Below are 56,483 nucleotides of genomic sequence, written 5' to 3' on the forward strand. Positions count from 1 at the left end.
GGAGCTGGACAACGAGGTGGACACCGGGACCCAGCTCGCCATGCTGCTGGAGGGCCGCAAGCTGTCCGAGCGCGGCACCCGCTGGCTGCTCGGCAACCGGCGTCCCCCGCTCGACCTCGCCTCCACGGCCCGCTACTTCATCGAGGGCGCCGGCGGCCTGCTGCCCCACCTGCCCAAGCTGCTGACCGGACCCGATCTCGCGGCGTACGAGGAGCGCAGGGACTCGTTCGTGGCCAGGGGCGTGCCCGGCGAGCTGGCCGAGCGGGTCGCGTCGATGGTGCCGGCCTACTCCACGTTCGACCTCGTGGAGATCGCGGCGTACACCGGCCGGCCGGTGAGCGAGGTGGCCGAGGTCTACTTCGACCTGGCCGACCGGCTCCAGCTCGCCCGGCTGCGCGAGCGGGTGATCGCGCTGCCGCGCGACAGCCGGTGGAACTCGATGGCCAGGTCGGCGCTGCGCGACGACCTGTACGCCGCCCACGCGACGCTGACCAGGGACGTGCTGATCCACAGCCGGCCGGGCCTGTCGCCGGAGGAGCGGCTGGCGAGCTGGACGGAGGCCAACCAGGCCGCGGTGACGCGGTCGCGGCAGACGCTGTCGGAGATCTGGGAGAGCGACACCTTCGACCTGGCGACGCTGTCGGTCGCGCTGCGCGCGGTGCGGACGCTGGTCTCCACCAGCAACCTCCCCCACGCGGAGGCGTGACCATGCTCGGCGATCAGCGGTTGGAGCCGCCGGTGACGAAGCCCTCGTAGCCGACGACGTGCGCGGGCGCGGTGGACGCCTTGGGCGGCACCGCGCTCACGTACTGCTGGGTCTCGACGATCTGCCGCTTCTGCCGGATGAACAGGTTCTTGGCGGGGTTCAGCAGCCAGCGGGCCTCGGCGGGGATCGCCACCGGACGGCCCTCGGCGCACTTCAGCCCCTGGGGCTGGCCCTGCGGCTGGGCGCTGGCGGTCCACGAGGACGTGCGGATCAGCGTGTACAGCATCATCGCGCCGCCGTCGCGGGTGCGCAGGGCGAAGGTCGGGTAGTTGGGAGCCGAGGCGAAGATCGACTCGTAGACCATGCAGTCGTCGGCCTTCGCCGTCACCTTGGTCTTGACGATCTCGTCGTAGAAGCCCGTCGTCTGCGGACCGGGGGCGATCAGCCCGGAGGCGTAGCCCTTGGGGCCCTCCTCGGCGACCGTGGCGTGCAGCGGGCCCATCAGGTTGGGGCTGATGGCCACCGAGGCGTCGCGCGACTCCAGCGCCGTGGCGTACCCGTCCGCGTCGAGGGCGACCGAGGGCGGCTTCTCGCCGGGATAGAGCAGGGACGCGAAGCTGTTGAGCCACCGCCCGTCCTGGCCCTGCCGTACGAACGTGAACACGCCCGTGCGGACCTCGCCGGACGCGTCGCGCCGCCGGGCCGTGGCCGCGAACCAGACGGCCGAGCGGCCGCTCTGCCGGGGCACGAGCACCGTACGGCGATCCCAGGTGTAGCGGGCGGGCTCGCCCTCCTGGGAGTGGATGCCGGCGATCGTGATGGGCCGCTGGCCGTCCTGGGTGAGCAGGAGCGCCCACCGGTCGGCGCCGGCCAGCCGCAGCACGTCGTCGGTGTCCAGGAACGCGTCGAGCGCCCGGGACGCCTCCTCCAGCGTCACCGCCGGGGGACTGGGCGACGGCGACGGGCTCTCGCCGGGACTCGGCAGGGCGGAGGTGGCCGCCGCCGGGCTGGCCGTCGGCCGGGCCGGCTCCCCGCCGCCGGAGCAGGCGACAGCCGTACAGGTGACGAGGGCAAGGGCCAGCGCACTCCGAACGACCCCGTTCACGCCAGCCTCCCCATGCAATCGATCCACATGCTACCGAGGCGGACTGCCTGACCGGGTCCCCGATTCGCGTACCCTTTACAGACGTGGCAGTCATCGATCCAGCCGAAGAGATCAACGAGCTTAGCGGCACGCTGAAGGGCATTCAGGACGTGCTCGACCTCGACGCCCTGCGCAAGCAGATCGCCGAGTTGGAGGAGCAGGCTGCCGCGCCCGACCTGTGGAACGACCCCGAGCAGGCGCAGCGCGTCACCAGCCGGCTCTCCCACCTCCAGGCCGAGGTCAACCGGGTGGACGGCCTGGGCCGCCGCCTCGAGGACCTTCCGGTCCTGTTCGAGCTGGCGTCCGAGGAGGGCGACGAGGACGCGCTGGCCGAGGCGGAAAGGGAGCTCGCCGCGCTCAGGTCCGAGGTCGGCGCGCTCGAGGTCCGCACGCTCCTGTCGGGCGAGTACGACGCCCGCGAGGCCCTGGTGACCATCAACTCGCAGGCGGGCGGCGTCGACGCGGCCGACTGGGCCCAGATGCTGCTGCGCATGTACCTGCGGTGGGCCGAGCGCAAGGGCTACCCGGCGGAGGTCTACGAGACCTCCTACGCCGAGGAGGCCGGCATCAAGTCGGCCACCTTCGCGGTCAAGGCCCCCTACGCGTACGGCACGCTCAGGGGCGAGCACGGCACCCACCGGCTGGTGCGGATCAGCCCGTTCGACAACCAGGGCCGCCGGCAGACCTCGTTCGCGGGCGTGGACGTGGTGCCCGTGGTCGAGCAGACCGACCACATCGACATCAACGAAGACGACCTGCGCATCGACGTCTACCGGTCGTCCGGGCCGGGCGGCCAGGGTGTGAACACGACCGACTCGGCCGTGCGGATCACCCACCTCCCGACCGGGATCGTGGTCTCCTGCCAGAACGAGCGGTCGCAGCTGCAGAACCGCGCGACGGCGATGGCCGTCCTCCAGGCGAAGCTGCTTGAGCGCAAGCGCCAGGAGGAGGCCGCGGCGATGAACGAGCTGCGCGGCGAGGCGACGACGTCATGGGGCACGCAGATCCGCAACTACGTGCTGCACCCCTACCAGATCGTCAAGGACCTGCGTACGGGTGTGGAGGCGGGCAACCCCTCCGCCGTGCTGGACGGCGACCTCGACGAGTTCATCGAGGGCGAGATCCGCTGGATGCGCCGTCAGGAATCGGGTGACGGTCAGTAACCGCTGACGTGGGTCAGTGCGACCAGCGCCACGACCAGTAGCACGATCAGCGCGATGACCAGGGGCGACAGCCCCATGAACCCGTGGTGGTGAACCTTGGCGCGGCCCTCGCGGCAGACGGGGCAGCGCCCCTCCACCACGGGGCCCGCGCACGCGGCGCAGATCAGATGTTCGCAGCTCATAGCAGCTTTACCGCCCCATCGCCCAAGGGCTAATCGTTTTGTTTCCGTTATGGACGTTCCATGCCAGTGTTACCCCTAGACTGGCCTCTGGCCAAACGGAACGTCGATCCAGAGCAAAGTGACCGGCGACCCCCGGACCGGCCGTCCCACCCCCTAGACTGGCTAGCCGTGATGCGCCCGTGATCCATTTCGATAATGTCACCAAGGTCTACGCGAACCAAAACCGGCCCGCCCTCGACCACGTGAGCGTGGACGTCGACAAGGGCGAGTTCGTGTTCCTGGTCGGTCCGTCAGGGTCGGGGAAGTCCACCTTCCTCCGGCTGGTGCTGAAGGAGGAGCGGCCCAACAGCGGCTCCATCCACGTGGCCGGCAAGGACCTGTCGAAGCTGTCCAACTTCAAGGTGCCGCACCTGCGCCGCCGCATCGGCTGCGTGTTCCAGGACTTCCGGCTGCTGCCGAACAAGAACGTCTACGAGAACGTGGCGTTCGCCCTGGAGGTCATCGGCAAGCCGCGCCGCTTCATCCGCAAGGTCGTGCCCGAGGTCATCGAGCTCGTGGGCCTCGAGGGCAAGGCACACCGCATGCCGGAGGAGCTGTCCGGTGGTGAGCAGCAGCGGGTCGCCATGGCCCGCGCGTTCGTCAACCGGCCGATGATCCTGCTCGCCGACGAGCCCACGGGAAACATCGACCCCGCCACGAGCATCGGCATCATGAAGGTGCTCGACCGAATCAACAGGACCGGCACGACCGTCCTCATGGCGACACACGACGCCGCGATCGTCGACTCCATGCGCAAGCGCGTGGTCGAGCTCGAGGACGGCAAGATCGTCCGCGACCAGTCGCGCGGCGTGTACGGCCAGGCGTATTAGGAGTAACTGGGACCATGCGGGCCAACTTCATCTTCTCCGAGGTCTGGATCGGCCTTCGGCGCAACCTCACGATGACCATCGCGGTGATCGTGACCGTGGCGGTCGGCATGGCGCTGCTCGGCGTCGGACTGATGATCAACTCCCAGGTCTCGAAGCTGACCGGCTTCTGGAGCGACAAGGTCGAGCTGTCGGTCTACCTGTGCACCAAGGGCTCGCCCTTCGAACCCTGTAAGAACAGGGGCGCGGTCACACAGGAGGAGAAGGGCAACCTGGAGCAGACGATCAAGGCGCTCCCGGACGTCGAGCGGGTGCAGTTCGAGAACCAGGCCCAGGCGTTCAAGAACTTCCAGAGCACCGAGAGCAACACGCTGCTCCTCTCGGTCACCAAGCCCGAGGACATGCCGGAGTCGTTCCGGGTCAAGCTGAAGGACCCGGAGAAGGCGGACGCCGTGGAGAGCAGCCTCAAGGGGCAGCCCGGCGTCTCCAACGTCGTCAACGAGCGCAACCTGCTCCAGTCGGTCTTCGGCTTCATGGACACGCTGCGCAACGTGGCGCTCGGCATCGCGATCCTCATGGTGATCGCGGCCACCCTGCTGATCGGCAACACGGTCCGGCTGTCGGCGTACAACCGCCGGAGGGAGACCGGCATCATGCGGCTGGTCGGCGCCTCCAACATCTACATCCAGCTTCCGTTCGTGCTGGAGGGCCTGATCGCGGGCCTCATCGGCGGCGTCCTGTCCGGCGTGATCCTGATCATCGTCAAGGTCTTCATCTTCGAGTCGATCCAGACGTACATGGCCGCGCCCCTCGGCTGGGACACGGTCGCCGGGGTGATCACCGGCACCATGGCCATCGGCGTGCTGATCTGTGTGCTCGCCTCGTTCGTCACCCTGCGCCGCTACCTGCGGGTGTGATCCCGCACCGGCCGCGCAGTTCGTTTCCGCCCTTCGCGGCGACGGTAGGCTCCCCTTATGCCACGTGAGACCGGGCGCAAGCTGATCGCCCAGAACAAGCGTGCCAGGCACGACTTCTTCATCGAGGACACCTACGAGGCCGGGCTCGTCCTGACCGGCACCGAGGTCAAGTCCCTGCGGGCGGGAAAGGCCAACCTGACCGACGGCTACGCCTCGGTCGAGGGCGGCGAGGTCTGGCTGATCAACGTGTACATCCCGGAGTACAGCCAGGGCACCTGGACCAACCACGCCGCCCGGCGCACGCGCAAGCTGCTGCTGCACCGCAAGGAGATCGGCAAGCTCGACGCGACGCTGAAGGAGAAGGGCCTCACGCTGATCCCGCTGTCGATGTACTTCAAGGACGGCCGGGCGAAGATCGAGATCGGCATCGCCAGGGGTAAGAAGGACTACGACAAGCGGCAGACGCTCATGGAGAAGCAGGCCAGCCGGGAGATGGCGCGGGCCATGTCGAACGCGGTCCGCCGCCGGGGGGGCCGTTAGGCCGTGTCCTTCCGATCATTCGGGGTCGTCCGGGCGAGAGCCGTACGGGCCGCGCTCGCGCTGGGCCTGGCCGCGCCCCTGCTGACCGGCTGCTTCGAGGAGCCGACGCCGCACGACGCGGTGCGCGACTTCCTCGTCGGCTGGCAGACGGGGGACTACGCGGCCGCCGCGCGGCGGGCCGACGGCGACCAGGCGGCGGTGCGCAAGGCGCTGGAGAACGCCCGCCTGCAACTGGACGCCGCCTCGATCCGCTTCTCCCTGCGCGGGATCAGCCAGGACGGCGACGCCGCGCAGGCCGGCTACCACGCCGAGGTCGACCTCGGTGAGAACAACCCCCTCTGGCAGTACGACGGGAACCTGCCCCTGCACCTGGTCGGCGGCCAGTGGAAGGTGCGGTGGTCGCCGAGCGTCATCCACCCCGACCTCCACCCCGGGCAGCGGCTCGCGGTCGCCACCGTCCCGAAGGGCCGCAAGCCGATCCTCGACCGGAACGGCAACTCGTTGCAGGACGAGACCGTCCTGCACGTCGCCGGGGTCTTCCCCGCCAAGGTCAAGGACCCCGGCCGGCTGTGCGACCAGCTGTCGAAGGTCACCGGCTTCGCCCAGGACCGCCTGCTGAGCCGCATCCTGTCGTCGCCCCCGCAGGACTTCGTCCCCCTCGCGACGTTCGGGCGGACGAAGTTCGCCCAGATCAGGTCCAAGCTGGAGGCCATCCAAGGTCTGGAGTTCCAGATCGACAACCCGCCGGTCGCCCCCAAGTCGCCCACCCAGATCGTCGGGGTGGTCACGGCCATCACCCCGGAGGCGGAGCAGCGGCTCGGCGGGCCGCAGCGGGCCGGCGACACCCTCGGCAGGGACGGCCTGCAGAAGGCCTACCAGGACCAGCTCACCGGCTCGACCGAGACCCGGGTCGTCATCCTCGACAATGCCACCGGGCGGCTGGTCAAGGAGCTCAAGGCGTGGCCGGGGCGGGAGAACTCGTCGGTCCAGACCACGATCGACAGCCGCCTCCAGAGGGCGGGGGACGCCGCGGTGGCGGGGTCCCGGCCGGCCGCGCTCGTCGCGGTGCAGGCCTCCACCGGCCAGTTGCTCGCCGTCTCCACCAACCAGTTCCACCAGGAGAAGGACGCGCTGGCGGGCAGGTTCGCGGCCGGCACCGCGTTCTCCGTCATCGCCGCGGAAGGACTGCTCCAGTCGGGCCTCGACCCGAAGCAGAAGGTGCCCTGCAGCGCCGACCGCACCGTGGGCGGAGCCCGATTCCAGCAGCCCGGCGTCAACGGCGTGACGGTGCCCACCTTCCAGACCGACTTCGCGCAGGGCTGCGTCACCGCCCTGGCGTCGCTGGCCCGGCGGATCAGCGGGCAGCGGCTGTCCGACAGCGCGAGCCAGTTCGGCATCGGCGGCGACTGGAAGCTGCCGCTGAAGACGTTCAGCGGGTCGATGGACGCCCCCAAAGGCGACGCCGCCATCGCGAAGATCATGGCTGGGCAGGGCGCCCGCGTGAGCCCGCTGGCGATGGCCCTCGTCGCCGCGGCCGTCAAGTCCGGCACGTGGCGGCCGCCGGTGCTGGTGACCTCGCCCAGCGCTCCCGACCCGGCGACCGGGGACGGTGTCACGCCGGCCGCCGTCCAGCCGGTGACGCTCGATCCCGCGATCACCGCGAAGCTGCGCACACTCATGCGGGCCGGTGTGACGTCCGGCGCGGCCTCCGCCGCCTCCGCGCCCGGCGACCCCGTGTACGGCGTGGCCGCCGAGGTCACCCAGACGGAGAAGAAGGACCGCATCAGGCTCTCGTGGTTCGTGGGCTGGCAGGGGGATGTCGCGGTCGCCGTGCTGGCGCAGAGCGGCGACACGGCGGCCGCTTCGACGATCGCCGGCAGCTTCTTCCGCGACGCCCAGCCCCAGACCTGAAAAATGCTCGGAGGCGAGCAACCATCAGGGTGGCGACCGGCGTCTTTCTAGGTGACTGGGACCCGCTTGGGGGGTTGCGGGCCCAGTCGCCGTGATGAGGACAGGGCTCCATCTCGGGGGGAGCCCTGCCCGTCTGGACCGGCTCGACCCTGCCGGTCAGCCCCCGGGGCGCGCGCCAGAGGCCGCGTTCCCGGGGGCTTCGGCGTCCCATCGGCCCCCTGGTGCACCGGCGGGCCGGAATTCGAGTCGCGTCGCCGGTGTTGTCATGAGTAAGCTTGTGATGCCAGGCCCTCGGGTCTGGATTGACAACTGCACATGGGGGTGACCGGTTTCGACTTCGACATTGCAAGTCAGGGGAAGCGGGTCGGGGACTGCGGACATAACCCCGTCAACACTGTGACCGCGAACAATAAGTGCCAATAAGAAGAGCACTGAGGTCAGCCAGGCTTCCCTGGCTCTCGCCGCCTAAGCAGCGAGAAACCTCTGTCAGCCCGGGAGTGCCTTCGGCCCGGAACTGACATCGCTAGAAGGCTCAACCGTCCGGCCCGGTCACGGGGCCGTACGGGAAACCAAACAGTGACTGGGCCCGTCGGCGACTCGCCTGTGAGATTGCCGGGGCCGAGAAAAGCGCAACAGGCTGCACCCGGAGAAGCCCTGTCTTGGTGTTGAAGGACGCGGGTTCGATTCCCGCCACCTCCACATCTCCGCGGAAGGGCGGGGAGGAAGCGAACGCTTCCTCCCCGCCCTTCCGGCGTCTAGACCCGTTGCGGCCGTTCGTCCTGGGCGAGCGGGGCGGAGGGGCGGTGGACGAGGTCGGGCAGGAGGGTGGCCAGACCGGCCAGCGCCAGCGCGGCGCCGAGCCACAGCGGGGCTCGCAGTCCCCAGGCGTCGATGACGACGGCTCCGATGGAGGAGCCGAGGATGATGCCGAGGGTGATGAACGAGGAATGGACCGTGTTGACCAGCGGGCCCGCGTTGCCGGTGCGCTGGACGCGGGTGGCCATCGCCGGGTTCATGGTCACGCCGGCCAGGCCGACGCCCATCATGCAGACGACCGCCGGGCCGGGCAGGTCGGCGAAGGCGGCGAAGCCGGTGAGGAAGACCAGGTTGAGGACGAGGCCGATCGCGAGGACGGGCACGGTGTGAAGGTCTGCGAGGCGGCCGACCACGGTGTTCCCGACGACGGTGGCGGCTCCGTAGGCGATCAGTAGCAAGGGGACCGTTCCGGGGGAGAACCCGGTGACCTCGGTGAGGATGGGGTTGAAGTAGCTGAAGGCCGAGAAGGTGGCGCCGATGATGAGCGTGCTGGTCGACAGCACCAGCCACAGCCTGGGCCTGGCCAGGATGCCGGCCTCCTGGCGGAAACCGCCGCCCTCGGCCCGGTTCAGGCGCGGCACGCCGATCAGGGTGGCCACGGCGGCGATCAGAGCGAGCAGGGAGACGATCCAGAAGGCCGCCCGCCAGCCGAACCGCTCCCCGATCACCGTGGACAGCGGCAGCCCCAGGAGGGTGCCCAGCATCAGGCCGTTCATGGCCACCGCGATCGCCCGGCCGCGAATCTCGGGCCCGGCGAGACGGGCGCACAACGAGATGGCGACGCCGAAGAAGGCCTGTGAGGCGATGCCGGTGATGATCCGGGCGCCCATCATGGTGGCGTAGCCGGTCGCCGTGGCGGCCAGCACGTTGCCCGCCAGGAATACCGTGAGCAGTGCCGTCAGCGCCGTGCGCGGCGGCAGCTTCGCCACCGCCACGGTCAGGAACGGCCCACCGGCCGCCATCGCCACCGCGAACGCGGTGATGAGGTAGCCGATCTGGGGAACGGTGGCGTCCAGTCCGGCGGCCATCTGCGGCATCAGCCCGGCGACCGCGAACTCGCTGGTCACCATGGCGAAGATGCCGAGCGCCAGCACGTATACGGCACGAGGCACGTGCGTACTCCTTCTTCAGGGTTTTGGATAGATCGGTTCAAAATTGGGGCGTGGCAAGGCGCCGCCCGGGTGCGGATGGTGCCCGGGCCGGCGGTTCAGCGGGTCAGCGCGTCCAGGGTGATCTCGGCGATGGACTCCAGGGCCGCGCGGTCCGCGCCTCCCTGGCTGGAGACGCGCATGCCGGCGATGGCCGCGTTGACGAATCGGGCCAGTGCCTCCGGTTTGCGCGCCGAGGCGATGCTTCCGTCTCGGCGGCCCTCCTCGATGGTTGTGCGGAGGGCCGACAGCCGCCGGGTCGTGTCACGCTCCAGCATCTCGGCCGCCCGGGTCTCGTGGGCGGCCGCTTCCACCGTGGTGTTCACGCCCAGGCACCCCGGGCCGCGACCGCCGGTCCGGTTCGCGGTCTCATCCTCGACGACCAGGGCGAGCAGGGCGCGGATGCGATCGGCGCCGCTCCTCGTCGGGTCCTCCAGGATGGCCAGATGGGCGGTGGTCATGCTGGCCAGGTAGCGGTCCAGTGCGCGCTCGAACAGATCCTGCTTGCTCTTGAACGTGTTGTAGATGCTGCTGCGCCCCAGTCCGGTGGCGTCGCACAGGTCCTGTGTGGAAGCGGCCTCGTAGCCCTTCTCCCAGAACGTGCGCATCGCCGCGTCCAGGGCCCGCTCCTCGTCGAACGTCCTCGGCCGGGCCATGCGGGCAGCCTAGCAAAGTTTTGGATTGACCGTTTCAATACTCCTGCCCGCGTCATCCCGTGGAGCCCACCCCGGAGTGGCTCTCAGGTAGGACGAGTACCTAGAGTCGGGGCGGTACGTGGGAGGGAGTCTGCCGTGGGGCAGCCGAGAGTGGTGGTGCGGCGATCGTTGCCGTCGGAGCCGGCCGTACGGGGATCGGCCTCGTTGTTCCTGACGGAGGCCGAGCGGCAGGGGGTGCGGGCCGGGCGCAGGATGCTGTACGTCGGCCCGGAGCCCGCGTCCGAGCACGTGGCCGCCGGGCTGCGGGTCGAGCCCGGCACGCCGGTGCTGGCCCGGCGCAAGCTGCTGCTCGCCGGCGACGTGCCGGTGCGGGTCGCCACGAGCTTCCTGCGGCTCGACCTCTTCGCGGACACGCCGCTGTGCGAGCCGGGCTTCCTGGCGCCGAGCCTGCAGGCGCGCATCGAGGAGCTGGGCCACCGGTTCGGGCGGGCGGAGGAGCACCTGGTCGCCCGGCCGCCCGGGGGCGACGAGGCGGCCACGCTCGAAGTAGACCCCGGCGAGTGGGTGGTCCAGATCGTACGGGCCTCCTACTCGGCCGAGGACCTGCCGATCCACGTGCTGGAGACGGTCTGCGCCGCCTCCCGGCACGTCTTCGACATCGTTCAGGTGAGCGGCGCCGACGAGTTCTGACCGGCGTAGGCATCGATCTCCGCTGGCCAAGGTACTGTGGTACGGCGTAGTACGGGTCGTTAGGATGGAACGATGAGCGCCAGACCCAGACCTGTCGATGTCAGTGTGCGGCAGTTCGTCAGCGACTCCGGCAGCATTACCCGGGGCCTGAGGCAGGGACAGCAGTATGTGTTGACGATCAACGGCGAACCGCTTGCCGAGGTCATCCCAATCAAGCGTCGCCGGGCCGTTCCGACCGCAGAGGTGTTGGCCGTTTTCGCTACTGCGCCTGTTCTCGATGCCGCCGAACTCCGCGCCGACCTGGACGCCGTGATCGATCAGGAGTTGCCCGCCGATCCGCTGGAGGGGACCGGCCTGTGAGACATGCGGAAGGTGTGCTCGACACCAACATCGTGGCCGTCCTGTCCCTGTTCGATGCCACCGAACTTCCGGAAGCATCCCTGATCACTGCTGTGACGCTCGGCGAGTTGTCGGACGCGCCGCATGCCACCGCTGACCCGATCAAGCGTGCCCGGAGGATAGCCGTCCTGCAGCATGTCGAGGCCACTTTTGACGCGCTGCCCTACGACGCCGAGGCCGCCCGGATATATGGCCAGATATGCGCTGCCGTTCGTAGCTCCGGTCGGCAGCCACGCGGCAGGGTGGCTGACTTGATGATCGCCGCGATCGCCGCCAGCAACGGGCTTCCTCTCTACACCGCTAATCCGAAGGACTTCGCCGGTCTCGACGGCATGGTGGAAGTCGTGGCCGTCTCGCGGCCTCCGGATGCGACGGCCTGACTCACCCCGAAGCGCTCAGGTCGGCGCCGACGAGTTCTGACCGGCGTAGGCATCGATCTCCGCGAGCAGGGCCGCCTTGCCCTCGGCGCCGAGGAAGGACGCCTCCACCGCGGCGCGGGCCAGGTCGGCGACGCCCTTCTCGTCGAGGGAGAGCAGTTCGGCCGCCACGGCGTACTCCCGGTTCAGGTCGGTGCCGAACATGGGCGGGTCGTCGGTGTTCACCGTGATCGGCACCCCGGCCGCGACGAGCGCGGGCAGCGGGTGCTCGGCCAGGCTGGGCACGGCCCTGGTGCAGACGTTGGAGGTGGGGCAGACCTCCAGCGTGATCCCGTGCTCGGCCAGGTGCTCCAGCAGCGCCGGGTCCTCCACGCCGCGGATGCCGTGCGCGACGCGCTCGGCGCCGAGATCGCGTACGGCCTGCCAGACGTACTCGGCGTCGGTGACCTCGCCGGCGTGCGGCACCGAGTGGAGCCCGGCGGCGCGGGCCGCGGCGAAGTACGGGGCGAACTGCGACCGGGACACCCCGGCCTCCGCGCCGCCGAGGCCCAGGCTGACCAGGCCGTCCGGCCGGTGGCCGAGCGCGATCGACAGCGTCTGCTCGGCGGGTGGGCCCGGGATGCCGGGGATGTCGAAGCACCAGCGCAGGATGGTGCCGAAGTCCGCCTCCACCCTGCGGCGGGCGTCCTCGATCACCTCGCAGAACTCCTGCGGGGCGAAACCCCGGGCCAGGTGGGGCTGCGGCGTGACGGTGAGCTCGGCGTACCGCACCTGCTGGGCGGCCATGTCGCCGCCCACGCCGTGGATCAGCGTCCATAGGTCCTCGGGCGTCCTCACCAGGTCCACGATCTGGGGGTAGATCTGGAGGAAATGGGAGAAGTCGCGAAAGTCGTAGAACGCCTCGACCTGTGCGGGGTCGGCGGGCACGGCCGTCGTCCCCTCGTAACGCGCGGCGAGCTCGGCGACGATGTGCGGTGACGCCGCACCGATGTGGTGTACGTGCAGTTCCGCCTTGGGCAGCCCGGCGATGAACCGGGTGAGTTCCGGGGAGATCACGGACAGAACGTAACAACCAGGTAGGAGTCTCCTCCAAGCGATTCCGCCGTATCTCACACCACTTTGTCAGGATCAGGCTCATCCTCCGGCCGGGAGTTCGCTGAGCACGACGGTGACCGTGCGCCTGGTGCCGTCCGGCTGCATCAGCTCGACCCGGGCCTTGTCGCCCGGTTTGAGCGTCACCAGGATCTGCGACAGGGCGCTGGCGGTGGGCGTGGACGTGCCGTTGACCTTCACGATCACGTCGCCGGGGCGGATGCCGGCCTTGTCCGCGCCGCCCCCGGGGGACACCGAGCCGACGGCCACGCCGATCGGGTTGCCGTCCGCGTCGACCGCCGTGCCGACCCGTACGCCGAGGGCCGCCCGATGGCTGTTGACGACCCGGCCGTACTGGATGATCTGGCGGGCGATGTCGGTCGCGGTGTCGCTCGGGATCGCGAAGCCGAGGCCGGGCGCGGCGCCCAGGTTGGGATCGACGGCGGCCAGCGTCGGGATGCCGATGACCTGGCCGGACAGGTCCACCAGCGCGCCGCCGCTGTTGCCGGGGTTGATGGGCGCGGAGGTCTGGATGGCGTTGGCGATGGTCGCGGCCCCGCCGCCGGCGTGCCGTTCGCCCGTCACGGTGCGGCCCAGGGCCGACACGATGCCCTGGGTCACGCTGCCGGAGAAGCCGAGCGGGTTGCCCATCGCGAGCACGATCTGCCCGACCTTGAGGTTCGCGGAGCGGCCGAAGGTCGCGGGCGTCAGCCCGTTCCTGTTCTCGACCTGGATGATCGCCAGGTCGCCGGGGGGATAGGAGCTCACCAGCCGGGCCTTCCTCGGCTTTCCGCCGGTCGCCAGCGTGACCTGGAACTCCGTGGCGGCGCCGACGACGTGGGCGTTCGTCAGGATGTGGCCGTCGGTGTCGTAGACGATGCCCGAGCCCAGCGCCTGTCCTGTGGTGATCTGCACGATCGACGGAAGGACCCTCTTGATGACCTGCTCATAGGTCGTCTCGAGCTCGATCGGGCGGGTCGGCACGGGCGTGGCCGTCCCCGTCTTCGGAGACGCCGTCGGAGAGGCGGTCTCGCCCGGGGCGGTTCCCGGCGCGCATCCCCCCGCGACCAGCGCGGCCACGGCCGGGGCGGCGACCGTACGGAGGACCTTCCGTGAGAGCTGCATAGTCCCCTGTCTACCTGCGCGAACAGTCGCCGCAAGGCGGCACGCCGGGACAAGCGCAGCTCATGACGGGTGCCCGGGACGCCTCATACCGGCTCAAGGGGAGTGTCGGTCTCAGCGTGCCGGTGGGCGGTCGGCTCCCAGCGCCCGTCGCATGGCGGATGCCAGGGCGGTGAGGGTGTCGGGGGCGGCATGGGGAGTGCGCCAGGCGATCACGTGGTCGGGACGGACCAACAAGGTGCCCTGGCCGCTGATGCCGCAGGCGTCGGTGGGCCGTGTCGTCGCCGAGGCGACCCGGCGGGGCAGGAGCGTCGCGTCAAGGAAGGCGCCGTGCGGATCCATCCGTCGTGCTGCTTGTACCCAGGCGCGACCTTCGGGCCCGGCGAGAAGCAGATAGCGGCCGTCGCGGACCAGGTCGAGGGTGGAGCCGGGCCCGTCCTGGCCGGCGAGAGGCACATGCGGCAGCCGGGTGCCGGGCTCGCCCCGCCAACGGTCCGGCTCCTGCGCCGCCGGTGGATCGGCGGCGGCCGGGTCGTCACCGGATATGGGGTAGCGGTAGCCGATGGCCACAGCCGCCTCACTGAGCAGCGGACGGTCCTCGACCGGGACCCGGGCGCGGGCGCGGGCGCGCAGCAGCGCCTGCTCCACCGTAATTCGGCCCACCGCGGCGCTCGGGCTCGTAGTCCTCCAGCAGCCGCCCGGCCGACGCGGTAGGAGTCGGCCACCCAGCCGCCCATCTGCCAGGGGCGGCGTCCGGTGAGCCTGAAGCGCGAGGGCGGCAGCCCGAGCGCGCGTGAGACGATCTCGCGGCACCGTTGGATGTCGAACGTCGCCGGATCGTCGAGCGCGGGGTCATAGGTCACCGACACCGTCCCGTGGTCCTGTGCGGTGTTCCAGGACAGGAACGCATGGTCGGGCGGGCCGGTGAAGGCCAGGGCGAGCCGGCGGCCGTCGAGCATCCGGCGCAGGTCGGCCTGGAAGCCGATCTCCAATACGTGCGCGATCACCATGGCGCCGCTCCGGCCGATGCCCAGACTCTCGCGGACGGCGCTGCCGTTTCCGTCCGCGGCCAGCAGGTATTCGGCCGCCACGGTGTACGTGCCGCCGTCGGCGCCGCGTATCCGCGCCACGACCTGGTCGTCATTCCGGCGCAGTTCGACGAGGCGGTGGCCGAGACGCAGGTCGGCGCCGGCGGCGCGCGCGTGCGCGCGGACGACCTTCTCCAGGTCGGCCTGTTTGACGAAGGCGCTGGGGCAGGGGGAGACGCCGCTGAAGTCCTCCGCGGCCGGCAGCCTCCAGCGCCGCAACTCCGGGCCGGCGAGCGAGTGCAGTCTGGTCGAGAGCGGCCCTCGCCGGCCGGTGCCGACACCCGCGACGACCTGGCCGTTCTCCTGCGGGCCCTGGCCGAGCGCGTCGTCGACACACGGGCCAGCGGTATGCTGCGAGCCCTCAACGCCGAGGCCGCGGCCTTCCCCCGGCTGCACAGCCGCTACTTCGAGGAGATCGTCGCTCCCCGGCGGGAAGCCATGAACCGTGTTCTGCGACGCGGCGTGGAACGGGGGGAGGTCCGCCCGGACATCGACCCCGACCTGATCTCGGAACTCCTCGTCTCACCCCTCCTCGCCCGCATGGCATCGGGCAGCACGGACCAACTCGACCCTGAACGGGCCAGCCGGCTGATCATCGACCTGGTTCTCGACGGTGTAGGGGTCAGGGCCGTGGCCGAGTGCACCGGCACGGCCTAGTCGGCGAATATTCCTCTAGAATATGGTTCTACAAGGACCTAGCGCTGGAGGATCTTATGGCGATCGGGCTGAGCGAGGAGCACGAGGCGCTTCGCGAGTCGGTGACCGGATGGGCCGAGCGGGCCGTGCCCGCCGACCTCGTGCGAAGCACGGTGGGCGTCCTCGCCGATCCGGGAACGGAGGAGCGCCCGGCCTTCTGGCCCGCTCTCGCCGGCCAGGGGCTGCTCGGGCTGCACATCCCGGAGGAGTTCGGCGGCTCCGGCTACGGCCTCCTGGAGGCGGCCGTGGCGATCGAGGCGCTGTCGGAGCGGGTGGCGCCCGGGCCGATGGTGCCGACCGTGCTCGCCGGCGCCGCGATCCTCGCCTCCGAGGGCAAGGCCCAGGCCGACCTGCTGCCCGGGCTCGCGGACGGGTCGCTGGCCGGCGCGGTGGCGCTCGAGGCCGAGATCACCGGCGTCCGTGACGGCGACGCGCTGACGATCAGCGGCGCGGCCGGGTACGTCCTGGGCGCGGCGGTCGCCGACGTGCTGGTCCTGCCGGTGTCCACGGACGGCGGCGAGGAGTGGGTGGCCATCGACGCCGCCCAGGCGACGGTCACCGCGGTCAAGTCGCTCGACCTCACCCGTGGCGTGGCCAAGGTCGAGCTCGACGGCGTACGGGTGCCCGCCGAGCGGGTGCTGACCGGCCTGACCGGCGCCGAGGTGCGCAACGTGGCCGCGATCGTCCTCGGCGCGGACGCGGCCGGGGTGGCCGCCTGGTGCGTGTCCGCCGCCGCCGACTACGCGAAGGTCCGGGTGCAGTTCGGCCGCCCGATCGGCCAGTTCCAGGGCATCAAGCACAAGATCTCGCGGATGCTGGTGGCGCTGGAGCAGGCCCGGGCCACGGTCTGGGACGCCACCCGGGCGGAGGGCGCCGAGCGCGACTACGCCGCCGCGATCGCCGCCGTTATGGCGCCCGACGCGGCCGTGCAGTGCGCCAAGGACGCGATCCAGACGTTCGGCGGCATCGGCTACACCTTCGAGCACGACGCGCACCTGTACTACCGCCGGGCGCTGACCATCCGCGCACTGCTCGGCTCCTCCTCCGAGTGGTCCGACCGAGTGTCCGCGCTCGCGCTCCAGGGCGTCGCCAGGGAGATGGAGATCGACCTGCCGCAGGAGTCGGAGCCGCTGCGCGAGTCCATCCGGGCCGAGCTCGCCGAGATCGCCGCCCTGGAGGGCGTCGAGCAGAAGCGGGCCCTGGCCAAGGCCGGTTTCGTCATGCCGCACCTGCCCAAGCCCTGGGGTCGCGCGGCCTCTCCGCTGGAGCAGGTGCTCATCCACCAGGAGGTCAGGGCGGCCAAGATCAAGCCGCCGCAGATGATCATCGGTGCGTGGGTGGTGCCGTCGCTGGTCACGTACGGCACGCCGGAGCAGCAGGAGCGGTTCCTGCCGCCGACGCTGAGCGGCGAGCTGATCTGGTGCCAGCTCTTCTCGGAGCCGGGGGCGGGATCCGACCTCGCGTCGCTGCAGATGAAGGCGGAGAAGGTCGAGGGCGGCTGGAAGCTCAACGGCCAGAAGATCTGGACGTCGGTGGCGCACGTCGCCGAGTGGGCGATCTGCATCGCCAGGTCCGACACCTCGAAGCCGAAGCACGACGGCATCACGTACTTCCTCGTGAACATGAAGGCGCCGGGCGTCACCGTGCGGCCGCTGACCGAGATGACCGGGGAGAACCTCTTCAACGAGGTGTTCCTCGACGACGTCTTCGTGCCGGACGAGATGGTCGTCGGCGAGGTCAACGAGGGCTGGCGGGTCGCCAGGAACACGCTGTCGAACGAGCGGGTCTCGCTGTCGTCCGGCTCGGGCGGCACCGGCGCCTCGGTGCCCGACCTGCTCGGCCTGGCCGGCCGGCTGGGCCGCGAGCTCACCGCCGCCGAGCGGCAGGACCTCGCCCGCGTCGTCTGCGAGGCGCACTCGATCAACGCGCTGTCGCTGCGGGTGACCCTCAAGCAGCTCGCCGGGAGCGAGCCGGGCGCCGACGCGTCGGTGCGCAAGCTGCTGTCCACCGCGCACGCGCAGCACGTCTCCGAGGTGGCGGTCTCGCTGCTCGGCACGGCCGCCGTCACCGCCGCCGACTGGAAGCTCGGCGACGCCGGCTACTGGAACCGCGCCGTGCTCGCCACCCGCGCGATGACGATCTACGGCGGCACCACGGAGGTGCAGCTCAACATCATCGCCGAGCGCATGCTCGGCCTGCCCCGTGACCCGGAGCCGGGCAAGTAGCTCACAAGGCGCCGCTCACGCGGGCGCCCATGCGCCCGCGTGACCGGCGGTCACGGCGTGATCCGGCGGTAGGCGTGCCGCCAACCGCCGCAGGAGGTGATTGTGCGGGTGACCGTGTCCCGGTAGCAGACCTGGACCCCGACGTCCTGGGGAACGTCCTCCTCCCAGTCGTGGAAGTACAAGCGGGCGTAGCCGTCCGGCCCGCACTTCTTCAGCGTCCTGCTCCACGTGGTGTCCTCGGTGCGGACCTTCACGCGCAGGTAGGCGCACAGCCTGGCCGAGGAGTCCCGGTCATACAGCCGCGCCTCGAAGTTGAAGCTGCCATTGTCCTCGTCCTCCCACACCCGGCCGCGGACCATGGCCCGCGCGCCGTTCCGGTACGCCGAGTAGAAGGGCCCCCAGTCGGCGTCCAGGCCGATGTAGCTGGAGGCGGTGACTTCGCCGGGCGCGGCGGTCGGGGTGGCTTTGGGAGTCGGGGTGGCTTTGGGAGTCGAAGCGGTGTGGGGAGCGGCCGCGGTGGGAGCGGTGGGCGCGGCCTGGGCAGGGACGCTGAGCGCGGCCAGGCCGCCCGCGACGACGGCGAGGACGGCGAGACCGGTCAGGTGACGGGTCGAGCGGGGCATGTGATCCTCCGGTGCTACTGGGGCGCGCCGTGACGACCGGGCGGGCGGGGCGTGGGCGCCGCCGGGGAGTCGCGGCGGCCGTGTCCCAGTGGTACGGCCGAGCGCTTGCAGCGGCCTTGCCGCCCACTTTCGGCCTTGCCGGGCACAGGCCGCCGAGCGGATGTTGACGCGATCGAACGCCGGCAAGCCACGCCATTAGCCTGTACGACATGTGGCGGCCCTTCCGATTTGCGAGGCTTGGCTTCGCGGGGCGTGACGGCGCCGCCCCGGGGCCGGTGCTCGCGCGGACCGGGCCGGCCCTGCTCGGCCTGGCTCTCGGGGTGCTGGCGCTCGGGCCCGCTCTCGGGCCGGGGTTCGCGCTGCGCTACGACATGGTCTTCGTACCGAACCCGCCGCTGCGCCTCAATGACGGCTTCCCCCGGGCCGTGCCGAGCGACCAGGTCGTGGCGCTGCTGTCGGCCCTGCTGCCCGCGGAGATCGTGCAGAAGCTGATCCTGCTCGGGCTGTTCGTGCTTGCCGCGTCCGGGGCCGGGGCTCTCGCGCGCGACGTCCTGCCGGGAGGCGGGATCGTGCCCCGGCTGGCCGCGGCGGCGTTCTACGCCTGGAACGCATATCTGGCCCAGCGCCTGCTCATCGGCCAGTGGGCGCTGCTGCTCGGATACGCCGGGCTGCCGTGGGCCGTACGCGCAGCGGCGCGCGGCGGGACCGTGCGGCTCGCGGCGGCCCTCCTGCCCGCCGCCGCGGGCGGGTTCCAGGCCATGCTCGTCAGCGCCCTGACCGTGCTCCCGGTGGCCGCGCTGCGTGGCCGGGGAGGCGGCGGGGGAGGACGGGCGCGGGCGGTGCTGTCATCGGTGGCGCCGTCGCTGGGCGTCGTCGCCGTGCTCAGCCTGCCGTGGCTCGTCCCCGCGCTCGTCCCGGTGCTGAGGGCGGACGCCGCCGCCGATCCGGCCGGGGTGGCCGCCTTCGCGCCCCGGGCGGACGGACCGTTCGGGACGCTCGGCAGCCTGCTCACGCTCGGCGGCATCTGGAACTCCCATGCGGTGGTGCCCGGACAGGACATGCCCGCGCTCGCCGCCGTCCGCCTCGCCCTCACCCTCGTCGCGGTCGCCGGGTTCGTACGGCTCGGGTTCGTACGGCGGCCCGCGTGGTGGCCCGGCCTGGCCGCGGCGGCGTGCGCCGGTGTCCTGATCGCGTGCGCCGGGGCCTTCGCGCCGGGCGTGCCGCGCGCCCTGATCGGCTGGTGGGCGGGGTTCGGCCCGCTCCGCGACGGCCAGGTGTACGTCGCGCCGTTCGCGCTGGCGCAGGCCGTGGGGGTCGCGGTGGCGGTGACGGCCCTCCGCGCCGCCATGCCGGCGCCGGTCGCGGCGGCCGCGGTGGCGGTGCCGGTGCTGGTCCTGCCGACGTTCGCGCTGGGGGCGTTCGGCAGGCTCGGGACGGCCGAGTATCCCGAGGAGTGGCGCCGGGTCCAGGCCGTCGTCAACGGGGACCCGGCACCGGGCGCGCTGCTGTCGCTGCCCTGGAGCGCCTACCGGGCGTTCTCCTGGAACGGCGGCCGGGTGGTCCTCGATCCCGCCACCAAGATGTTCGCCCGGCCGGTGGTGTGGAACGACGCGCTCGTCGTCGGCACGGGCGGCGGGGGACAGATCCGGGTGGCCGCCGAGAGCCCGCGCGCGCGGCGGATCGGCGCGCTGCTGGCCGGGCCCGCGGCGAGTCCGCTCACCGGGCCGCTGACCCGGGAGGGGGTGCGGTACGTGCTCGCCGGAGGAGTCGACGAGAACACGTTCTTGTCTCGGCTGCCGGGGGCGACCCCCGTCTACAGGGGCCGCGAACTACTCCTGGTGCGCCTGTGAGCAGTCAAGACCGGCGACTCGCGGCATACTGGACAGTAAGTCTTTTTATCACGGTTTGACCAAGGCTATGGTGTAGGAGCTGTATCACGTTCTAATCTCGGCGCACCCGCGCGTTCGAACTGTGGAGGAGGAAGCATCCGTGTTGAAGGTGCTGGCTGCTCTCGCGGTCGGGGCCGTGCTCGCCGGCGTCGCCTCCGTGGCGGTCGTCAACGTGGCCGCGCCCACCGCTGAACCGCCGAACAAGCCGCTCTACAACTACGGCGACAGGTGAGCGCACCAGACCTGACGTCCGTTCCATAAGGACTCCCTCGAAAAGGACTCCCCGCGAAGACCCAGTTCGTCAGGGGCGTGGTTTCGCCATGCCCTCATGCGTCCGTGCCCCGATTCGCCCGCACCGCCTCACCCCGCCGCGTACCGGGACCACCCGTGCCGGCGGCCGCGTCCCGCGGTGCCCCCTCGAACTCGCCGCCGAGACGCGTCACCTCGAAGGAGTGGTCGTGGTCGCACAGGGTGCGAAGGCGAAGTCCTCGGGGCGCCCGGCCCCTCTTCCCGAGCCGTCCGACAGGCCGCATCTGGCGGCCACCGGCACAGGTACGGCTCCCACCGCCGTTCCCCTGCTCGACGGCGTGCGCGTGGCCGTGCTGAACTTCCGCGAACCGAGCCAGACCGTCGCGGGCGGCGCGGAGGAGTACGCCTGGCGGGTCGCCGCCTACCTCGTCGGCCAGGGGGCGCGCGTCCACTTCGTCACCAGCCGGGAGCGGTACCAGACCCGCGGCGAGTCGCGCGACGGGATCGAACTGCGCAGGATGGGCAACAAATATCTGGTCTACCTTCTCGTCCCGCTCTGGCTGCTGCTGCGCCGCCGCCGGTTCGACGTCATCATCGACTGCATGAACGGCATCCCGTTCTTCTCGCCGGTCGTGGCACGCCGCCGTACGCGGGTGATCTGCGTGGTCCACCACGTGCACGACCGGCAGTTCTACGCCTTCTTCCCCCGGTGGCTGGCGCGAATCGGCTGCTTCATCGAGGGGCCGGTGGCGCGGCTGCTCTACCGCCGGTGCACCACGGTGACGGTCTCCGAGTCCTCCCGCGACGAACTGCGGGAGCGCCTCCGCTGGCTGGCCCCCATCGAGGTGGTGCCCAACGGCAGCCCGACCGCCAGGCCCGTCGCGAGGGAGCCGGTGCCGGGCAGGCCGGCCGTCGTCTACCTCGGCCGCCTGGTCGGCCACAAGCGCGTCGAGCGGGTGGTCGAGCTCGCCGCGGAGCTGGCGCCCTGCCGTCCCGGCCTGCACGTGCACGTCGTCGGGCGGGGCCCCGAGCATGACCGGCTGGCCGCGCGGGCGGGCAGGCCCGACGTGGCGGGGCGCGTCCACCTGCACGGATTCCTGCCGGAGGCGGAGAAGAACGCGGTGCTGAGCGGCGCCAGGCTGAACGTCACGGCCTCGGAGTTCGAGGGCTGGGGGCTGACCGTGATCGAGGCGGCGGCGCTCGGCGTGCCCACCGTCGCCTACGACGTGGCCGGCCTGCGCGACTCCGTACGGCACGGCGTGACGGGGTGGCTGGTGCGCGACGGCGAGCGGCTCGCCGACGTGGTCGGCCAGGCGCTGCGGGAGCTGGACGATCCCCTGACGAGGGCGCGGATGGCCCGGGCGTGCCGTCGCTGGGCGGGCGAGTTCACCTGGGGGAAGACGGGGGCGGCCATGACCAGACTGGTGGCGGGCGAGCTCGGCCGGCTCCCCGTGCACACCCCCGGCGACGACCCTGAGAAGTCCTGAGCGCGCCCGTGTCCGTTGACGTCTCGGTCCAGCCGCGGGAGCCCGGTCCCACCCGGGAGGGGGTGACCCGCACGCCAGGGGAGACCGCCGGGGCCGCGGAGACGGTCCCCGCCGCTCTTCCCGCACCGCCGGGCCGGGGGCTGCGGCACCGGCTCCGGCTGCTGGCGGGCTGCCTGCTGCTCGCGGCCGTCGCCTTCAACACCGCGCCCGGCGCGGTGATCTCCGAGACCAAGCTCGACATGGCGGTGAACCCCCTGGGGTTCCTCTCGCGCGCGCTGCACCTGTGGGATCCGGCCTACTTCGGCCACCTGCAGAACCAGGCGTACGGCTATCTCTTCCCGATGGGGCCGTTCTACGCGCTCTTCCGGGCCATGGACATGCCCGCCTGGGACATCCAGCGGCTCTGGATGTCGCTCGTGCTGTGCGCGGCGTTCCTCGGGACCGAGCGGCTGGCCCGGGCGATGGCAATCGGCTCGCCCGGCACCCGGATCCTCGGCGCGCTCGCCTACGCCCTCGCCCCGCACGCGCTGGCCCTGATCGGGATCAACTCCTCGGAGTTCCAGCCGAGCGCCGTGCTGCCGTGGGTGCTGCTGCCGCTGGTGAAGGGCACGCGGGAGGGGACGAGCCCGCGCCGGGCCGCCGCGCTGTCGGCCGCCGCGTTCCTGTTCGCGGGCGGCGTCAACGCGGCGGCCGAGCTGGCCGTGCTCGTCGTGCCGCTCCTCTACCTGCTCACCCGCCGCCACGGCGGGCGTACGTGGGCACTGCTCGGCTGGTGGCTGCTGTTCGTCGGCCTCGTGTCGATGTGGTGGCTCGTCCCGCTGCTGCTGCTCGGGCGCTACATCTTCTCGTTCCTGCCGTTCATCGAGACGGCCTCGGCGACCACCAGCGTCACCTCACTGGTGAACGCCCTGCGCGGCACGTCGAGCTGGATCTCGTTCCTGCCGGTGGACGGGCAGCCGTGGCTGCCGGCGGCCTACGACCAGGCGACCGTGCCGTGGCTGGTCGCCGCGACGGCGCTGGTCGCCGGACTCGGGCTGACCGGCGTCGTCCGCAGGGCAACCCCCGAGCGGACGTTCCTGGTCCTGAGCGTGATCGCGGGCCTGCTGATCGTCACCGCGGGCCACGCGGGCGACCTCGCCCACCCCTGGACCGGCCAGGTGAGGGACCTGCTCGACGGGCCGCTCGCGCCCTTCCGCAACCTGCACAAGTTCGACGCGCTGATCCGGCTGCCGCTGGCGCTCGGCCTGGCCGCGCTTCCGGTCGCGGGACCGGTGCGCCTGCGCAGGCCGGTCACCGCGGTGGCGGCCGGGCTGCTCGCGCTCACGCTCGTGCCGGTCGGGACGGCCGGGGTGACCGCCCGCGGCTCCTTCGCGGACCTCCCCGCCTACTGGCGGCAGGCGGCGGACTGGCTGAACCGCAACGCGGGCGACGGCATGGTGCTCGCCATGCCCGGCTCGGCGCGCGGCGAGTACCTGTGGGGCCGCCCGCTCGACGAGCCCATGCAGTCGCTGCTCACCGTGCGCTGGGCCACCCACGCCAACGTGCCGTGGGGATCGCCCGGCCTGGCCCGGATCGTGCAGGCGGTGGACGAGCGCTTCGCCACCGGGCACGGCTCGCCCGGCCTGACCGAGGCCCTGCGCCGCGCCGGGGTGACCTACCTGCTCATCCGCAACGACCTGGTCAGGGAGACGCTCGGGACCGCCTGGCCCGCCCGGGTGCACCAGACCCTGCAGGACTCCGGGCTGTCCAGGACCGCCGAGTTCGGGCCGCTGGTCGGCCTGACCGCGAACGGCACCGCCTCGGGCTGGCTCGACCAGCCCTACCCGGCGCTGGAGGTCTACAAGATCCCCGGAACGGCCCCGCTCGCCTCGACCGTGCCCCGCGCAGGCACGCTGCACGTGGAGGGCGCTCCCGAGGCCGTGCTCGACATGGCCGAGGAGGGACTGCTCACCGGCGACCGCCCGGTGCTCGTGGGAGACGAGCCGGGCGCGGCGGCGATCCCCGCCCGCGACACGATCCTCACCGACACCCTGCGCAAACGGGACATCGTGTTCGGTGACGTACGGCGCATCGCGTCGGCCACGCTGCCGGACAACCAGGACCCTGTCACCACCGACCTCACCGATCCGGCCTGGTCGGCGGCCACCTCGACCGCCCGCTACCTCGACGTGAAGGACGTCACCGCCTCGTCGGCCGACTCCGCCGTCACGGCCGCCGTGGGCCAGCGCGACCCGGGGCGGCAGCCGTACGCCGCGCTCGACGAGGACCCGCGCACGGGGTGGCGGTCGGACGGCTGGAACGGCGCGGTCGGGGAGTGGCTCGAAGTCCGCTTCACCGGCCAGGTGGACCTGACCGAGATCTCGGCGGCCTTCGAGCAGGGGGCGATCGGCCCGCCGGTGACCGAGGTCGCGCTGGAGACCGAGCGCGGTGTCAGCCGAGCGGCGGTGGCGTGGACCGACGCGCTCCAGCCGCTGCGCCCGGTGCCGGGGAAGAGCTCGTGGCTGCGGATCCGGGTGACCAGGCTCGCGTACGAGCCGAAAACCGCGCTCGGCAGCCGGGTCGGCATCACCGACCTGCGCATCCCCGGCGTGCGGGCGGTACGCACGATCTCGGTGCCGGACACATCCGACACGGGCACCGGCACGGGCGACCCGGGCGCCGTGCTGCTCACCAAGCAGGGGGACGCCGACGCGTGCATGCGGGGCTCGGTCACCTGGACCTGCTCCTCCCGGCTGCAGATCCTCGGGGAGGACGGCTACGGGTTCGACCGGCTCATCCCGGTGGCGCGCGACGGCGTGCGCACGGTGCGCGGGCAGGCCGTGCTCACCGATCCGAAGGCGGCGGATCTGATCACCACGCTGCCGAACCAGTATCCGCACGTCAGCGCGTCGTCCACGGCGACCGAGCACGGGGCCGTGCTGGGCCGCCAGGCGATGGACGGCGACCCCTCGACGCTGTGGTACGCCCAGCCGTTCGACCGGCGTCCGACGCTGTCGATCGACCTGGGCAGGACCCGGACGTTCTCCCGGATCCGGGTGCTGTTCCCCGACTCGGCGCAGGGCATCCCGCCGGTGAAGCTCACGCTGCGCGCCGGAGAGCGAGCGGTGCAGGGGTGGGTGGACCGCGACGGCGTGTTCACGTTCCCCGCGCTGAAGACGCGGAAGTTCACCATCGAGTTCACCGCGCCCGCCTCCCGCGCGATCGAGGTGGCCGAGATCGCCATCCCCGGGGTGAAGCCCCTCGGCGGCCTCGGCGCCATCCCGCTGCGGCTGCCCTGCGGCTACGGCCCGACGCTGCGGGTGGACGGCGACGACGTGCCGACCCGGGTGGTCGGCGGCACGCTCGACGACGTGCTCAACGGCCGTCCGCTGACCTACTCCGGGTGCGCGCCCGTGCACCTGACCGAGGGCCGCAGCCGGGTCAGCGTGGCGCCGAGCGACGCCTTCCGCGTGCGCTCGGTGGTGCTGGACGACGGAGCCGGAACCGGCCGCGCGGCGGTGACGGCGACCCCCGCCACGGTGACGTCGTGGGGGCCGCAGGAGCGCCGTCTCCGGGTCACCGCCGCCGCGCCCTCCTACCTGGTGGTCAACGAGAACTACAACGCCGGCTGGCAGGCGTACCTCGACGGCGCGCGGCTGACCCCGGCACGGCTCGACGGCTGGCGGCAGGCCTGGGAACTGCCGGCCGGCGGCGGCGAGGTGGTGCTGCGCTACGAGCCCGACCCGGCCTACCGCATCGCGCTGCTCGCCGGGCTGGGCCTGGCCCTCGTGGTGGTGGCCCTGGCGCTGGTGCGCGGCCGGTCGCGGCTGCGCGCCGTGGGACCGGGCCGCGTCCGCGCGCCCTGGGTGTGGATCGCGGCGCCGCTCGCCGGACTGTGGGCCGGGGGCGTGGCGGGCGCGGTCGTCGTCGCCGCCGCGCTGGCGGCGTTCCTGTGGCTGCGCGGGATCGCCGGCGCCCAGCACGCCGGTCCGAGCCGCCTGCGGGCCTTCGCCCGTCACGCCGCCTCCGCGTGGGTGGCGCTCGTCGCGCTCGGCCTCGCCGGGCTCGCCCAGGCCGCCGGGCAGGGCCTGGCCGCCGACGTGCTCTGCCTCGTCGTGCTCGCCCGGCTGCTGGCCGCCGTACGAGACGGTGCCGTCCGCGACCAGGCGGGGGTAGGCCGATGACGGGCGCGTTCGTGCGGCTTCGGCGCACGCTCCTCCTGGCGGGCATCGCCTTCCTGATCACCGTGGGGGCGCTGTTCCACTTCTACGTCTATCCGCGGACCACGGTCCTGCCGCTGGAGCAGACGCGCGTCCAGCGGCTCGTCTCGCCCTCGGCCACCTACCTCGACACCGCCACCTTCCGCCTGCACAGGAACGTGCCGGTGCAGAACACGGTGGCCGTCTACGGCGATCCGCAGGCGGGTGACGACCGTACGGCCGTCTGGGTGGAGTTCTCCTCGCTCGACACCCGGGACGGCGAGCGCGTCGACTACCACGAGCGCCGCACGGCCTTCGACCGGCGGACCGGCCTGGCCGTCGAGTGCTGCGGGGAGTACGTCGACGACGACCCCGGCGTACGGCAGACCGGGCTGGCCTTCCGCCTGCCCGCCGGGGCCGAGCCGCGCTCGTACACCATGTTCGACCCGGTGCTGCGGCGGGAGGCCCCGATGCGGTTCGAGCGCGAGGAGACCGTCGAGGGCGTGCCGACCTACCGCTACACCTACTCGGCCGGCCCGGTGAAGACGGCCGACCTGCCCGGCCCGGTGCCCGGCACGACGGTCGGAATGCCGGACGAGGAGCGGGTCGCCGTGGCGAGGTACACCGAGATCACCCGCACGATCTGGGTCGAGCCGGAGAGCGGGCTGACCGTGCGCACCCAGGAGCGGCGGCGCGACACCCTGCGCACGCCCGACCAGGTCGAGCGGCAGGTCGCCTTCGACGCCGACCTGACGACGAGCGGCGCCGAGGTGCGCGCCTTCGCGGACGAGGCGGCCAGGTTCCGCCGGTGGATCCTGCTGACGCGCGAGTGGATCCCGCTGGCGTGCGGCCTGCTCGCCGCCGTGCTCGCCGTGGTGCTCGCCGTCGTCTCCCGGGTCGCGACCCGGCCGGGGAGGTCAGCGGCGGCGCAGCACCAGCAGCAGGTTCCAGGTCACGATCTCGCGAACGCCGGGTAGATGGATCACCGGGGTCGCCCAGCGAGGGTGGTAGCGCGGCAGGGCGTCGACGAGGTCGGCGCCGGGATGCCGCCTGGCCCACGCGAGCGCCCGGGCCACCGAGACGGCGTACAGGCTCGTGCCGTACACGTTCTTGGGGGAGCGGCCGTGGCGGCGCGCGTAGCGGCGTGCGGCGTGGTGCCCGCCCAGGTAGTGCCACGGCGAGGTCTCGTGGCCGCCCCAGGGCGACAGCCAGTTGGTGAACGACAGGTAGACGATGCCGCCCGGCCGGGTCACCCGCACCATCTCGTCGCCCATCCGCCACGGATCGGGCACGTGCTCCAGCACGTTGGAGGAGAAGCAGACGTCGACGGAGCCGGTCTTCAGCGGCAGGTCGAGGGCGCTGCCGAGCACCGCGCCGTCGGGGATGGCGCCGGTGCGGGCGCTCATCTCCCCGGCGTCGCAGTCGACGCACACCGGCCGCGCGCCCACGGCGCGCAGCGCGTCGGTGAAGTAGCCGGGCCCGCCGCCGACGTCCGCGACGAGCGCGCCGTCGAGGTCGGCGTACGCCGCGAGCTGGGCGACGGTGTCACGGGCGAGCAGGCCGTAGAAGAAGTCGGGGTCGGTCTGCTCCTTGCGGAAGGCGCTGAACAGGCGAATCGAACGGGCCAGGTCGGCGCGGAACGGCTCGGCGTGCACGACGTCCCTCTCCTGTCGGGTGCGCCGGAGCATAACACCCCCTTTGTCCCACGGCGCTGGGAGAATCCCGATGACTCAGATCGTGCGTACCGGACGGCCCGGCATCGCGCTGCCGGCATGGCGGGCGAGCCTGGCGAATCCCGTAATGATCGCGGCGGTCCTGCTGGTCGTGGCGTCGCTGGCGGTCCGGATCCCCGTCCTGACGTCCTCCTCCTTCGTCGAGGACGACTTCCTGTTCGTGGGTGACGCCTACGAGCACTCCCTCACGTTCGACTTCCTGTTCCGCGTCCACAAGGGCCACCTGATGCCGGGGGCACTCGGGCTCACCTGGGTGCTGTCGCGGCTGTCGCCGTACGACTGGCTGCTGGTCTCGGCGGTCACGTTCGCGGTCCAGGCGGCCGTGGCGGTCATGCTGCTGCGGCTGCTCGTGCGGCTGTTCGGCACGCGGCCCGGGATCCTGCTGCCGCTCACCTTCGCCCTGTTCTCGCCGCTGACGGTGCCGGCCTTCGGCTGGTGGTCGGCCGCGATCAACGCGGTGCCGCTCCAGTTCACGATGGTCATGGCCCTGGCGGCCCAGGTCAGGTGGGCCGGGGAGGGCGGGGCGCGGCACGCCCGGTGGGCCTTCTACTGGGTCCTGGCCGGCATGGCGTTCAGCACGAAGGGAGTCTTCGTCCCGTTCCTGCTGTTCGCGCTCACCACGTCGCACCTGCGGCCGTGGGCGGGCCCGTGGATCGCGCTCATGCTGCGCGAGCTGCGCTCCCACTGGCGCCTGTGGGGCTCGTACGTGCTGCTGATGGGCGGATACGCGGCGCTGTACCTGGCCCGCCGCGGCACCGCGCCGGGTGAGGGCGCGGCCGTCCCCGCGCCGGGCAACGCGGCGGACCTGCTGGGCCGCCTGCTCGGCCAGGTCTTCCCGGCCGGGGTGGTCGGCGGGCCGCTGACGTGGGGCCCGGTGCTGCCCAACGGCGGTCTTGCCGACCCCAGCCCGCTGCTGGTGGCCGCCGGATGGGCCGTGCTCGCCGCCCTGGTGGTCGGCACCGTGCTGTGGCGGCGGCGGGCCGCGCGCGCCTGGCTGATCCTGGCGGGCTATCTGGTGGCCGCGGACGGCGTGCCCACGGCGATCGCGCGGGGCACCGGGCTCACCCAGGTCGTCGGCTCGGAGACCCGCTACGTCGCGGACGCCGCGATCGTGCTCGCGGTCTGCCTGGGGCTCGCGCTGCTGCCCCTCCGGGACGAGGCCGAGCCCTACCGGCGGCCGGTTCCCGCAGGGAGCGGGCTGCCGACGGCGGCGGGGCTGCTCGCGGGCGCCTACCTCGCGATGTCGATCGTGTCGATCCAGAACTACCGCGACACGCTGTCGGGAGACCGGGTGCGGGCCTACCTGGCCGCCGTACGGGCCTCCCTCGCCAAGGCGCCGGACACGGCCGTGATCTACTCCAGCCCGCTTCCCGAGGACATCGTGCTGCCGTGGAACGGCAACCGCAGGCTCAGCCACCACCTGCTGGCCCCGCTCGCGCGCCCCGCGCTGCGCGCCCGGATGCGCGTGCCCGAGCCGTCGGAGCACGCGCTCGTCTTCGACGGCAAGGGCAGGCTCGCGCCGGCCGAGGTGAAGGCGTCGATCGGGGTGGTGCCGCCGGGTGAACGCCCGTGCTTCCCGCTCCTCGGCGACGCGATCTTCTTTCCCGACGTCGTGTCCTTCGGCGGGCCGGGGCCGGTCGCCGGGCTGGCCTACACCGCCAAGCGCGCCGGCACCGGCAGCTACGAGATGAGCGGGCAGCGGGGGCAACTGCGGTTCCACGCCACCGGATCCGGTGGCGCGCTGGTGGAGTTCCCCGTCACGGCCATCGGCAAGGGGCTGCTGATCCGGCTGGACGACCCGGCCGCGGTCTGCCTGAAGGGCTTCGCCTACGGCGACCCCGTGCCCGGCGCGCCCGCCCCTACGGCCGCGGCGACACCGCCGTCTCCGTCCCCGTCGCCCTCGGTGTCCCCGTCTCCGTCGGTGTCCCCTTCCGCGAAGAGGTCGCCAGGCGGGCGAGGCGCCTCGCCGGCTCCTCGACGAAGCGGTGGGTGAGCGTGGCGAGCAGCAGCGTGAGCGCGCCGACCACGACCAGGTTGCCGGCGAAGTTGCCGCTCCACGCCTGCTGCTCGGTGAAGTCGTACCAGAGATAGAGGGCCACGAACTGCCACAGGAACACGCCGTAGGACACCCGGCCGAGGAAGCGCATCACCCGGCTGCTCAGGAAGCGGCCGTACGGCGAGCCCTCGGCCGGAAGCAGCGCGGCCGGGGTCACCAGCCCGGCCGCCACGGTGGCGTACAGGGCCAGCTCCGACAGGTCGGCCCAGACGCCGTCCACGCCGCTGAAGCGCGTGCCGGTCAGCGGCGAGGCCGCCACGGCGTACGCGAGGGCGGCGACGAGCAGGAACGAGCCCGCCGACGCGCCCACGGCCCGGACGAACCGGTGTTCCGGGCCCTCGGGATCGCGTTCCTCACGCGCCCACTCGGAGACGACGGCCAGCGCCATGCCGACCGCGAAGAACACCCAGGCCCGGGGGAGCCAGGTGTTCAGGTAGGGCCGGTAGACGGGGAAGTAGGTGAGCAGCGCCCACACGAACGACGAGGCGGCGAGCACGGCGACGCCGGCCAGCAGCCGCCGGGCGCGGGTGTCGAGGCCGGGGCCGCCGCGCCGCGCGTACGCCGCCAGCGCGGCGGCGACCAGCGGCAGCAGCACGTAGAAGGCGGCCTCGACGCACAGGCTCCACATCTGGGCAAGCCCGCGCGGCCCGAGGCCGAACCACCAGGGGTGGATCTCGTAGGTCTGGCCGAGCAGCAGCAGTTGCAGCCACGTTGTGACGTCGCCGAGGTGCGGCCCGGCCCACAGCACCATGGCCACGACCACGACCAGCCAGTACGCCGGGAGGATGCGCAGGGCGCGCTTGACCAGGTAGACGCGGGTGTCCGGGGGACGCTCGCCGAGCAGCGCGGCGCGCGCGTAGGGCCGGTAGAGAAGCAGGCCGGACAGCGCGAAGAAGATGGGGACCGCGACGTCCCCCCGGGCGAGCAGGCTGCTGAAGAAGTTGTCCCGCAGCGCCGCCGCCGACTCGATCGCGACGTGGAAGACGAGGACGGCGACGGCCGCCAGCGCTCGCACGCCGTCGAGGGCGTCCACATGTCCGGAGGGCACGTGACCGGAAAGCACGGGTGTGTCACGAACGGGTTGCGAACCGGCCGGTAACATGTCACGAGTCGCCGTCGAGCTAGAACCTGTTTCGGTCACTTTTCCGCATCCCTCGTGACGTTGGTCACTGCCCCGTCTAACATACAGCGAAATAGGAACGTGTTTCAGGACAAATAGGCAGTAACTGGCCTGCCCCAGGAGGAGCGATGCGCCGCGGATTGGGAGTGGTCCTCGTAGGACTCGGGGCGTTCCTTGTCGTTCTCGCGCCGCTGCTGAGGTTCCAGGTCGCGGACAAACTCGTGCAGGCGCCGGCGAACCAGTACAGCATCACGCGGCTGACCGCCGAGAACGCGCAGTACTTCAGCAAACGGGATCTGAAGGTCCTCACCGGCACCCTCGACATCACGGTCACGACCAGGGGTGACGTCAAGGAGGCCAAGGACGACCACGTCGTGTGGGACCAGTTCACCAACGCCAACGACGTGACCAACAACAATCCGCAGATCTCCATGACGCAGTTCCGCAGCGCGTTCAACAAATTCAACGGCCAGGGCGTCACCTGCTGCGGCACGAGCGTGAACAGCGGGTCGGGAGCGCAGCCGGTGCAGTTGCAGGGCCAGGTCTTCCTGTTCCCGTTCGGCGTCGAGAAGAAGACCTACCAGGTGTTCAACACCGACACCCGCAAGGCGTACGACGCGACGTTCGACGGCGAGGACACGGTCAACGGCCTGCGGGTCTACCGGTTCGTGCAGAAGATCCCGCCGACGCCCATCGAGAAGCTCAGCGCGCCCGCCTCCGTGCTTCACATGAAGGGCAAGGGCGACATCCAGGTCGACCGCGTCTACGACGGCGTGAACACCTTCTGGGTCGAGCCGACCACCGGCGTCCCGGTCAAGCAGGAGCAGCAGCGCCACGAGGTGCTGAAGACGGCCGACGGCGTCGAGCGGATGCCCGCCCTCATCGCCACCGCCTCGTTCACGCCGCAAACCGTCGGCGAGCTCGTCCAGACGGCCCGCGACAACATGGCCCAGATCACGCTGATCAAGACGACGCTCCCGCTGGTGGCGCTCATCCTCGGGCTCGCGCTCGCCGTCGTCGGGGTGTGGCTGCTGCTGCGGCCGGGCCGCGTGGACTGACACGGGAAAGCCGGCCGACCCGTGAAGCGGGACAGCGCGCTGAACCCGCCGATGGGCCCGCCGGTGGCGGCGCCTCCGGCGGGCACGCCCTCCCGGCGCTCGCGCGCGGCGGGGCTGCTGCGGGCCTGCCGGCCCCGGCAGTGGCTCAAGAACGCGCTCGTCTTCGCCGCTCCGGCCGCCGCCGGCGTGCTGACCACCGGGGCGGGACTGCGCGGCTCGCTCGTCGCGTTCGCCGCCTTCTGCCTGGCCGCCGGCGGGTCCTACCTCTTCAACGACGCGGCCGACGTGGCCGCCGACCGGCGCCACCCCCGCAAGCGGCTGCGCCCGATCGCGGCCGGGATCGTGTCCGTACGGCTCGCGCGGACCGCGGGCGCGGTGCTGCTGGCGGCCGGCCTGCTCGCCGGGCTGGCGGGCGGGTGGCCGCTCGCCGCCGTCGTCACCGCCTATCTGGCGCTCACCTTCTCCTACACCCTCTGGCTCAAGCACCAGCCCGTGGTGGACCTGGTCGCCGTGGCCGGCTGCCACGTCGTGCGCGCGTACGCGGGGGCGGTCGCCGTGTCCGTGCCGGTGACGAGCTGGTTCCTGGTCGTCGTCTCGCTCGGCTCGCTGCTGCTGGTGGCCGGCAAGCGCGAGGCCGAACTCCGCGCCAGGCCCGGGGACGGCCAGGTCGCCCGGGCCACCCTGGAGACGTACACCGCGAGCTATCTCGGTCACGTGCGCGTCATGGCCTCGGGGGCGATGATCGTCACCTACTGCCTGTGGGCGCTCCAGGAGCACACCGGGCCGGCCAAGGCGTTCTGCGCGCTCAGCATCGTGCCGTTCGTGCTGGTCGTGCTGCGGCACGCGCTGCTGGTCGACCGTGGCGTGGGGGAGGAACCCGAGGAACTGGTGCTGCGCGACCGGCCGCTCCAGGTCTTCCTCGCGCTGATGCTGATCCTGCTGGCGTGCGGTATCCAACTGGCATGACACTGCTGACGGGATGGGGGCGCACCGCGCCCACGCGCGCGACGCTGGCCCGCCCGCGCACCGCCGAGGAGGCCGCCGCGCTCGTGGCGAAGGCGGGCCGTCGAGGGGTCGTGGCCCGCGGCCTCGGCCGCGCGTACGGCGACGCCGCGCAGAACGCGGGCGGACTCGTGCTCGACTGCACGGCGCTCCAGCAGTCGTGGAGCCTGAGTGACACAGGGCTCGTCACCGCGTCGGCGGGGGTCAGCCTGCACGACCTCATGACCGCGCTCGTCCCGCGCGGCTGGTTCGTACCGGTGACCCCCGGCACCCGGTACGTCACGGTCGGCGGGGCCGTCGCGGCCGACGTGCACGGCAAGAACCACCACGTGGACTCCTCCTTCGGGGCCCACCTGCGCTCGCTGCGCCTGCTCACCGCCGACGGAGGCGTGCGTACGCTCGGACCGGGCGACGACCTGTTCTGGGCCACCGTGGGCGGCATGGGGCTGACCGGCGTCGTCGTCGAGGCGACGTTCCAGTGCGTGCCGATCGAGTCCGCGTGGATGCGGGTGGACGTCGAACGCACCCGCGACCTCGACCAGACCCTGGAGACGATGGCCGCGACCGACGACGGCCACCGCTACACGGTCGCGTGGATCGACCTGCTCGCGCGCGGCGGGCGGATGGGCCGGGGCGTGCTCACCCGCGGCGACCACGCCGCTCCCGGCGACCTGCCCGCCCGCGCGCGCGGGAACCCGCTCGCCTTCGCGCCGCGCCCCCTGCTGTCCGCCCCGCCCTGGGCGCCCGGCGGCCTGCTCAACCGGGCCACGGTGCGGGCCTTCAACGCCGCCTGGTACGGCAAGGCCCCCGCCGTCCCGCGCCGGATCGTCCAGGGCATCGCGCCGTTCTTCCACCCACTCGACGGTGTGGCCGGCTGGAACCGGATGTACGGCACGCGCGGCTTCGTGCAGTATCAGTTCGTGGTGCCGCTCGGGGCGGAGGACACGCTGCGCCGGGTGGTCGAGCGGCTGTCCGGCGCGGGGGTCGTGTCGTTCCTGACCGTGTTGAAGAGGTTCGGAGCGGGGACGCCCGGCATGCTGTCGTTCCCGATGCCCGGCTGGACGCTGGCCCTGGACATCCCGGCCGGGCAGAGCGGGCTGGCCGCGATGCTGACCGAGTTCGACGACTGGGTCGCGGCCGCCGGTGGCCGCCTCTACCTGGCCAAGGACTCCCGGATGTCGGCCGCGACCATGGCCGCGACGTACCCCCGGCTGGGGGAGTGGCGGGAGATCCGGCGCCGGGCCGACCCGGACGGCGTCTTCGTCTCCGACCTCGCCCGTAGGCTGCGCCTGTGCTGATTCCGTCGTCGAAGGAGTGGCCATGAGGAACGCGCTGGGCTCGGTCGACACCGTCCTGCTGCTCGGCGGGCGCAGTGAGATCGGCCTCGCGATCGTGGAGCGGCTGGTCCGGCGGGGCGCCCGCCGGGTCGTGCTCGCCGCGCGTGACGCCTCTGCGCCCAGCAAGGACGGCGGCACCGCCGTGCCGGCGGAGGATCTCGAACGGCTCGGGGCCGAGGTCCACGTGCTGGACTTCGACGCCGCCCGCCCGGAGACGCACGCCGCCCTGATCGAGGAGGCCGCCGCCAAGGTCGGCGACCTCGACGTGGTGATCCCGGCGTTCGGCGTGCTCGGCAGCCAGGCGATCTACGACGCCGACCCGGTGGCCGCCGCCCGCGACGTCGCGGTCAACTTCGGCGGCCACGTCTCGATCGGCCTGGCCGCCGCACGACGGCTGCGGGAGCAGGGCCACGGCACGCTCGTCGTGCTGTCGTCGGTGGCCGGGGTGCGGGTGCGGAAGGCGAACTTCGTGTACGGCTCGGCCAAGGCCGGGCTGGACGGCTTCGCCCAGGGGCTGGCCGACGCCCTGCACGGCTCCGGGGCCCGGGTGGTGGTCGTCCGGCCGGGGTTCGTGATCGGCCGGATGACGCGGGGGATGACCCCCGCCCCGATGTCGGTGACGGCGGCGGAGGTCGCGGACGCGGTCGTGGAGGCCCTGGACACGCGGAAGGTGACCGTGTGGGTCCCCGCGCGGCTGCGGCTCGCGTTCGCCGTCATGCGCCTGCTGCCCCGGCCCCTATGGCGAAGGCTCCCCCGCTGACCCGGTGACGGGCCGGCGGGGGAGCCTCCTTCGATCGGCCGGGGTCAGCTGGTGACCAGCGTCAGTCCGTAGACCGACAGGGCCTCGTTGACGGGCTGGAAGTAGGTGGTGCCGCCGGAGGAGCAGTTGCCCGAGCCACCGGAGGTCATGCCCTGGGCCTGGCTGCCCGAGATGAACGAGCCGCCGGAGTCACCGGGCTCGGCGCAGACGTTGGTCCGGGTCAGGCCGCTGACCGTGCCCTGCGAGTAGCGGACGCTGGCGTTGAGCTGCTGCACGGTGCCACAGTGCCAGCCGGTGGTCGAGCCGGCCCGGCAGATCGAGGAGCCCACGGCGGCGACGCTGGAGCCGCTCACCCTCGCGTTGCCGTACGACACGATGTTCGTGGGCGTCCAGTTGCTGTTGACCGAAACCCAGGAGTAGTCGTTGCCGGGGAACGAGGAGCCCTGGAAGGTGCCCTGCGCGACCCGGTTGTAGCCGGTCGTGGTGTTGCCGGCGCGGCCGCAGTGACCGGCGCTGACGAAGCCGGGCGTGCTGCCCCTGCGCACCGGGAAGCCGATGGAGCAGCGGGCGGAGCTGTTGATGTAGTACGCGTCGCCGCCCTGCAGGTTGTAGAAGGTCTGGGGCTGCTCGGCGGACTGCTCGACGCGTACGGCCGACTTGTCGGCGCCGCTCGCGGCCACGAACGCCTCGGCCTCGGCGGTGTTGGAGGACAGCACGACGACGCTGTTGCTGCGCACGTCGACGTACCACACGGGCGTGGAGGCGGGCGCGTTGGCGGCGGCCCGGTCCAGCGCGGCCTCGGCGGAGTCGAGGGCGGCGAGGTTGCGGCTGACGATCTTCGGCTGCGCGCCGGCGGCCAGCACCGCGCCCGCCTTGGAGGCGTCGGAGGTGGCGACGATGAAGCTCTCGGAGGTGGTGCCGGAGACCCACGATCCGGCGTAGGCGTCACCGATCGCGGCGCGGACCTTGGCGTCGGTGGACATGGCCTTCGCCTCGTTGGCCAGGCGGGCGTCGACCTGGGCGGGGGTGAGCCCGAGGTCGCGCTGCATGGCCTCCATCATCGCGGGCGGGGGCTTGACGGCGGAGGAGGCGGGAGAGTTGTTCGGCTCGGCCATGGCGGGGGTGGCGACCGTGGCGAGGGCCGTGACGGCCAGAGCGCATCCGGCGAGTACGGTGCGTCTGTGGAGCATGTGGGGCTCTCCTTGTCTCTGGGGGGTGCCGTCAACGTAACCGACCTCCGCTTTCACGTGGATCTATCAATTCGCCCCTATCACCGAGTTATGGAACCGCCCCTGTCTGGGGATTCGCTGGCCCGGAAATAACCGCCCCCGAACCTCCGGCATGAACGAGGACCCCTTGACCAGTAGGTGGTCGGCGGTCTTCCACCCCGCCTTGTCCGGACCGTCAGGGGACCGCGCCGTATTCGGGGTTGGTGACGAGCCAGTCGGCGTAACGGGCGCTGCGCCGCACCGCGTCGGCGTACGCGGCCCGGGCGTGGGCGGCGACGACGGGGGCGGCGGCCCGCGCGCCGATCGAGTCGGCGTGCCAGCCGAGCAGATGCCGCCACCGCAGCGGCGCCCCGGCCAGCGGCATCATGACGAGCCCGGCGGTGAGCCGGAAGGTGGCCTGGCACAGGGCGACCGCCTTGCCCACTCCGACCAGGTGCAGGCAGGTCCCCACGTCCGTCTCGTAGATGGACTCGGGGACGAACCCGGCCCGCGCGCAGGCGGCGGCGAAGCAGTCGGCGAAACAGCCGTCGCCGGGGGCGACCGTCCAGTGTTCGTCGGCGAGGCTGGACAGCTCCAGTTCCTTCTCCCCCGCGAGGGGGTGGTCCTCGGACAGGAGCACGAAGACCGGGTCGGTGCCGACCGTGGTCCAGTTCATCGCCTCGGCCGGGGGAGGAGGGCTGTCACCGCACGTCCCGAGCAGCACGAAGTCGAGCCGGCCGGCCACCGCGAGCGCGGTCAGCTCACCGGCCGACCATGAGGTGCGGGTGGTGACCGGGATGCCCGGCTGGTCGGCGGTCAGGCGCTCGACGAGCCCGCCGAGTATCGGCCCGTTCGTCGCGCCGATGCGATAGCCGGGCAGTTTGACGGAGGTGTTGGCGAACCGCACCGCGTCCTCCTGGAGGTCCCGTACGGCGGGCAGCAGCACCCGGGCACGGGACAGCACCATCTCGCCGAGAGGAGTGGGACGGGCGCCGTTGCGGTCGCGTTCGAACAGCGGACCCCCGAGTGAGCGCTCGATGCGCTTGAGCTGAGCGGTGAGCGACGGTTGGGCGAGGCCGAGCCGGGTGGCCGCTTTCGTGACGCTTCCGGCTTCGGCGACCGCGTGCACGATTCTGAGGTGGCGGATCTCCAGATCCATAGGGGGAAGGTACGGCCCCCGTGGTATGGCCGCAATCCCGCATTGTCATGAAATTTGACTTTAACCCGTGAGCTATCGCCGCCCTTGTGACGCATGATGCCGCTGGGCTGCGTCACAGGGGGCGGCCGCCGCGTGGAACGTGTTCTCGCCGTGGATGCCGGTCGCCTCTCGGCCGACTGGTTACCGGCTGGTAGGAACCCATCGGGCGCGGATTAATAGAACGCGTTGCAGTTCGCTGGGGGCCGACGTACGTTCGAGGCATGCGGACACGTGTCACCGACATGTTCGGTATCGAGTTCCCCATCTTCGCCTTCAGCCACTGCCGGGACGTCGTCGCCGCGGTCAGCCGCGCCGGCGGCATGGGGGTGCTCGGCGCCCTGTACTTCACCCCCGAAGAGCTCGAGATCGAGCTGAAGTGGATCGACGACCACGTGGACGGCCGTCCGTACGGCGTGGACGTGGTGATGCCCGCCTCCTACGAGGGAGCGGACCTCGACGTGGACTCCCCGGCCGAACTGGTGGCGCGGCTGCAGGGGATGATCCCGCAGGGGCACCGGGCCTTCGTGGAGGACCTGCTGGCCCGCCACGGCGTGCCGCCGCTGGACGGCTCCGACTCCGGCAAGGTGCTGCTCGGCTGGACCGACGCCACGGCCCGGCCGCAGGTCGAGGTCGCGCTCCGGCACCCCATCGCGCTGCTCGCCAACGCCCTCGGCCCGCCGCCCGCCGACGTCGTGCAGCAGGCGCACGCGAAGGGCGTGAAGGTGGCCGCGCTCGCCTCCACGCCCCGGCACGCCGTCAAGCAGGTCGAGGTCGGCGTTGACGTCGTCGTGGCGCAGGGCACCGAGGCGGGCGGCCACACCGGCGAGATCTCCACGATGGTGCTGATCCCGCAGGTGGTGGACGCGGTGGACGTGCCGGTCCTGGCCGCGGGCGGCATCGGTTCCGGCCGCCAGATGGCCGCGGGCATGGCGCTCGGCGCCGAAGGCGTCTGGACCGGATCGATCTGGCTGGCCGTGGAGGAGGCCGACACCTCCGAGACCGTGCGGCAGCGCATCATCGCGGCCACCTCCCGCGACACGGTCAGGTCGCGGAGCTGGACCGGCAAGCCCGCCCGCCTGCTGAAGAACGAGTGGACCGACGCGTGGGAGTCGGCCGAGTCGCCCGGCACGCTGCCGATGCCGCTGCAGTTCATGCTGATCTCCGACGCGCTGCGGCGGATCGGCAGGTCGGACGCGACCGAGCTGGCCACGTTCCCCGCCGGCCAGATCATCGGCGCGATGAACCAGGTCAAGCCGGCAAGGCAGGTCGTCTTCGAGATGGTGGAGGAGTACATCGAGGCCATGGAGCGCCTCGGCCGCATCACCGGCGACGGGTGACGCAGCGGGCGGCAGGGGCCCTCGCGCACCCACGCCCTCACCTCTGCCGCCCCGCCTTCCCCGTTCGCCCGGCCGCTGCGATTCACAGCTCGATTGGCATCAGCGGCGGATCGCTAACCTGCGGGTTATGGAACGGCGTGACATAGAGATCTTTCTGACCCTGGCCGAGGAACTCCATTTCACCCGTACGGCCGAGCGGCTGGGCGTCAGCGGTGCCCGCGTCAGTCAGACGATCAAGCGGTTGGAGCGCCGGTTCGGTGTGACACTGTTCCAGCGCACCAGCCGCCAGGTGGCGCTGACCCCGGTCGGCAGTGCGCTGCGCGAGGACGTGCAGGCGGGCTACCAACGCATACAAGAGGGCATCGCCAAGGCCATCGCCGCCGGGCGCGGCTTCTCCGGGATCTTGCGGGTGGGCTTTTCCAGCCCGCTGGTGGGGGAGGCCATCATGGCCGCCGCCGAGGCGTTCCGCACCCGTCATCCCGAATGCGAGGTGCGCATCCGGGAGGTGCACCTGTCGGACGCGTTCGGCGCGTTGCGAGCCGGCGAACTCGACGTGCAGATCACCGAACTGCCCGTGCGCGAGGCCGATCTGTCGAGCGGGCCGGTACTGGTGCGCGATGAGCGCATGCTGGCCGTATCCGCCCGGCATCCCTTCGCGCGGCGGGACAGCGTCACAGTGGAGGACCTCACCAGGGACACCGTTCTCGCGCCCACCGGCGCGCCCGAGTATCTGCTCGACGCGCTGATCCCGGCGCAGGCGCCCAGCGGGCGTCCCATTCAGCGGGCGCGGACGACGACCTCGCGGCAGGAGCTGCTGACGCTCGTCAGCGGCGGCGCCGGGATGGCCGTGGTGGGCAACCAGGCCACTCGATACCACGCCCGGCCCGACATCGTCTACGTGCCCATCGCCGACCTGCCGCCCATCGAGTACGGGCCGGTCTGGCCGGCCGGCGCTCAGACCGGCAGGGTGCGTTCGTTCATCACGCTCCTCCGCGCGGAGCTCGATCGCTAACACACGGGTTAACGATCGTTACGGATTTCGTCGTTGTTGCAGTTAGACGGGGTGTCGAGGATGGAGGCGCCTACGAGGAGAGGAGCATCATGACGAACCCCATCCCCCAGGAGTACAAGGGCGGCGTCCCCTACCTCAACGTGCACGACGCCAAGGCGGCCATCGATTTCTACCGAAGGGCCTTCGGCGCGGAGGTGAGCATCGAGATCCCCCGGCAGGGCGGCAAGATCGCTCACGCCGAGTTCCGGATCGGCGAGGCGGTCTTCATGCTGCGCGACGAATACCCCGAATACCACTTCCGCAGCCCGAAGACGATCGGCGGCACACCGGTCAACCTGCTGGTCTTCGTGCCGGACGTCGAGACGTTCGCCGAGCGGGCCGTAGCCGCCGGAGCGCGCGTCATCCGGCCGCTGGAGATGCAGTTCCACGGCGATCTGCAGGTGGAGGTGGAGGACCCGTTCGGCCACTCCTGGTTCTTCGCCAGCCGTGTCACCGACATGACCGCACAGGAGCTGAAGGAGGCGGCGTCAGCGGTGGACCTCTGATCGCCACCATATGATCGGAAGGGATCCCGTCAATCGTCCTGACTTGCACTGGCGGTGCGGTCCCGCGAGCCGAAGGAGGATGCCGGGGATGAGTGGTGCCCGCGACGAGACCGTGGCGGACGCCCCGCCGATCATGGGGAACGTCCCCGGCTCCTACGCCCTGAGCGTCTTCAGGGAGCGCCACCCCGTCCTCGTCCGCTAGGTCGCGCGGGCGCTGCCGTACCCGCCCGACCGGCGGCGCGCGCTCGACCGGCTGCTCGACGAGGTCGTACGCGACGTCATGGAGCCGCTGGAGCCGTCGGCGCACGACGGCGCGGCCTGGGCCGAGTGGGGACGCGGCAAGATCGGCCGCCGCTATGTCGACGTGCCGTTCCTGTGGGGTGAGAGCTACTTCTACCGGAAGCTGCTGGAGGCCACCGGATACTTCGGCGACGGTCCGTGGCGCGGGATCGATCCGTTCGGCCCGATGAAGCAGGCCGAACTCGACGGCCCGGTCGTGGACGGAGAGCTGGCGGCGCTCGACGGGACGGCGGCGCTTCCTCCGGGCGAGCGGGCCGAGGCGCTGCTGCTCGGCTCGCTCTGGGGCAACCGCGCCGACCTGTCCTTCGGCGTCACCCTCAAGGGCGACCACGAGAGGGCGGCGGACCTGGTGGTGGACGACCGCCCGCTGCTGTGGTCGCTCATCGAGGCCGCCGCACCGGGAAAAATCTGCCTGGTCGCCGACAACGCGGGGCGCGAACTGCTGCCCGATCTCGTGCTGGCCGACCACCTCCTCGCCTGCGGGCTCGCGGGTGAGGTCGTCCTCCACGTCAAGCCCTTCCCGTACTTCGTCTCCGACGCCACCCCGGCCGACGTCCTCGCGTGCCTGCGGCGGCTCGCCGCGGCCCCCGGCCGGGCCGGAGAGGCCGGCGCCCGCCTCTGGGGCGCGATGGAGGAGGGACGTCTCAGGCTGCGGGCGCATCCCTTCGCCTGCGCTCCGCTGCCCTACGCGGACATGCCGGACGACCTGCGGGAGGAGTTCGCGTCGGCCTCCCTGACCGTCATGAAGGGCGACCTGAACTACCGGCGGCTCGTCGGCGACCGGATGTGGCCGGCGACCACGCCGTTCGCCGCGGTCACCGCCTACTTCCCCGGTCCGATCGTCGCGCTGCGCACGCTGAAGTCGGACGCGCTCGCCGGCGTGCCGGAGCGGACCCTGGCCGAGCTGGACGCGGCCGGCCGCCCCTGGCGCACCACCGGCACCCACGCCATGGTCCAGGCCCGCCCCTGATCGCTGCCGGATCCGCCCGCGTGCTCCGGCCTTCTTATCCGCCGGCGCGGGCTCAGGGCACGCGCCTAGCCTTCCATGAGCCGGGCCAGCCGATCCCAGGCCGGGGACGAGGCTCCTGGCTGGGTTCGCGCGGCCAACCGGGCGATATCCGGGTTACGGACGGGGCGCGTCTCGGATCGGCTGTGGCGATTGGCGAACCAGTTCCGCGTACGGTCCGCGAGTGCGGGGAGGCGGGGATCGCTCGGCGGCCAGTCGTAGGCGGCGTCGTGTTCGAGGTAGAGCGCGCGGAACTCCGGGTCGGTCATGAGCTCGCGCTTCTCGGCGATCCACAGGGCGGCGTCCTCGGGTGAGGCCGTCTGCATCAGGATCCAGCCGTCGCGTTCCAGACGGATCTGGCGCTCGCTGACGCCCAGGTCGCGCAGATCGTCGAGATGGTCGGCGACCTCCGGAGAGACGAAAAGCCGGTCGCCGCCGCGCAGCTCGGCGAGTTGTTCGCGGGTTCGCCGCAGCCGCGCGATGCGGTCTCGGAGGTCGCGGTCGATCTCGGCGATGGCCGCCGTGAGCGCATCGGGGTCGGCGTCGAGGAGGTCCTTGATGCGAGCCAGCGGCACCCCCGCCTGAGCCAGAGTCCTGATCTTGACGAGCTTGACGGCGTCTTCGGCGGTGTAGCGCCGGTAGCCGGACGAGTCGCGGCCGGGCTCGGGGAGCAGGCCGCGCTCGTGGTAGTGGCGGATCGCTTTGATGGTCACTCCGGCGTAGTCCGCGAGCCGGCCGATCGTGAACACACTGGACATCCTTCCACCGGATTGTCACGCCCGTCGGGTCAGGCGGCCGCCGCCGTTACGGAAACGCGCTCGGCCGTCGCGGACGTCGTGGTAGGAGACGAGCAGCAGCCGCAGGTATCCGTCGAACGTCTCCAGTGGGTATCCGGCGGGTGCGAAAAGGCCGGGCCGGATCGGCACGTAGCGCTGTGGCGGGGCGGAGGTCATACCGCCGGCGAACTCGGTGAAAATCCGCTCCTGTGATTCGTCCGCCGGTTCGTACGTCGTCCGCTCCTCGAGCTGACCGTCCACGATGCGGACGTCGATGCGGAGCTGATCGGAGCGGTAGGTGCCCACGTAGGGGGTGAGGTCGACGTCCTTCTCCGGTTCGCTGATCAGAGTGGGGATCCGGACGCCGAGACGCTCGCTCAGGAGCCGCTGCAGGATCCGGTCGTGCAGCACGATCGCCCCCGGGGTGTTGCCGAAGGCGGCGAAGACCAGGTCGTGCTCGGGTACGACGCACAGGATGGACACACCGCCGGGCGACGCGCCCGACATGGCGAGCACGGTCGTGTCGCCGAAGGGGTACCGCACCCAGCCCAGGCCCATCGGCGGGACGTTCGGGGTCGCCATGTCGTACGAGACCTGCTGCATCAGCGCGGTCGACTCGGCCGACAGAACACGTGCGCCCGACGGGGACAGACCGCCCGCGAGGTGGGTGCGCCCGAAGGCGAGCAGGTCGGCGATGGTGCCGATCGGTGTGCCGCCGGCCGGCCCCCAGGTGTCGGGCAGCATGAACATGCCCGTGGGCCTTGCCGCCATGGTCCGGGGGTCGGGGAAGTGACCGATGGCCGTGCTGCGAAGGATGGCCTGCTCGGCCGAGGTGCCGGAGTTCTTCATGCCGACGGGTGCGTAGATGTCGCGTTCGAGCAGGTCAGGGAAGGACATGCCGGTCACCACTTCCAGCAGGCGTCCCGCGACGATCATGCCGCCGTTGGAGTAACTGAGCCGCTCGCCGGGTTCGAACAGGGCGCCGCAGGAGCTCGCGAGGCGGTGGACGTAGGTCTTCAGAGCGTCGCGGCCCTTGACGTCGGGGAAGAACAGGTCCGCGTCGATGCCGTTGGTGTGCGAGATGAGGTGCCGGACCAGGATCTTGTCCGCCGCGCCCGGTGCGGTCAGGGCGAAGTCGGGGAGGTGCTTCACCACCGGCGTGTCCAGGTCCAGCAGTCCCCGGTCGACCTGCTGCAGGACCAGCGTGGTGGTCAGGACCTTGGTGACGGAGCCGAAGAGGAATCCGGTGTCCTCGAGCATCGGGGCGCCTGTGGCGGCGTTCGCGGTGCCGTGGGCGACGACCACTTGCTCGCCGGCGTGGTAGACGCCGGCGACGAACCCGGGGACGTTGTTGGACGCGCAGTAGGCGGCGGCCTGCTCGCGGATCCGGGCTTCGACGGTGTGCAGCGCGTTGTCGTTCATGTGGAGCATCGTCGAACCTTGACCTAGGGGCAAGGTCAAGAGGCGGTGGTGGCCCGCAGCGGAGCGCGTCAACGCCCCTGGTAAACCGGCGGGCGCTTGTCGCGGAAGGCGCGGGAGCCCTCCTTGGCGTCCTCGGAGCCGATGACGGGCCAGCCGATCGCGTCGGAGACCTTGAACGCCTCGGCCTCCGGCATGCCCAGCGTCTCGCGGTAGGCGCGCAGGATCGCCTGGACGGCCAGCGGCCCGCAGGCGGCGACCTGGCCGGCGATCTCGCGGGCCGCCGCGAGCGCCTGACCGTCCGGCACGACCCGGTTGACCATGCCCATCGCGAGCGCCTCGGCCGCCGTGATCGCCCGGCCGGTGAGCAGCACGTCCATGGCGAACGCGTACGGGATCTGGCGCGGCAGCCGTACGGCGCTGCCGCCCATCGGGAACAGCGCCCGCCGGGCCTCGAACAGCCCGAGCGTGGCGCTCTCGCCGACGACGCGCAGGTCGGTGCCGACGAGCAGTTCGGTGCCGCCCGCCACGGCGTACCCCTCGACCGCGCACACGATGGGCTTGGCGGGCAGCGCCTCGGGATCGCGCAGCAGACCCTTCCAGTGGTAGTCGGGGATCTCGGCGGCCCGGCGGCGCACCCGCTCGTCCTCGGACGGCGTGCCCATGGCCTTGAGGTCGGCCCCGGCGCAGAACGTGCCTCCCGCGCCGGTGAGGATGCCGACCCGCACCTCCGGCTCGTCCGAGATGTACCGCCAGGCCTCGGCGAGCCCCACCAGCATGTCCTGTGAGAGCGCGTTCCTGGCCTCCGGCCGGTCCATCGTGACGATCACCACGTGACCGTCGCGCTCGATCCGGCAGTGCGGTGTGCTGATGGGCAGGAGCTCCACAGGTGTCCTCCGGCTCGGCGGCGTCGCTGATTCAATCAAGCGCTTGTTAGACATGGCGCGCGGGGTTAGTCTGCCCGCAAGAACTAGAACCGATTCTCATCTGAGTCGCTCCGCATTGCCAGGTCTTGTCAGCGTCGTGCCGGCGTGCTTCACTCCGGGGCCGCTCACGCCGCCGACGCCCGGTTGCGGTGCCTTGAAGGAGCTGGCATATGGGCTCACTCGGTTTCTGGAGGCTGGCGCAGGCCGACCCGGCGTGGATCGCCGCGGTCGATCCCGACGGAACGGAACATCCCGCGGGCGAACTGCTCGCCAGGGCCAATCGCATCGTCCACGGCCTGCGTGAGCTGGGCCTGCGGCCCGGGGACGGCATCTGCGGCCTGCTGCCCAACGGCGCGGACGGCCTCGTGCTCTACCTCGCCGCCCTGCAGGCGGGGTGGTACTACACGCCGGTCAACTGGCACCTCACCGGGCCCGAGATCGGCTACATCGTCGCCGACAGCGAGGCCGCCGCGTTCTTCGCCCACGAGCGATACGCGGCGGAGGCCGTCAGGGGCGCACAGGAGGCGGGAATCGCCGCCGGCCGGTGCTTCGCGTACGGCGAGGTCGAGGGCTTCCGGCCGGTGGCCGAGCTGACCGACGGCAGGCCGGACACCACGCCCCCCGACCGTACGGCCGGGGCCACCATGCACTACACCTCGGGCACCACCGGCAGGCCGAAGGGCGTGCGGCGCGCGCTCACCGGCCTCGACCCCGACGACTCCGCCGAGCTGATGACGGGGCTGCTGCGGCTGTTCGGCGTGACGCCGGGCCGGCCGAACGCCCACCTGGTCACCTCGCCGAGCTACCACACCGCCGTCACCCAGTTCGCCGGTACGGCGCTGCACATGGGGCACACCCTCGTCTTCATGGACAAGTGGGACGCCGAGGAGACCCTGCGCCTGTGCGAGCGCCACCGCGTGACGAACTCCCACCTGGTGCCGACGCACTTCAAACGGCTGCTGTCGTTGCCCGAGGAGACGCGGCGCTCCTACGACCTGTCGTCGCTGCGCTGGATGATCCACGCCGCCGCGCCCTGCCCGGTGCCGGTCAAGTGGCAGATGCTGGAGTGGTGGGGCGACGTGATCTACGAGTACTACGCCGCCACCGAGGGCGGCGGCACGATCGCCACCCCCGAGGACTGGAAGAAGCGGCCGGGCACGGTCGGAAAGGCCTGGCCGGGCAGCGAGCTGCTGATCGTGGACGACGAGCTCGCACCGGTGCCCACGGGCACGCCCGGCACCGTCTACATGAAGATGGGCATCTCCTTCGAGTACAAGGGCGACCCGGAGAAGACCGCGGCCAACCGGTTGCGCGACTACTTCACCGTCGGGGACATCGGCTACCTGGACGAGGACGGCTTCCTGTTCCTCTGCGACCGCAAGGCCGACATGATCATCTCGGGTGGGGCCAACATCTATCCGGCCGAGATCGAAAAGGAGCTCATGGTCCACCCGAAGGTGGCGGACGTGGCCGTGTTCGGCATCCCGGACGACGAGTGGGGCGAGCGGATCATGGCAGTCGTCGAGCCCGCGCCCGGCGCCGTTCCCGGGCAGGAACTGGCCGCGGAGATCGTCCTGTCGCTGGAGGGCCGCCTGGCCCACATGAAGTGGCCGAGCCGGATCGAGTTCATCGACGAGATGCCCCGCGAGCCGAACGGCAAGCTGCTCAAGCGCAAGCTCCGCGCCCCCTACTGGGAAGGCAGGGACCGTGCCATCTGACATGTCCGAGGACCTGGTCGCGACGCACGTCCTGGAGTTCCCCGGCGGTTACACCCGGACGACCGGGCCCGTCATCGGGCGGTTCCTCACCGAACTGCGCGACCGGCGGCTCGTCGGGGTCCGTACGGCCGGGGGGCGGGTGCTGGTGCCGCCGCTGGAGTACGACCCGGACACGGGCGAGCCGGTGACCGAGGAGTACGTGGAGGTCGGCCCGGCCGGGACCGTCCAGGCATGGGCCTGGGTCGGCTCCCCGCGCCCCGGCCACCCGCTCGACCGGCCGTTCGCCTGGGCGATGATCAAACTTGACGGCGCCGACACCGCCCTCGTCCACGCGGTGGACGCCGGGAGCCCGAAGGCGCTGCGGCCGGGGCTGCGGGTGCGCCCGCGCTGGCGGGCCGCCACCGCCGGGCACATCACCGACATCGAGTGCTTCCTGCCCGAGGTCGCCTCGCTCGTCGCGCCCGTGCGCGCCGAGTATCGCGTCACGCCGGGCCGGGCGCTCACCCGGTTCCTGGAGGGTGTCCGCGACGGGAGGTTCGTCGGCGCCCGGTGCGCCGAGTGCGCCGCCGTCTACGTGCCCTACCGCGAGTCGTGCCCCGCGTGCGGCTCGGTCGTCGAGGAGGAGGTGGAGGTCGCCGACACCGGCACGGTCACCACCTTCGCGATCAACAACCTGCCCGACCCCCGGGCCCCCGAGGTGCCGTTCGTCTCCGCGTACGTGCTGCTGGACGGCGCGGACACCCCGATGATCGCGCTGATCGGCGGGGTGCCGGCGCACGAGGTGCGGCAGGGCATGCGGGTGCGCGCCGTGTGGGTGCCGCCCGAGGAACGGACGCTGTCGATGACCAACGTGAAGTGGTTCGAGCCGACCGGGGAGCCGGACGCCGACCTGGACGAGTCCTCGGGAGGTGGTGCCTGATGCGCGAGGTCGCCGTCGTCGCCTTCGCCCAGACCGTCCACACCGGTCACGACACCGGGCTGGCCGAGCCGGAGCTGCTGCTGCCGGTCATCGACGAGGTCAAGCGGGCGACCGGGCTGAAGAGGTTCGGCTTCACGTGTTCCGGCTCGTGCGACTACCTGGCCGGCGCGCCGTTCTCGTTCGTCTCGGCGCTCGACGCGGTCGGCGCCTGGCCGCCCATCAGCGAGAGCCACGTCGAGATGGACGGCGCCTTCGCGCTGTACGAGGCGTGGGTGCGGCTCCAGCACGGCGACATCGACACCGCCCTGGTCTACGGCTTCGGCAAGTCGTCGATGTCGGACATCCGGGAGATCATGACGCTCCAGCTCGACCCGTACTATCTGGCGCCGCTCGGGCTCGACCAGGTGTCGTACGCCGCGCTGCAGGCCTCCGCGGTGAACGCGGACAGAGCGGCGCTGGACGAGATCGTACGGCGCAGCCGGGCGGACGGCCGGGCCAACCCGTACGCCCTCGACCTGCCGGACCCAGCAGGGGACGAGTTCGAGGTCGAGCCGCTGCGGCCGTACGATGTCGCACCGGTCACGGACGGGGCGGCGGCCGTGGTGCTGGCCGCCGGCGACCGCGCCCGTGAGCTGGCCGGGCGGCCGGCCTGGATCACCGGCATCGCGCACCGCGCCGAGCCTCATTACCTGGGCATGCGCGACCTGTCCCGGTCGGTGTCCACGGCCGAGGCGGGCCGGGCGGCCGGGGTGGGCAAGGGCCCGGTCGACGTGGCCGAACTGCACACCCAGTTCAGCCACGAGGAGCCGATCCTGCGCGAGGCGCTCGGCCTGTCCGGGGACGTCGTGGTCAACCCGTCGGGCGGGCCGCTCGCGGCCAACCCGGTGATGGCCACCGGCCTGATCCGGATCGGCGAGGCGGCCCGGCGGATCCTCGACGCCGCGGCGGACCGCACGGTGGCGCACGCCACCTCCGGGCCGTGCCTGCAGCAGAACCTCGTCGCCGTGCTCGAAACGTCCGCGTAGGGAGTCACCGTGGGAAACCGCTGTGCCGTCATCGGCGTGGGCCAGACCCGCTACCAGACCAGGCGGCGGGACGTGTCGCTCGCCGGGCTGGTCCGCGAGGCCGCCCTGCGGGCACTGGAGGACGCCGGCCTGACGTTCGCCGACATCGACGCCGTCGTCATCGGCAAGGCCCCCGACCTGTTCGAGGGCGTGATGATGCCGGAGGCGTACCTCGCCGACGCGCTCGGCGCGGCCGGCAAGCCGGTGATGCGCGTGCACACGGCGGGCTCGGTCGGCGGCTCGACCGCGCTCGTCGGCGCGTCGCTGGTCCAGGGCGGCGTGCACGGGCGGGTGCTGGTGGTCGCCTTCGAGAAGCAGTCGGAGTCGAACGCCACCTGGGCCCTGTCCACGCACCTGCCCTTCAACGCCTCCCTGGTCGTGGGCGCGGGCGGCTACTTCGCGCCGCACATCAGGGAGTACATGCGCAGGTCGGGCGCGCCCGACCACATCGGCACGCTGGTCGCGGTCAAGGACCGGCTGAACGCGCTGAAGAACCCGTACGCCCACCTGCGCATTCCCGGGATCAACCGGGAGATGGTCGAGTCGACCCCGATGCTGTGGGAGCCGATCCGTTATCTGGAGACCTGCCCGTCGTCGGACGGCGCCTGCGCGATCGTGCTCGCGGCCGAGGACAAGGTGACCGGCACGCCCGCCTGGATCCACGGCACGGCGATGCGCTCGGAGCCCATCATGCTGGCGGGCCGAGACGTCGTCAGCCCGCGGGCCGGCCGCGACTGCGCCGCCGACGTCTACCGCCAGGCCGGGGTCACCGACCCGCGCCGGGAGATCGACGTCGCCGAGGTCTACGTCCCGTTCTCCTGGTATGAGCCGATGTGGCTGGAGAACCTCGGCTTCGCCGCCGAAGGGGAGGGCTGGAAGCTCACCGAGGCCGGATGCACGGCCCTCGACGGCGACACCCCGTGGAACGCCTCCGGCGGCGTGCTGTCGTCCAACCCGATCGGGGCCTCCGGCCTCATCCGCTTCGCCGAGGCGGCGCTCCAGGTGCGGGGCATGGCGGGGGAGCACCAGGTCGAGGGGGCGCGCCTCGCGCTCGGTCACGCGTACGGCGGAGGCGCCCAGTTCTTCGCGATGTGGATCGTCGGCAGCAGCAAACCCTGAGCGCGGGAGGTCCGCCGGATGGAGTTCAACCACGCCGATCTTTTCGAGGGGCTCGCCGACGCCATCGGGGACCGCGTGGCGGTGGTCTGCGGCGACGACCGCCTGACCTACGCCGAGCTCGACGCCCACGCCAACCGGCTCGCCCACCACCTGGCGGCGCATGGCGTCGGCCACGGCACGCACGTGGGCATGCAGCTCTACAACGGGGTGGAGTACGTCGCGGCCCTGCTGGCGACGCTGAAGCTGCGGGCCGTGCCGGTCAACGTCAACTACCGGTACGTCGAGTCGGAGCTGCTGTACCTCTACCGGGACTCCGGCGTCGCGGCCCTGGTCTTCGACGTGGAGTTCGACGACCGGGTCGCGGCCGTGGCCGCGCAGGTCCCCGGGCTGCGCCACCTCGTCGCCGTCGGCGGCCCCACCGCCGTGCCGGGCGCGGTGCCGTACGAGGAGGCGGTGGCGGGGCAGCCGGAGGGCCGGGGGTTCCCGCCCCGGTCCGGCGACGACGTGTACGTCATCTACACCGGCGGCACGACCGGCATGCCCAAGGGCGTGATGTGGCGGTCGGAGGACCTGTTCTACGCCTTCGGGGGCGGCAACCCGTACGGCGAGCCGCTGAAGACGCCGGAGGCGGTGATCGAGCAGGCGCGCGGCGCGGCGTCGCCGATCGTCATGATGACGGCGGCCCCGCTGATGCACGGCGCGGCGCAGGTGGGCACCTTCATCGCCTGGTGGATGGGAGGCACGATGGTGTACGTCCGCAGGTTCGACGCGGCCGCCGTGCTGCGCGCGATCGAGCGGGAGAAGGTCGTCAGCCTGAACATCACCGGCGACGCGATGGCCCGCCCGCTCGCCGACGAGATCGCCGCCGGCTCCTACGACCTGTCGTCGCTGTTCGCGCTCAGCTCGACCGGCGCGATCCTCAGCGGGGCCGTACGCGCCCGGCTGGAGGAACTGCTGCCCGGCAGGATGATCCTCGACAACTTCGGCTCGACCGAGTCCGGATACACGGCGTCCGCCGTCGACGGGTCGTCGCCCGAGTCGGGCCTGCGCTACCGGCCCAACGCCAACGCCTGCGTGGCCGTGCTGGACGAGACGCTGACCCCGGTCGAGCCGGGCTCGGGGCGGATCGGCACGGTGGCGAGGAGCGGCCGGATCGCATCCGGCTACCACAACGACCCGGACAAGACCGCCCGCACCTTCGTGATCGACGCCCACGGTGTCCGGTGGCTGCTCACCGGCGACCTCGCCACGGTCGAGGAGGACGGCACGATCCGCATCCTCGGCCGCGGATCCCAGTGCATCAACACCGGTGGGGAGAAGGTCTTTCCCGAGGAGGTCGAGGCGGTGCTCAAGGGGCATCCCGCCGTGTTCGACGCCGTGGTCACCGGCCTCCCCGACGAACGCTGGGGCTCGCGGGTCGCGGCCGTCGTCCAGCCGTACGACGGGACCGCGCCGACGGCGGAGCAGCTCGACGCCCACTGCCGCTCCCGGCTGTCGGGCTACAAGGTGCCGCGGACCTACGCGTTCGTGGAGGAGATCCTCCGCTCCCCGGCGGGCAAGGCCGACTACCGGTGGGCCGGTCAGGTGGCCGCCGCCGCATCTCGCCCGGCCGCATCTCAGCCGGCCGAGCGTCGGCCGGCCGCGCGTCAGCCGGAGTAGGCGGCGGCGAGGGCGTGGAAGACCTCCTTCGGCTCCCGTCCGCCGTCCTTCAGCAGCCGTACCACCCCGTAGGAGGACATGTCGAGGTCGCCGCGCGGGTCCGGGTCGTACGTCGTGCCGTAGCCGGCGAAGGTGAACCAGAAGGCGCTGTCCACGCCCTCCTCCTCGAACACGCTGAGCAGTTCGCGCAGGTAGCGGACCTGCTCACCCTCGTCGCGGCGGTAGTCGCCGTCCAGCCGGGGCGGATCCACGGTGTAGTCCACGATGGCCCACGCCATGCCGCCACGTGCGCCTGCCCCTGTGTAGGCGCACGTGCCGAACTCGGTGACCGCCACCGGCTTGCCGTACCGGAAGCGGGAGCGCAGCTCCTCGCGGTAGGTCGCGGCGTTGCGCCGGTCGCGGTAGGCGTCCACGGCGACGATGTCGAACGGGCTCCAGTCGACGTCCTCCCAGTCGCCCGAGGCGTACGTCACCCGCCCGCCGAAGACCTCGCGGGCGGCCTCGGCGGTCTCGGCCAGGAAGGGGTTCAGCCGCGCGGGGATCTCGGCGAACCGGGCGTGCAGCTCGGCATCCCCCTTGCCGAGCGCGGCCATGCGGTCGAAGAAGGTCTCCCCGGGCAGGAAGCCGGCGCAGAAGATGCTCAGCTCGCACCCCGTCACGAGCACCACCTCCGCGCCGTCGCGCCGCACCTCCTCGGCCCGCTCGGCGCATTCCGCGAAGTACGGCGCGAGCTCCCGCGTGGTCATCTCGCAGGGGAAGGGCGCGAACCACACCTCAAGCCCCGCGTCTGCGGCGTGCCGCGCGGCGACGCTGAGCCGTTCGGGATGCCCGCCGGTGATGCGGACGGCCGTGCAGTGCAGCTCGTCGGCGATGACGCGCATCTCCGCGCGGACCGTCTCCGGGTCGAACGTCTCCCGGCTGATGTGCCCGCCCGGCAGGAATCCGGTGTCGTAGTTGATGCCCCTGCCTCTCATCGCGCGTCCCTCGCCTCGATGCCGACCATCGTCATGATCGGCCCGGAGCCGAACGCGCCCGCGACCAGGAGCCCCACCGCGAGGGCGGCGATCAGCAGCACGTTGGACAGCCAGACCATGGTGGACACCGGCAGCGTGAACGCGCCGATCAGCCGGGCCACGCAGTCGGCGAGCAGCGCCCCGCCCCAGATGCCGGTGAAGCGGCGCTCGGCGCGGCGGAACCGGGCGGAGCCCGCGAGCCGTTCCCAGGCGGCCTCCCGCACCGCGTTCCCCCGGGTGATGAAGGCGCGCATGCCCGGGGTCATCACCGGGCGCGCGGTGAACGCCGAGAGCATCATGAACAGGCTGATCACGCCGCTGAGGGCGGAGTCCTTGGCGATCATCATGCGGGCGTCGCCGGTGACGAAGCTCAGTGCGATGCCCGCCACGTTCACCGCCAGAGTCAGCCCGGCCAGCCCGTTCAGGCTGCGGTCCCTGACGATCCCGGCGACCACCCGGACGGCCGGGATCACGCCGCTCACGCCCAGCGCGGCGACCTCGCTCGTACCGAACGCGCCGTGCAGGAGGTAGTAGCACGCCATCGGCGCGGCGACGTCGAGCGCCAGCGGCGTGAGCATCGTGCCGAGGTTGCTCCGCCGGGGCTGCTCGGCTCTCGCCGGGGCGGTCAGGGTCTGGGTCATCGGCTCCTCCAGCGCGTCTTCGTGTACGCGTCAAGCGTCTCGAAAGCCGGAGGAGCCGGGCAGATTCAGCGATCCCGTTTGCGGCAGTACAAATGTCCCGGTCGCCGTCAGAGCTTCTTGGCGCCCTCGGTCGCGAGCGCCGCCACGGCGCCGAGGCCGAGGTAGACGACGCCGCTGCCCCGGTCGAGCCGCCGCCGGGCCCGTGCCGAGGAGCGCAGCCGCCCGGCGAGGACCGAGGCCAGCAGCGCGTACGTGCCGTCGCTGGCCATGCCGAGCGCGACCCACACGGCCCCGAGCACCAGCACCTGTGGCGCCACGGGACCGCGGGCCGGATCGATGAACTGCGGCAGGAAGGCGAGGAAGAACATGGCCGTCTTGGGGTTCAGCACGTTGACCACGAACCCCTCGCCGAACAGCCGGCGGGGCGAGGCCACCTTGACCTGGGCGTCCTCCGCCTCGGACCGCCGCATGAGCTTGCGGACGCCCAGGTAGACGAGGTAGGCCGCGCCCAGGTACTTCACGACGGCGAACGCCGTGGCCGAGGCGGCGAGCAGCGCGGTGATCCCGAACGCCGCGGCGGCGATGTGGACCAGCGAACCGGCGTGGACGCCGAGGACCGACACCAGGCCCGCCGTACGGCCCTGGGCCACGCTGCGGGTGACGATGTAGAGCACGGCGGGTCCGGGGACCAGGAGCAGCGCCAGCGTGGCGGCCGCGAACAGGGCGAGCGTGGGCAGAGTCGGCATGGCTCGGATGCTACGGACACCGGGCCATTCCGGCATGTGAATTTAGAGCGCGGTCAGCACGCGGGGGCCGTCCTCGGTGATCGCGATGGTGTGCTCCATGTGGGCGGCCCGGCTGCCGTCCACGGAGTGCAGCGTCCAGCCGTCGGCCGCCGTGTGGTAGCCGTCCCGGCCTCCGGCGATGAACATCGGCTCGATGGCCAGGGCGAGGCCGTGCCGCAGGGGGTAGCCCCGGCCGGGCCTGCCGTGGTTCGGCACCGACGGGTCCTCGTGCATGCGGCGGCCGATGCCGTGGCCGCCGAAGTCCCTGGGCATGCCGTATCCGGCCTCCTGGGCGATCGCGCCGATCGCCGCGGAGATGTCCCCGATGCGGTTGCCCACGGTCGCGGCGGCGATCCCGGCCTCCAGCGCCCGGCGCGTGGTGTCGACGAGTTCCAGGTCGCCGGGCCGCGGCGTGCCCACGATGAACGTGACGGCGGCGTCGGCCGCCCAGCCGTCCAGTATCGCGCCGCAGTCGACGCCGACGACGTCCCCGTCCCGCAGCCGGTAATCGGTCGGGATGCCGTGCACGATCGCGTCGTTGACGGACACGCAGATCACGGCGGGGAACGGGGTCGGCGCGAAGTGCGGCCGATAGCCGAGGAACGGGGAGCTCGCCCCGGCCTCGCGCAGCACCTCCCGCGCCGTCTCGTCCAGGTCGGTGAGCCGCACTCCGATGGCCGCGGTTTTCCGTACGGCGTCGAGCGCGCGGGCCACCACGCGCCCCGCCTCCCGCATCGCGTCCAGCGCGGCGTCGGTCTTGATTTCCACCATGACATGCCCTCCCGGGGTGGCACCAATAACTATACCGGTATTAGTATCACGGTCATGGTGAGAGTGCCCCTGACCCCCGAGGAGCGGCAGCGGGGGGAGCGGTTCGGCGTCCTGCTCCGGCAGGCGCGCGGCGAGCGCAGCATGGTCGAGGTCGCCGCGGCGGCCGGGCTGTCGGCAGAGACGCTGCGCAAGATCGAGACCGGCCGCGCGCCGACCCCGGCCTTCTTCACCGTCGCGGCGCTCGCCGCCGCGTTGAACCTGTCGCTCGACGAACTGGCGGCCGCCTGCGCCGAGGGTCCGCAGGCCACCGAATTCCGCCAAGCCGGCTGACGTCCGCCGGAGCCTCCGGCCGGGAGCGTGCGGCGCGGCCCCTACGGCAGGCCGGGCGCCAGGCCCTTGCCGAGTGCGCGGCGCCGTACCGCGGCGAGCATGAACCGCCTGATCAGGCCGCTGCCCGGCCGGATGACCCGCCAATACCGGCGCATGGCCCGGTGCGCGGCCGGGCTCGTCGTGACCACCCTGGTCTCGGTCACCAGCAGCGTTCGCCCGCCGCCCAGAGGGTGCAGGGTGAAGGAGAACGTGCCCTTTGCGTAGCCCGGGCGCGTGAAGGCCGCGAAGTCGGCCGGCCCGGCGAGCCCCGGCTCGTTCACCTTGGCGGGCGGCCGCCACCACCGGCCGGCCAGGCCGACGGTGACCTCGTGTCCGGGCCTCTCCCGCAGGAGGACGAACCCGCGGGTGAACCGCAGCGACGCCAGCGCGGCCCACACGCGGTCGGCGCTCGCCTCGATGGCGACGGCGTGCCGTTCCGCGAACTCGGGGTCGGGCAGGATCGGCGGCGTCCCCGAGACCTCCCGGTCCAGGTTGTCGAGCAGGGCCTCCACCACCGCGTTGTGCCTGCGCCGGATGACCAGCGGCCACAGCAGGCGCATCGCCCCCAGCGTGCGTCCTTTCACCTCGTGCCGCACCAGCGTGCCGCCCTCAGTCGGGGTGAGGGTGAAGCCATGACCCCCGCTGAAGCCGCCCGGGGTGTCGAACCAGAGCCGGCTGCCGGGCTCGACGACCCCGACCTGGTATCTCATCGGGCCGTGCCGTACGGGTGCGCCCTCGGCGAGGCCCTCCGGCAAGGCGAACGTGCCGGGGAGCGGCCAGAGGCGGTCGCGCTCGGATCCGAGCGTGCCGAGCACGTCCCATACCTGGTCCGGAGTGGCGGAGACGACTCGTTCGTGCACGTTGTGCACCATCGCTGACCTCCATACGGTTGCGTATGGTCCGACTATACGCAACCGTATGGAAGACTGGCGGCATGGGGAGGGTGAGTGCGCAGGACTGGGCGAGGGCGGCGCTCGACGCCCTCGCCGAGGACGGTTTCGCCGCCGTGGCCGTGGAGCCCGTGGCGGCCCGGCTCGGGGTGACGAAGGGCAGCTTCTACTGGCACTTCGCCAATCGGCAGAAGCTCATCGAGGCCGCGCTCGCGCTGTGGGAGGCGGACTCCGAGCAGATCATCGCGAACCTGTGGGAGATCACCGACCCGGCCCGGCGGATGCGCACGCTCCTCGGGGCCGCCTTCGGCGACCCGCGTGACGCCGCGATCGCCTTCCGCCTGATCGGCGCGGCCGACGACCCCGCCGTCGCCGAGGTCGCGCGCCGCGTCACCGCGCGCCGCCTGGACGTCATGCGGCAGACGCTCGAGGAGCTGGGGCAGCCCCCGGACCTCGCCCGGCGGCGCGTCCTCGCGGGGTACGGCGTCTACGTCGGCGTCGCCGCCCTCCGCCGGATCGGCATGCTCGACGACTCCGCCGAGTTCGTCGAGACGGCCGTCGCCGAGATGGGTCTCGAC

Annotated in this window: 51 protein-coding genes, 1 other RNA gene and 1 pseudogene (2 of these 53 only partly in view); 32 read left to right on the top strand and 21 right to left on the bottom strand. The window is 72.0% G+C overall.

All coding sequences use genetic code 11. The features are described 5' to 3' along the window. Positions 1-706, top strand: the end of a protein-coding gene (locus Msi02_RS11490; protein ID WP_239108309.1) for an NAD-glutamate dehydrogenase. The gene continues 4,238 nt to the left of window position 1, outside the view; only the last 706 of its 4,944 coding nucleotides appear in the window; its start codon lies off the left edge, out of view; it ends in the stop codon at positions 704-706. 13 nt (positions 707-719) lie between these two features. Here Msi02_RS11490 and Msi02_RS11495 read toward each other — a convergent pair whose 3' ends face one another. Then, positions 720-1,811: a DUF8094 domain-containing protein gene (locus tag Msi02_RS11495; RefSeq protein ID WP_143737356.1), complete on the bottom strand. Its 1,092-nt coding sequence runs from the start codon at positions 1,809-1,811 to the stop codon at positions 720-722. A gap of 83 nt (positions 1,812-1,894) precedes the next feature. Here Msi02_RS11495 and prfB point away from each other — a divergent pair, with 83 nt between their 5' ends. Then, complete coding sequence (gene prfB / locus Msi02_RS11500; protein WP_204048330.1) at positions 1,895-3,013, top strand: peptide chain release factor 2; 1,119 nt, start codon at positions 1,895-1,897, stop codon at positions 3,011-3,013. On the opposite strand, the gene Msi02_RS11505 is transcribed toward prfB, so the two are convergent. Further along, the gene (locus Msi02_RS11505) at positions 3,007-3,195 is read right to left on the bottom strand and encodes a hypothetical protein (RefSeq protein ID WP_030509253.1); all 189 of its coding nucleotides are present in this window, start codon (positions 3,193-3,195) and stop codon (positions 3,007-3,009) included. The two genes, prfB and Msi02_RS11505, sit on opposite strands and share 7 nt — an antisense overlap. Before the next feature lie 179 nt (positions 3,196-3,374). Between Msi02_RS11505 and ftsE the strand changes: the two genes are divergently transcribed. The 5 genes from ftsE to ssrA all read left to right on the top strand — a co-directional run bounded on the left by ftsE (position 3,375) and on the right by ssrA (position 8,131). Next, a complete protein-coding gene (ftsE, locus tag Msi02_RS11510; RefSeq protein ID WP_079315626.1) occupies positions 3,375-4,064 on the top strand; it encodes a cell division ATP-binding protein FtsE in 690 nt (229 codons plus the stop codon). 14 nt (positions 4,065-4,078) lie between these two features. Beyond that, positions 4,079-4,978: a permease-like cell division protein FtsX gene (ftsX, locus tag Msi02_RS11515; RefSeq protein ID WP_204048331.1), complete on the top strand. Its 900-nt coding sequence runs from the start codon at positions 4,079-4,081 to the stop codon at positions 4,976-4,978. Between the two features lie 57 nt (positions 4,979-5,035). Further along, a complete protein-coding gene (gene smpB / locus Msi02_RS11520) occupies positions 5,036-5,518 on the top strand; it encodes an SsrA-binding protein SmpB (RefSeq protein WP_079315628.1) in 483 nt (160 codons plus the stop codon). Positions 5,519-5,521: 3 nt separating this feature from the next. Further along, positions 5,522-7,429, top strand: coding sequence for a penicillin-binding transpeptidase domain-containing protein (locus tag Msi02_RS11525; protein ID WP_204048332.1), 1,908 nt, complete (start codon positions 5,522-5,524; stop codon positions 7,427-7,429). Positions 7,430-7,746: 317 nt separating this feature from the next. Further along, positions 7,747-8,131: a transfer-messenger RNA gene (gene ssrA / locus Msi02_RS11530) on the top strand. A 53-nt stretch (positions 8,132-8,184) separates the two neighbouring features. Here the strand turns inward: ssrA and Msi02_RS11535 are convergent. Then, entirely contained in the window at positions 8,185-9,357 is a 1,173-nt protein-coding gene (locus Msi02_RS11535) for an MFS transporter (protein ID WP_204048333.1), read from the bottom strand. A 95-nt stretch (positions 9,358-9,452) separates the two neighbouring features. After that, the gene (locus tag Msi02_RS11540) at positions 9,453-10,049 is read right to left on the bottom strand and encodes a TetR/AcrR family transcriptional regulator (RefSeq protein ID WP_204048334.1); all 597 of its coding nucleotides are present in this window, start codon (positions 10,047-10,049) and stop codon (positions 9,453-9,455) included. A gap of 135 nt (positions 10,050-10,184) precedes the next feature. Here Msi02_RS11540 and Msi02_RS11545 point away from each other — a divergent pair, with 135 nt between their 5' ends. The 3 genes from Msi02_RS11545 to Msi02_RS11555 all read left to right on the top strand — a co-directional run bounded on the left by Msi02_RS11545 (position 10,185) and on the right by Msi02_RS11555 (position 11,518). Continuing rightward, the gene (locus tag Msi02_RS11545) at positions 10,185-10,739 is read left to right on the top strand and encodes a UTRA domain-containing protein (protein ID WP_239108310.1); all 555 of its coding nucleotides are present in this window, start codon (positions 10,185-10,187) and stop codon (positions 10,737-10,739) included. A gap of 72 nt (positions 10,740-10,811) precedes the next feature. Beyond that, positions 10,812-11,099, top strand: coding sequence for a prevent-host-death protein (locus Msi02_RS11550; protein WP_143737358.1), 288 nt, complete (start codon positions 10,812-10,814; stop codon positions 11,097-11,099). Between the two features lie 14 nt (positions 11,100-11,113). Next, on the top strand, positions 11,114-11,518 hold the full coding sequence (locus Msi02_RS11555; RefSeq protein ID WP_239108311.1) for a type II toxin-antitoxin system VapC family toxin: 405 nt from the start codon (positions 11,114-11,116) through the stop codon (positions 11,516-11,518). A gap of 15 nt (positions 11,519-11,533) precedes the next feature. Here the strand turns inward: Msi02_RS11555 and Msi02_RS11560 are convergent, their stop codons facing one another. The 4 genes and pseudogenes from Msi02_RS11560 to Msi02_RS44495 all read right to left on the bottom strand — a co-directional run. Further along, a complete protein-coding gene (locus tag Msi02_RS11560; RefSeq protein ID WP_239108312.1) occupies positions 11,534-12,571 on the bottom strand; it encodes an adenosine deaminase in 1,038 nt (345 codons plus the stop codon). Between the two features lie 78 nt (positions 12,572-12,649). Continuing rightward, complete coding sequence (locus Msi02_RS11565; RefSeq protein ID WP_204048336.1) at positions 12,650-13,732, bottom strand: S1C family serine protease; 1,083 nt, start codon at positions 13,730-13,732, stop codon at positions 12,650-12,652. Between the two features lie 111 nt (positions 13,733-13,843). Then, positions 13,844-14,392, bottom strand: coding sequence for an aromatic-ring hydroxylase C-terminal domain-containing protein (locus Msi02_RS43135; protein ID WP_239108313.1), 549 nt, complete (start codon positions 14,390-14,392; stop codon positions 13,844-13,846). 95 nt (positions 14,393-14,487) lie between these two features. Next, a pseudogene (locus Msi02_RS44495) lies at positions 14,488-15,036 on the bottom strand (FAD-dependent monooxygenase); the annotation flags it as partial. An 18-nt stretch (positions 15,037-15,054) separates the two neighbouring features. Between Msi02_RS44495 and Msi02_RS44500 the strand changes: the two are divergent. Both Msi02_RS44500 and Msi02_RS11580 read left to right on the top strand, forming a co-directional pair. After that, the gene (locus Msi02_RS44500; protein ID WP_204048338.1) at positions 15,055-15,474 is read left to right on the top strand and encodes a TetR-like C-terminal domain-containing protein; all 420 of its coding nucleotides are present in this window, start codon (positions 15,055-15,057) and stop codon (positions 15,472-15,474) included. 56 nt (positions 15,475-15,530) lie between these two features. Continuing rightward, the gene (locus Msi02_RS11580; protein WP_204048339.1) at positions 15,531-17,738 is read left to right on the top strand and encodes an acyl-CoA dehydrogenase family protein; all 2,208 of its coding nucleotides are present in this window, start codon (positions 15,531-15,533) and stop codon (positions 17,736-17,738) included. Positions 17,739-17,788: 50 nt separating this feature from the next. On the opposite strand, the gene Msi02_RS11585 is transcribed toward Msi02_RS11580, so the two are convergent. Next, entirely contained in the window at positions 17,789-18,361 is a 573-nt protein-coding gene (locus Msi02_RS11585) for a hypothetical protein (RefSeq protein ID WP_204048340.1), read from the bottom strand. Positions 18,362-18,570: 209 nt separating this feature from the next. Here Msi02_RS11585 and Msi02_RS11590 point away from each other — a divergent pair, with 209 nt between their 5' ends. The 5 genes from Msi02_RS11590 (at position 18,571) to pgfA (Msi02_RS11605) (ending at position 27,141) form a co-directional block, all read left to right on the top strand. Next, entirely contained in the window at positions 18,571-20,211 is a 1,641-nt protein-coding gene (locus Msi02_RS11590; RefSeq protein ID WP_204048341.1) for an MmpA family trehalose lipid delivery protein, read from the top strand. Between the two features lie 139 nt (positions 20,212-20,350). After that, the gene (locus Msi02_RS43920) at positions 20,351-20,482 is read left to right on the top strand and encodes a hypothetical protein (protein ID WP_256862666.1); all 132 of its coding nucleotides are present in this window, start codon (positions 20,351-20,353) and stop codon (positions 20,480-20,482) included. A 226-nt stretch (positions 20,483-20,708) separates the two neighbouring features. Next, positions 20,709-21,986, top strand: coding sequence for a glycosyltransferase family 4 protein (locus tag Msi02_RS11595; protein WP_239108315.1), 1,278 nt, complete (start codon positions 20,709-20,711; stop codon positions 21,984-21,986). 8 nt (positions 21,987-21,994) lie between these two features. After that, positions 21,995-26,149, top strand: a complete 4,155-nt coding sequence (locus Msi02_RS11600; RefSeq protein ID WP_204048343.1) for an alpha-(1->3)-arabinofuranosyltransferase domain-containing protein — start codon at positions 21,995-21,997, stop codon at positions 26,147-26,149. Continuing rightward, positions 26,146-27,141 carry a cell envelope lipid trafficking protein PgfA gene (gene pgfA / locus Msi02_RS11605; protein ID WP_204048344.1) on the top strand — a complete coding sequence of 332 codons (996 nt, stop codon included), beginning with the start codon at positions 26,146-26,148 and terminating at the stop codon, positions 27,139-27,141. The genes Msi02_RS11600 and pgfA (Msi02_RS11605) overlap by 4 nt, the downstream gene beginning before the upstream one ends. On the opposite strand, the gene Msi02_RS11610 is transcribed toward pgfA (Msi02_RS11605), so the two are convergent. Both Msi02_RS11610 and Msi02_RS11615 read right to left on the bottom strand, forming a co-directional pair. Next, a complete protein-coding gene (locus Msi02_RS11610) occupies positions 27,082-27,852 on the bottom strand; it encodes a class I SAM-dependent methyltransferase (protein WP_204048345.1) in 771 nt (256 codons plus the stop codon). The two genes, pgfA (Msi02_RS11605) and Msi02_RS11610, sit on opposite strands and share 60 nt — an antisense overlap. Before the next feature lie 1,904 nt (positions 27,853-29,756). Further along, a complete protein-coding gene (locus Msi02_RS11615) occupies positions 29,757-31,001 on the bottom strand; it encodes an acyltransferase family protein (protein WP_239108316.1) in 1,245 nt (414 codons plus the stop codon). Positions 31,002-31,201: 200 nt separating this feature from the next. Here Msi02_RS11615 and pgfA (Msi02_RS11620) point away from each other — a divergent pair, with 200 nt between their 5' ends. From pgfA (Msi02_RS11620) to dprE2, 4 genes are read left to right on the top strand one after another with little or no spacing between them, the layout of a single operon-like run. Then, complete coding sequence (pgfA, locus tag Msi02_RS11620; protein WP_204048347.1) at positions 31,202-32,131, top strand: cell envelope lipid trafficking protein PgfA; 930 nt, start codon at positions 31,202-31,204, stop codon at positions 32,129-32,131. 51 nt (positions 32,132-32,182) lie between these two features. Continuing rightward, entirely contained in the window at positions 32,183-33,097 is a 915-nt protein-coding gene (locus Msi02_RS11625) for a decaprenyl-phosphate phosphoribosyltransferase (RefSeq protein WP_204048412.1), read from the top strand. Next, entirely contained in the window at positions 33,094-34,431 is a 1,338-nt protein-coding gene (dprE1, locus tag Msi02_RS11630; protein WP_204048348.1) for a decaprenylphosphoryl-beta-D-ribose oxidase, read from the top strand. The genes Msi02_RS11625 and dprE1 overlap by 4 nt, the downstream gene beginning before the upstream one ends. Before the next feature lie 22 nt (positions 34,432-34,453). After that, positions 34,454-35,230, top strand: a complete 777-nt coding sequence (gene dprE2, locus Msi02_RS11635) for a decaprenylphospho-beta-D-erythro-pentofuranosid-2-ulose 2-reductase (RefSeq protein ID WP_204048349.1) — start codon at positions 34,454-34,456, stop codon at positions 35,228-35,230. A gap of 44 nt (positions 35,231-35,274) precedes the next feature. On the opposite strand, the gene Msi02_RS11640 is transcribed toward dprE2, so the two are convergent. Together Msi02_RS11640 and Msi02_RS11645 are read right to left on the bottom strand one after the other, a co-directional pair. After that, positions 35,275-36,420 (bottom strand): S1 family peptidase, encoded by a 1,146-nt coding sequence (locus Msi02_RS11640; protein WP_204048350.1) that lies wholly within the window; start codon positions 36,418-36,420, stop codon positions 35,275-35,277. Positions 36,421-36,634: 214 nt separating this feature from the next. Further along, positions 36,635-37,597 (bottom strand): LysR family transcriptional regulator, encoded by a 963-nt coding sequence (locus Msi02_RS11645; protein WP_204048351.1) that lies wholly within the window; start codon positions 37,595-37,597, stop codon positions 36,635-36,637. A gap of 260 nt (positions 37,598-37,857) precedes the next feature. On the opposite strand from Msi02_RS11645, the gene Msi02_RS11650 reads away from it, so the two are divergent. From Msi02_RS11650 to Msi02_RS11665, 4 genes are all read left to right on the top strand, one after another. Continuing rightward, complete coding sequence (locus Msi02_RS11650) at positions 37,858-38,973, top strand: NAD(P)H-dependent flavin oxidoreductase (protein ID WP_079319083.1); 1,116 nt, start codon at positions 37,858-37,860, stop codon at positions 38,971-38,973. A 127-nt stretch (positions 38,974-39,100) separates the two neighbouring features. Next, positions 39,101-39,985, top strand: coding sequence for a LysR family transcriptional regulator (locus tag Msi02_RS11655; RefSeq protein WP_204048352.1), 885 nt, complete (start codon positions 39,101-39,103; stop codon positions 39,983-39,985). 89 nt (positions 39,986-40,074) lie between these two features. Beyond that, complete coding sequence (locus Msi02_RS11660; RefSeq protein WP_204048353.1) at positions 40,075-40,530, top strand: VOC family protein; 456 nt, start codon at positions 40,075-40,077, stop codon at positions 40,528-40,530. Positions 40,531-40,810: 280 nt separating this feature from the next. Next, complete coding sequence (locus tag Msi02_RS11665) at positions 40,811-41,800, top strand: damage-control phosphatase ARMT1 family protein (RefSeq protein WP_239108317.1); 990 nt, start codon at positions 40,811-40,813, stop codon at positions 41,798-41,800. Positions 41,801-41,865: 65 nt separating this feature from the next. On the opposite strand, the gene Msi02_RS11670 is transcribed toward Msi02_RS11665, so the two are convergent. The 3 genes from Msi02_RS11670 to Msi02_RS11680 form a co-directional block, all read right to left on the bottom strand. After that, complete coding sequence (locus tag Msi02_RS11670; protein WP_204048354.1) at positions 41,866-42,594, bottom strand: MerR family transcriptional regulator; 729 nt, start codon at positions 42,592-42,594, stop codon at positions 41,866-41,868. 15 nt (positions 42,595-42,609) lie between these two features. Further along, positions 42,610-44,034 carry a serine hydrolase domain-containing protein gene (locus Msi02_RS11675; RefSeq protein WP_204048355.1) on the bottom strand — a complete coding sequence of 475 codons (1,425 nt, stop codon included), beginning with the start codon at positions 44,032-44,034 and terminating at the stop codon, positions 42,610-42,612. A 68-nt stretch (positions 44,035-44,102) separates the two neighbouring features. Continuing rightward, entirely contained in the window at positions 44,103-44,918 is an 816-nt protein-coding gene (locus Msi02_RS11680; protein WP_239108318.1) for a crotonase/enoyl-CoA hydratase family protein, read from the bottom strand. A gap of 209 nt (positions 44,919-45,127) precedes the next feature. Here Msi02_RS11680 and Msi02_RS11685 point away from each other — a divergent pair, with 209 nt between their 5' ends. From Msi02_RS11685 to Msi02_RS11705, 5 genes are read left to right on the top strand one after another with little or no spacing between them, the layout of a single operon-like run. Beyond that, positions 45,128-46,675: an acyl-CoA synthetase gene (locus Msi02_RS11685; protein WP_204048357.1), complete on the top strand. Its 1,548-nt coding sequence runs from the start codon at positions 45,128-45,130 to the stop codon at positions 46,673-46,675. Between the two features lies 1 nt (position 46,676). Then, a complete protein-coding gene (locus Msi02_RS11690) occupies positions 46,677-47,594 on the top strand; it encodes a Zn-ribbon domain-containing OB-fold protein (RefSeq protein ID WP_204048358.1) in 918 nt (305 codons plus the stop codon). Beyond that, positions 47,594-48,619, top strand: coding sequence for a thiolase family protein (locus tag Msi02_RS11695; RefSeq protein ID WP_204048359.1), 1,026 nt, complete (start codon positions 47,594-47,596; stop codon positions 48,617-48,619). The genes Msi02_RS11690 and Msi02_RS11695 overlap by 1 nt, the downstream gene beginning before the upstream one ends. A gap of 9 nt (positions 48,620-48,628) precedes the next feature. After that, a complete protein-coding gene (locus tag Msi02_RS11700) occupies positions 48,629-49,777 on the top strand; it encodes a thiolase family protein (RefSeq protein WP_204048360.1) in 1,149 nt (382 codons plus the stop codon). 18 nt (positions 49,778-49,795) lie between these two features. Then, a complete protein-coding gene (locus Msi02_RS11705) occupies positions 49,796-51,436 on the top strand; it encodes an acyl-CoA synthetase (protein WP_204048361.1) in 1,641 nt (546 codons plus the stop codon). Here Msi02_RS11705 and Msi02_RS11710 read toward each other — a convergent pair. From Msi02_RS11710 to map, 4 genes are all read right to left on the bottom strand, one after another. After that, entirely contained in the window at positions 51,424-52,410 is a 987-nt protein-coding gene (locus tag Msi02_RS11710) for a glycoside hydrolase family 113 protein (RefSeq protein WP_204048362.1), read from the bottom strand. The two genes, Msi02_RS11705 and Msi02_RS11710, sit on opposite strands and share 13 nt — an antisense overlap. Further along, positions 52,407-53,090 (bottom strand): VC0807 family protein, encoded by a 684-nt coding sequence (locus Msi02_RS11715; RefSeq protein ID WP_204048363.1) that lies wholly within the window; start codon positions 53,088-53,090, stop codon positions 52,407-52,409. The genes Msi02_RS11710 and Msi02_RS11715 overlap by 4 nt, the downstream gene beginning before the upstream one ends. A gap of 107 nt (positions 53,091-53,197) precedes the next feature. Further along, the gene (locus Msi02_RS11720) at positions 53,198-53,836 is read right to left on the bottom strand and encodes a LysE family translocator (protein ID WP_079319071.1); all 639 of its coding nucleotides are present in this window, start codon (positions 53,834-53,836) and stop codon (positions 53,198-53,200) included. A gap of 42 nt (positions 53,837-53,878) precedes the next feature. Beyond that, positions 53,879-54,646, bottom strand: coding sequence for a type I methionyl aminopeptidase (gene map, locus Msi02_RS11725; RefSeq protein ID WP_204048364.1), 768 nt, complete (start codon positions 54,644-54,646; stop codon positions 53,879-53,881). Between the two features lie 54 nt (positions 54,647-54,700). Between map and Msi02_RS11730 the strand changes: the two genes are divergently transcribed. Next, positions 54,701-54,976 carry a helix-turn-helix domain-containing protein gene (locus Msi02_RS11730; protein ID WP_079319069.1) on the top strand — a complete coding sequence of 92 codons (276 nt, stop codon included), beginning with the start codon at positions 54,701-54,703 and terminating at the stop codon, positions 54,974-54,976. A gap of 41 nt (positions 54,977-55,017) precedes the next feature. Here Msi02_RS11730 and Msi02_RS11735 read toward each other — a convergent pair whose 3' ends face one another. Then, positions 55,018-55,887 carry an SRPBCC family protein gene (locus Msi02_RS11735; protein ID WP_204048365.1) on the bottom strand — a complete coding sequence of 290 codons (870 nt, stop codon included), beginning with the start codon at positions 55,885-55,887 and terminating at the stop codon, positions 55,018-55,020. Positions 55,888-55,949: 62 nt separating this feature from the next. Here Msi02_RS11735 and Msi02_RS11740 point away from each other — a divergent pair, with 62 nt between their 5' ends. Continuing rightward, positions 55,950-56,483 carry the 5' portion of a TetR/AcrR family transcriptional regulator gene (locus Msi02_RS11740; RefSeq protein WP_204048366.1) on the top strand. 12 nt of this gene lie beyond the right edge of the window, so only the first 534 of its 546 coding nucleotides appear in the window; the start codon lies at positions 55,950-55,952; its stop codon lies off the right edge, out of view.

Source organism: Microbispora siamensis, assembly GCF_016863095.1.
Taxonomy (GTDB): Bacteria; Actinomycetota; Actinomycetes; order Streptosporangiales; family Streptosporangiaceae; genus Microbispora; species Microbispora siamensis.

Coding starts and splice junctions, on each gene's coding strand:
- Msi02_RS11505 (WP_030509253.1), bottom strand. CDS start 3,195: ATGAGCTGCGAACATCTGATCTGCGCCGCGTGCGCGGGCCCCGTGGTG.
- ftsX (WP_204048331.1), top strand. CDS start 4,079: ATGCGGGCCAACTTCATCTTCTCCGAGGTCTGGATCGGCCTTCGGCGC.
- smpB (WP_079315628.1), top strand. CDS start 5,036: ATGCCACGTGAGACCGGGCGCAAGCTGATCGCCCAGAACAAGCGTGCC.
- Msi02_RS11540 (WP_204048334.1), bottom strand. CDS start 10,049: ATGGCCCGGCCGAGGACGTTCGACGAGGAGCGGGCCCTGGACGCGGCG.
- Msi02_RS11550 (WP_143737358.1), top strand. CDS start 10,812: ATGAGCGCCAGACCCAGACCTGTCGATGTCAGTGTGCGGCAGTTCGTC.
- Msi02_RS11565 (WP_204048336.1), bottom strand. CDS start 13,732: ATGCAGCTCTCACGGAAGGTCCTCCGTACGGTCGCCGCCCCGGCCGTG.
- Msi02_RS11580 (WP_204048339.1), top strand. CDS start 15,531: ATGGCGATCGGGCTGAGCGAGGAGCACGAGGCGCTTCGCGAGTCGGTG.
- Msi02_RS11585 (WP_204048340.1), bottom strand. CDS start 18,361: ATGCCCCGCTCGACCCGTCACCTGACCGGTCTCGCCGTCCTCGCCGTC.
- Msi02_RS11590 (WP_204048341.1), top strand. CDS start 18,571: ATGTGGCGGCCCTTCCGATTTGCGAGGCTTGGCTTCGCGGGGCGTGAC.
- pgfA (WP_204048344.1), top strand. CDS start 26,146: ATGACGGGCGCGTTCGTGCGGCTTCGGCGCACGCTCCTCCTGGCGGGC.
- Msi02_RS11610 (WP_204048345.1), bottom strand. CDS start 27,852: ATGCTCCGGCGCACCCGACAGGAGAGGGACGTCGTGCACGCCGAGCCG.
- pgfA (WP_204048347.1), top strand. CDS start 31,202: ATGCGCCGCGGATTGGGAGTGGTCCTCGTAGGACTCGGGGCGTTCCTT.
- Msi02_RS11625 (WP_204048412.1), top strand. CDS start 32,183: ATGGGCCCGCCGGTGGCGGCGCCTCCGGCGGGCACGCCCTCCCGGCGC.
- dprE1 (WP_204048348.1), top strand. CDS start 33,094: ATGACACTGCTGACGGGATGGGGGCGCACCGCGCCCACGCGCGCGACG.
- dprE2 (WP_204048349.1), top strand. CDS start 34,454: ATGAGGAACGCGCTGGGCTCGGTCGACACCGTCCTGCTGCTCGGCGGG.
- Msi02_RS11640 (WP_204048350.1), bottom strand. CDS start 36,420: ATGCTCCACAGACGCACCGTACTCGCCGGATGCGCTCTGGCCGTCACG.
- Msi02_RS11645 (WP_204048351.1), bottom strand. CDS start 37,597: ATGGATCTGGAGATCCGCCACCTCAGAATCGTGCACGCGGTCGCCGAA.
- Msi02_RS11650 (WP_079319083.1), top strand. CDS start 37,858: ATGCGGACACGTGTCACCGACATGTTCGGTATCGAGTTCCCCATCTTC.
- Msi02_RS11655 (WP_204048352.1), top strand. CDS start 39,101: ATGGAACGGCGTGACATAGAGATCTTTCTGACCCTGGCCGAGGAACTC.
- Msi02_RS11660 (WP_204048353.1), top strand. CDS start 40,075: ATGACGAACCCCATCCCCCAGGAGTACAAGGGCGGCGTCCCCTACCTC.
- Msi02_RS11665 (WP_239108317.1), top strand. CDS start 40,811: ATGGAGCCGCTGGAGCCGTCGGCGCACGACGGCGCGGCCTGGGCCGAG.
- Msi02_RS11670 (WP_204048354.1), bottom strand. CDS start 42,594: ATGTCCAGTGTGTTCACGATCGGCCGGCTCGCGGACTACGCCGGAGTG.
- Msi02_RS11675 (WP_204048355.1), bottom strand. CDS start 44,034: ATGAACGACAACGCGCTGCACACCGTCGAAGCCCGGATCCGCGAGCAG.
- Msi02_RS11685 (WP_204048357.1), top strand. CDS start 45,128: ATGGGCTCACTCGGTTTCTGGAGGCTGGCGCAGGCCGACCCGGCGTGG.
- Msi02_RS11690 (WP_204048358.1), top strand. CDS start 46,677: ATGTCCGAGGACCTGGTCGCGACGCACGTCCTGGAGTTCCCCGGCGGT.
- Msi02_RS11695 (WP_204048359.1), top strand. CDS start 47,594: ATGCGCGAGGTCGCCGTCGTCGCCTTCGCCCAGACCGTCCACACCGGT.
- Msi02_RS11705 (WP_204048361.1), top strand. CDS start 49,796: ATGGAGTTCAACCACGCCGATCTTTTCGAGGGGCTCGCCGACGCCATC.
- Msi02_RS11710 (WP_204048362.1), bottom strand. CDS start 52,410: ATGAGAGGCAGGGGCATCAACTACGACACCGGATTCCTGCCGGGCGGG.
- Msi02_RS11715 (WP_204048363.1), bottom strand. CDS start 53,090: ATGACCCAGACCCTGACCGCCCCGGCGAGAGCCGAGCAGCCCCGGCGG.
- Msi02_RS11720 (WP_079319071.1), bottom strand. CDS start 53,836: ATGCCGACTCTGCCCACGCTCGCCCTGTTCGCGGCCGCCACGCTGGCG.
- map (WP_204048364.1), bottom strand. CDS start 54,646: ATGGTGGAAATCAAGACCGACGCCGCGCTGGACGCGATGCGGGAGGCG.
- Msi02_RS11730 (WP_079319069.1), top strand. CDS start 54,701: ATGGTGAGAGTGCCCCTGACCCCCGAGGAGCGGCAGCGGGGGGAGCGG.
- Msi02_RS11735 (WP_204048365.1), bottom strand. CDS start 55,887: ATGGTGCACAACGTGCACGAACGAGTCGTCTCCGCCACTCCGGACCAG.